Annotated in this window: 50 protein-coding genes (1 of these 50 running past the window's edge); 17 read left to right on the forward strand and 33 right to left on the reverse strand. The window is 66.0% G+C overall.

Annotated elements, in window-relative coordinates; genetic code table 11:
* Positions 1–143: 143 nt before the first annotated feature.
* From Q4543_RS08400 to rpsF, 4 genes are all read right to left on the reverse strand, one after another.
* Positions 144–470: a helix-turn-helix domain-containing protein gene (locus Q4543_RS08400; RefSeq protein ID WP_303437402.1), complete on the reverse strand. Its 327-nt coding sequence runs from the start codon at positions 468–470 to the stop codon at positions 144–146.
* Between the two features lie 301 nt (positions 471–771).
* Positions 772–1,383 carry a 50S ribosomal protein L9 gene (rplI, locus tag Q4543_RS08405; protein WP_216002984.1) on the reverse strand — a complete coding sequence of 204 codons (612 nt, stop codon included), beginning with the start codon at positions 1,381–1,383 and terminating at the stop codon, positions 772–774.
* Positions 1,384–1,396: 13 nt separating this feature from the next.
* Positions 1,397–1,624 carry a 30S ribosomal protein S18 gene (gene rpsR, locus Q4543_RS08410; RefSeq protein WP_007800837.1) on the reverse strand — a complete coding sequence of 76 codons (228 nt, stop codon included), beginning with the start codon at positions 1,622–1,624 and terminating at the stop codon, positions 1,397–1,399.
* Positions 1,625–1,647: 23 nt separating this feature from the next.
* Positions 1,648–2,031 (reverse strand): 30S ribosomal protein S6, encoded by a 384-nt coding sequence (rpsF, locus tag Q4543_RS08415; RefSeq protein WP_216002983.1) that lies wholly within the window; start codon positions 2,029–2,031, stop codon positions 1,648–1,650.
* 356 nt (positions 2,032–2,387) lie between these two features.
* Between rpsF and Q4543_RS08420 the strand changes: the two genes are divergently transcribed.
* Together Q4543_RS08420 and Q4543_RS08425 are read left to right on the forward strand one after the other, a co-directional pair.
* Entirely contained in the window at positions 2,388–2,669 is a 282-nt protein-coding gene (locus tag Q4543_RS08420) for a hypothetical protein (protein ID WP_303437405.1), read from the forward strand.
* Positions 2,670–2,817: 148 nt separating this feature from the next.
* Positions 2,818–3,390, forward strand: a complete 573-nt coding sequence (locus Q4543_RS08425) for a YceI family protein (protein WP_303437407.1) — start codon at positions 2,818–2,820, stop codon at positions 3,388–3,390.
* Positions 3,391–3,451: 61 nt separating this feature from the next.
* Here Q4543_RS08425 and Q4543_RS08430 read toward each other — a convergent pair whose 3' ends face one another.
* From Q4543_RS08430 to Q4543_RS08450, 5 genes are all read right to left on the reverse strand, one after another.
* Positions 3,452–6,778 (reverse strand): error-prone DNA polymerase, encoded by a 3,327-nt coding sequence (locus tag Q4543_RS08430; RefSeq protein WP_303437408.1) that lies wholly within the window; start codon positions 6,776–6,778, stop codon positions 3,452–3,454.
* A gap of 211 nt (positions 6,779–6,989) precedes the next feature.
* On the reverse strand, positions 6,990–8,471 hold the full coding sequence (locus Q4543_RS08435; protein WP_303437409.1) for a DNA polymerase Y family protein: 1,482 nt from the start codon (positions 8,469–8,471) through the stop codon (positions 6,990–6,992).
* Positions 8,419–9,003: an ImuA family protein gene (locus tag Q4543_RS08440; protein WP_303437410.1), complete on the reverse strand. Its 585-nt coding sequence runs from the start codon at positions 9,001–9,003 to the stop codon at positions 8,419–8,421. The genes Q4543_RS08435 and Q4543_RS08440 overlap by 53 nt, the downstream gene beginning before the upstream one ends.
* 41 nt (positions 9,004–9,044) lie before the next feature.
* Positions 9,045–9,755 (reverse strand): YoaK family protein, encoded by a 711-nt coding sequence (locus tag Q4543_RS08445; protein ID WP_303437411.1) that lies wholly within the window; start codon positions 9,753–9,755, stop codon positions 9,045–9,047.
* A gap of 3 nt (positions 9,756–9,758) precedes the next feature.
* Entirely contained in the window at positions 9,759–10,526 is a 768-nt protein-coding gene (locus Q4543_RS08450; RefSeq protein WP_216002976.1) for an SDR family NAD(P)-dependent oxidoreductase, read from the reverse strand.
* 429 nt (positions 10,527–10,955) lie between these two features.
* Between Q4543_RS08450 and Q4543_RS08455 the strand changes: the two genes are divergently transcribed.
* The 3 genes from Q4543_RS08455 to Q4543_RS08465 all read left to right on the forward strand — a co-directional run bounded on the left by Q4543_RS08455 (position 10,956) and on the right by Q4543_RS08465 (position 14,993).
* Positions 10,956–11,549 (forward strand): 2-hydroxychromene-2-carboxylate isomerase, encoded by a 594-nt coding sequence (locus Q4543_RS08455; protein ID WP_303437412.1) that lies wholly within the window; start codon positions 10,956–10,958, stop codon positions 11,547–11,549.
* A gap of 252 nt (positions 11,550–11,801) precedes the next feature.
* Entirely contained in the window at positions 11,802–14,219 is a 2,418-nt protein-coding gene (gene gghA, locus Q4543_RS08460) for a glucosylglycerol hydrolase (protein WP_303437413.1), read from the forward strand.
* A gap of 39 nt (positions 14,220–14,258) precedes the next feature.
* Positions 14,259–14,993, forward strand: a complete 735-nt coding sequence (locus Q4543_RS08465) for an Asp/Glu racemase (RefSeq protein ID WP_303437414.1) — start codon at positions 14,259–14,261, stop codon at positions 14,991–14,993.
* On the opposite strand, the gene Q4543_RS08470 is transcribed toward Q4543_RS08465, so the two are convergent.
* The 10 genes from Q4543_RS08470 to Q4543_RS08515 all read right to left on the reverse strand — a co-directional run bounded on the left by Q4543_RS08470 (position 14,977) and on the right by Q4543_RS08515 (position 28,732).
* Positions 14,977–15,939 (reverse strand): glycosyl transferase family protein, encoded by a 963-nt coding sequence (locus Q4543_RS08470; RefSeq protein WP_303437415.1) that lies wholly within the window; start codon positions 15,937–15,939, stop codon positions 14,977–14,979. The two genes, Q4543_RS08465 and Q4543_RS08470, sit on opposite strands and share 17 nt — an antisense overlap.
* Positions 15,936–18,566 (reverse strand): nitrate reductase, encoded by a 2,631-nt coding sequence (locus Q4543_RS08475; protein ID WP_303437417.1) that lies wholly within the window; start codon positions 18,564–18,566, stop codon positions 15,936–15,938. The genes Q4543_RS08470 and Q4543_RS08475 overlap by 4 nt, the downstream gene beginning before the upstream one ends.
* Positions 18,566–18,898, reverse strand: a complete 333-nt coding sequence (nirD, locus tag Q4543_RS08480; RefSeq protein WP_216002971.1) for a nitrite reductase small subunit NirD — start codon at positions 18,896–18,898, stop codon at positions 18,566–18,568. Before nirD ends, Q4543_RS08475 begins: the two co-directional genes overlap by 1 nt.
* Entirely contained in the window at positions 18,895–21,327 is a 2,433-nt protein-coding gene (gene nirB, locus Q4543_RS08485) for a nitrite reductase large subunit NirB (RefSeq protein WP_303437418.1), read from the reverse strand. The genes nirD and nirB overlap by 4 nt, the downstream gene beginning before the upstream one ends.
* A gap of 11 nt (positions 21,328–21,338) precedes the next feature.
* Complete coding sequence (locus tag Q4543_RS08490; protein WP_303437419.1) at positions 21,339–22,280, reverse strand: GAF domain-containing protein; 942 nt, start codon at positions 22,278–22,280, stop codon at positions 21,339–21,341.
* 61 nt (positions 22,281–22,341) lie between these two features.
* Complete coding sequence (locus tag Q4543_RS08495) at positions 22,342–24,045, reverse strand: ABC transporter ATP-binding protein (RefSeq protein WP_303437420.1); 1,704 nt, start codon at positions 24,043–24,045, stop codon at positions 22,342–22,344.
* Positions 24,046–24,074: 29 nt separating this feature from the next.
* Positions 24,075–25,157 (reverse strand): ABC transporter permease, encoded by a 1,083-nt coding sequence (locus Q4543_RS08500; RefSeq protein ID WP_303437421.1) that lies wholly within the window; start codon positions 25,155–25,157, stop codon positions 24,075–24,077.
* A 184-nt stretch (positions 25,158–25,341) separates the two neighbouring features.
* Positions 25,342–26,703 (reverse strand): CmpA/NrtA family ABC transporter substrate-binding protein, encoded by a 1,362-nt coding sequence (locus tag Q4543_RS08505; protein WP_303437422.1) that lies wholly within the window; start codon positions 26,701–26,703, stop codon positions 25,342–25,344.
* A gap of 275 nt (positions 26,704–26,978) precedes the next feature.
* The gene (locus Q4543_RS08510) at positions 26,979–28,154 is read right to left on the reverse strand and encodes an ABC transporter substrate-binding protein (protein WP_303437423.1); all 1,176 of its coding nucleotides are present in this window, start codon (positions 28,152–28,154) and stop codon (positions 26,979–26,981) included.
* On the reverse strand, positions 28,151–28,732 hold the full coding sequence (locus Q4543_RS08515; RefSeq protein ID WP_216002964.1) for an ANTAR domain-containing response regulator: 582 nt from the start codon (positions 28,730–28,732) through the stop codon (positions 28,151–28,153). Before Q4543_RS08515 ends, Q4543_RS08510 begins: the two co-directional genes overlap by 4 nt.
* Before the next feature lie 380 nt (positions 28,733–29,112).
* Between Q4543_RS08515 and Q4543_RS08520 the strand changes: the two genes are divergently transcribed.
* Positions 29,113–30,123, forward strand: a complete 1,011-nt coding sequence (locus tag Q4543_RS08520; RefSeq protein ID WP_303437424.1) for an LLM class flavin-dependent oxidoreductase — start codon at positions 29,113–29,115, stop codon at positions 30,121–30,123.
* 5 nt (positions 30,124–30,128) lie between these two features.
* On the opposite strand, the gene Q4543_RS08525 is transcribed toward Q4543_RS08520, so the two are convergent.
* Positions 30,129–30,971, reverse strand: a complete 843-nt coding sequence (locus Q4543_RS08525; protein ID WP_303437426.1) for a MoxR family ATPase — start codon at positions 30,969–30,971, stop codon at positions 30,129–30,131.
* An 80-nt stretch (positions 30,972–31,051) separates the two neighbouring features.
* Complete coding sequence (locus Q4543_RS08530) at positions 31,052–31,939, reverse strand: GNAT family N-acetyltransferase (RefSeq protein WP_303437427.1); 888 nt, start codon at positions 31,937–31,939, stop codon at positions 31,052–31,054.
* 47 nt (positions 31,940–31,986) lie between these two features.
* On the opposite strand from Q4543_RS08530, the gene Q4543_RS08535 reads away from it, so the two are divergent.
* Positions 31,987–32,151 (forward strand): hypothetical protein, encoded by a 165-nt coding sequence (locus Q4543_RS08535; protein WP_216005717.1) that lies wholly within the window; start codon positions 31,987–31,989, stop codon positions 32,149–32,151.
* Between the two features lie 83 nt (positions 32,152–32,234).
* On the opposite strand, the gene tyrS is transcribed toward Q4543_RS08535, so the two are convergent.
* Entirely contained in the window at positions 32,235–33,488 is a 1,254-nt protein-coding gene (tyrS, locus tag Q4543_RS08540; protein WP_216005718.1) for a tyrosine--tRNA ligase, read from the reverse strand.
* A gap of 98 nt (positions 33,489–33,586) precedes the next feature.
* Between tyrS and Q4543_RS08545 the strand changes: the two genes are divergently transcribed.
* Positions 33,587–34,642 carry an anhydro-N-acetylmuramic acid kinase gene (locus tag Q4543_RS08545; RefSeq protein WP_303437505.1) on the forward strand — a complete coding sequence of 352 codons (1,056 nt, stop codon included), beginning with the start codon at positions 33,587–33,589 and terminating at the stop codon, positions 34,640–34,642.
* Positions 34,643–34,849: 207 nt separating this feature from the next.
* Entirely contained in the window at positions 34,850–36,664 is a 1,815-nt protein-coding gene (locus Q4543_RS08550; RefSeq protein ID WP_303437430.1) for an ABC-F family ATP-binding cassette domain-containing protein, read from the forward strand.
* Between the two features lie 14 nt (positions 36,665–36,678).
* Here the strand turns inward: Q4543_RS08550 and Q4543_RS08555 are convergent, their stop codons facing one another.
* A complete protein-coding gene (locus Q4543_RS08555) occupies positions 36,679–37,728 on the reverse strand; it encodes an AbrB family transcriptional regulator (RefSeq protein WP_303437432.1) in 1,050 nt (349 codons plus the stop codon).
* Between the two features lie 116 nt (positions 37,729–37,844).
* Here Q4543_RS08555 and Q4543_RS08560 point away from each other — a divergent pair, with 116 nt between their 5' ends.
* Positions 37,845–38,951, forward strand: a complete 1,107-nt coding sequence (locus Q4543_RS08560) for an acetoin utilization protein AcuC (RefSeq protein WP_303437434.1) — start codon at positions 37,845–37,847, stop codon at positions 38,949–38,951.
* A gap of 20 nt (positions 38,952–38,971) precedes the next feature.
* On the opposite strand, the gene glmS is transcribed toward Q4543_RS08560, so the two are convergent.
* Positions 38,972–40,789 (reverse strand): glutamine--fructose-6-phosphate transaminase (isomerizing), encoded by a 1,818-nt coding sequence (gene glmS, locus Q4543_RS08565; RefSeq protein WP_303437436.1) that lies wholly within the window; start codon positions 40,787–40,789, stop codon positions 38,972–38,974.
* Between the two features lie 7 nt (positions 40,790–40,796).
* Positions 40,797–42,146, reverse strand: a complete 1,350-nt coding sequence (gene glmU / locus Q4543_RS08570) for a bifunctional UDP-N-acetylglucosamine diphosphorylase/glucosamine-1-phosphate N-acetyltransferase GlmU (protein ID WP_303437438.1) — start codon at positions 42,144–42,146, stop codon at positions 40,797–40,799.
* Between the two features lie 116 nt (positions 42,147–42,262).
* On the opposite strand from glmU, the gene Q4543_RS08575 reads away from it, so the two are divergent.
* From Q4543_RS08575 to Q4543_RS08590, 4 genes are all read left to right on the forward strand, one after another.
* Complete coding sequence (locus Q4543_RS08575) at positions 42,263–42,925, forward strand: HAD-IA family hydrolase (RefSeq protein ID WP_303437439.1); 663 nt, start codon at positions 42,263–42,265, stop codon at positions 42,923–42,925.
* Between the two features lie 78 nt (positions 42,926–43,003).
* On the forward strand, positions 43,004–44,209 hold the full coding sequence (locus tag Q4543_RS08580) for a DegT/DnrJ/EryC1/StrS aminotransferase family protein (RefSeq protein ID WP_303437440.1): 1,206 nt from the start codon (positions 43,004–43,006) through the stop codon (positions 44,207–44,209).
* A 73-nt stretch (positions 44,210–44,282) separates the two neighbouring features.
* Positions 44,283–45,257: an XdhC family protein gene (locus tag Q4543_RS08585; RefSeq protein WP_303437441.1), complete on the forward strand. Its 975-nt coding sequence runs from the start codon at positions 44,283–44,285 to the stop codon at positions 45,255–45,257.
* On the forward strand, positions 45,254–46,252 hold the full coding sequence (locus tag Q4543_RS08590) for a molybdopterin-binding protein (protein WP_303437443.1): 999 nt from the start codon (positions 45,254–45,256) through the stop codon (positions 46,250–46,252). The genes Q4543_RS08585 and Q4543_RS08590 overlap by 4 nt, the downstream gene beginning before the upstream one ends.
* Before the next feature lie 182 nt (positions 46,253–46,434).
* Here Q4543_RS08590 and infC read toward each other — a convergent pair whose 3' ends face one another.
* The 7 genes from infC to cobA all read right to left on the reverse strand — a co-directional run bounded on the left by infC (position 46,435) and on the right by cobA (position 52,237).
* Positions 46,435–46,980, reverse strand: coding sequence for a translation initiation factor IF-3 (infC, locus tag Q4543_RS08595; protein ID WP_216005817.1), 546 nt, complete (start codon positions 46,978–46,980; stop codon positions 46,435–46,437).
* 353 nt (positions 46,981–47,333) lie between these two features.
* Positions 47,334–48,188: a ferredoxin--NADP reductase gene (locus Q4543_RS08600; RefSeq protein ID WP_216005728.1), complete on the reverse strand. Its 855-nt coding sequence runs from the start codon at positions 48,186–48,188 to the stop codon at positions 47,334–47,336.
* A gap of 97 nt (positions 48,189–48,285) precedes the next feature.
* Positions 48,286–48,669, reverse strand: coding sequence for a DUF934 domain-containing protein (locus Q4543_RS08605; RefSeq protein ID WP_303437444.1), 384 nt, complete (start codon positions 48,667–48,669; stop codon positions 48,286–48,288).
* Positions 48,666–49,457, reverse strand: a complete 792-nt coding sequence (locus tag Q4543_RS08610) for a phosphoadenylyl-sulfate reductase (RefSeq protein ID WP_303437445.1) — start codon at positions 49,455–49,457, stop codon at positions 48,666–48,668. The genes Q4543_RS08605 and Q4543_RS08610 overlap by 4 nt, the downstream gene beginning before the upstream one ends.
* A 6-nt stretch (positions 49,458–49,463) precedes the next feature.
* The gene (locus tag Q4543_RS08615; RefSeq protein WP_303437448.1) at positions 49,464–51,137 is read right to left on the reverse strand and encodes a nitrite/sulfite reductase; all 1,674 of its coding nucleotides are present in this window, start codon (positions 51,135–51,137) and stop codon (positions 49,464–49,466) included.
* A 30-nt stretch (positions 51,138–51,167) separates the two neighbouring features.
* Positions 51,168–51,467, reverse strand: a complete 300-nt coding sequence (locus Q4543_RS08620; protein WP_216005732.1) for a DUF2849 domain-containing protein — start codon at positions 51,465–51,467, stop codon at positions 51,168–51,170.
* Entirely contained in the window at positions 51,467–52,237 is a 771-nt protein-coding gene (gene cobA, locus Q4543_RS08625) for a uroporphyrinogen-III C-methyltransferase (RefSeq protein ID WP_303437450.1), read from the reverse strand. Before cobA ends, Q4543_RS08620 begins: the two co-directional genes overlap by 1 nt.
* A gap of 152 nt (positions 52,238–52,389) precedes the next feature.
* On the opposite strand from cobA, the gene Q4543_RS08630 reads away from it, so the two are divergent.
* Positions 52,390–52,845 (forward strand): Lrp/AsnC family transcriptional regulator, encoded by a 456-nt coding sequence (locus Q4543_RS08630; RefSeq protein WP_216005734.1) that lies wholly within the window; start codon positions 52,390–52,392, stop codon positions 52,843–52,845.
* On the opposite strand, the gene Q4543_RS08635 is transcribed toward Q4543_RS08630, so the two are convergent.
* Entirely contained in the window at positions 52,842–54,014 is a 1,173-nt protein-coding gene (locus Q4543_RS08635; RefSeq protein WP_303437506.1) for a cytochrome P450, read from the reverse strand. The two genes, Q4543_RS08630 and Q4543_RS08635, sit on opposite strands and share 4 nt — an antisense overlap.
* Before the next feature lie 60 nt (positions 54,015–54,074).
* Between Q4543_RS08635 and Q4543_RS08640 the strand changes: the two genes are divergently transcribed.
* Together Q4543_RS08640 and Q4543_RS08645 are read left to right on the forward strand one after the other, a co-directional pair.
* A complete protein-coding gene (locus Q4543_RS08640) occupies positions 54,075–55,820 on the forward strand; it encodes an ATP-binding protein (protein WP_303437452.1) in 1,746 nt (581 codons plus the stop codon).
* A protein-coding gene (locus tag Q4543_RS08645; protein ID WP_303437454.1) for a sigma-54 dependent transcriptional regulator crosses the window boundary here: on the forward strand, positions 55,817–56,492 show its 5' portion. Its footprint extends 548 nt past the window's final position; 676 of the gene's 1,224 nt are visible here — the first part of the coding sequence; its start codon is at positions 55,817–55,819; the stop codon falls past the right edge of the window. Before Q4543_RS08640 ends, Q4543_RS08645 begins: the two co-directional genes overlap by 4 nt.

Below are 56,492 nucleotides of genomic sequence, written 5' to 3' on the forward strand. Positions count from 1 at the left end.
CCACGCCCGCGCTGCCGGCGGGGGGCGGGGCGGTTCCCAACTCTTCACCCGGGGCGGGGGGGCCCCCCCCCCCCCGCCCCTCACACCGAAACCGCGCGCGGGCAACCGGGCGCGCTTTTTCCGTTTCGGCCAAGTGGGGCTGTTCAGAGCGGCCGTGCCATTGCCGCGATGAGCTTGATCACCGCCTCGCGCTCTTCCTCGCCGAGTTCGCGCAGAAGGCCTGCCACGATGCGTGTGTCGCGCATCAGCGCGTCTTCGCTGGATGGCGTGACAGGGGAGGGGTCGAAGAAGGCATCGATGGGAAGCGTCAGCGCGGCCGCGATCTGGAACAACTGGGCCGCCGGGATCCGTCCCGCCCCGGTTTCGTAACGGTGGATCTGCTGGGTGTTCGCGCCAATCTTCTGCGCCAGTTCGCCCTGTGTCAGCCCCGCTGCCTGCCTGTGTCTGCGCAGGCGCGCGGCGATGCCCATTTCCAATGTCACTGATCGCCCTCGCTCGTCTGCCCTCACGGTGGACGGAGTGCCTTGCCCTTCGGGAATATGCAAGAAAAGCAACTAAGTAAGGTAAATTTTTAAGATTCTTAGCCAAAAAATCGGGACAATCACCTCGCATCGCAAGATCTGTCCACAGGCATAGCACAGGAGGGGCCGACGCGTCGCGCTTTTTGAGAAAACGTTTTAATAAACAGTTTGCCAGACAAAAAGAAACCGCGCCGAAAAACTCGGCGCGGTTGATAATCCTGCGACGCGACGGCCGCGGCGGATCTTTAGATCAGTTGTCAGCCCGGCCTTCGGGGGTGTCGACGATGCCGGCATCCTCATCGGATGCTGCGCCGCCGATGTCGTCGAACAGTTCGGAGATCTCGAAATCGGCCTGAGCCTCTTCCTCGGCCGCCAGCTCCTGAATCGACTTGCCCGACGCCTGAAGCTCGGCCTCTTCGGGCGAGCGGGCGACGTTGATCTCGACGGTGCACATCACTTCGGGGTGCAGGTGCACCTCGACGGGGTGCAGGCCGAGTTCCTTGATCGGCAGGCGGATGATCACCTGCTTGCGGTCGATGGTGAAACCCTCTTCGGTGGCAATGTCCGACACGTCACGGGTGGTGACCGAGCCGTACAGGTTGCCGCCGTCGGATGCCGAGCGGATCACGATGAACTGCTGACCATCGAGACGCGAGGCCAGAGCTTCGGCCTCTTTCTTGGTCTCGAGATTGCGGGCTTCGAACTGGGCTTTCTGGGCTTCGAAAGAGGCGATGTTCTCTTTCGACGCGGTCAGCGCCTTGCCCTGAAGCAGCAGGTAGTTGCGGGCGAAGCCGGGCTTGACGTCAACGACGTCACCCATCTGGCCAAGCTTGGCCACACGCTCAAGAAGAATGACTTGCATGTGCTTGGCCTCCTTATTTCACGACGTAGGGCAGCAGGGCGAGAAAGCGGGCGCGCTTGATGGCGCGGGCCAGTTCACGCTGCTTTTTCGCCGAAACGGCGGTGATGCGGCTCGGCACGATCTTGCCACGCTCGGAGATGTAGCGCTGAAGCAGTTTCGTGTCCTTGTAGTCGATTTTAGGCGCATTGTCCCCCGAGAAGGGGCAGACCTTGCGGCGGCGGAAAAACGGTTTTGCAGCCATGGTTAAACTCCTTGTTTCGGGGATCAGTTACGACGTTCGCGGCGGTCGCCACGATCACCGCGGTCGCCACGGCCTTCACGCTCGTCGCGCTTCTGCATCTGGATCGACGCGCCTTCGGCATGCTCGTCGACCTTGATGGTCAGCACGCGCATCACGTCATCATGCAGGCGCATCAGGCGTTCCATTTCCTGCACGGCCGTCGCCGGGGCGTCGGTGCGCAGGTAGGCGTAGTGGCCCTTGCGGTTCTTGTTGATCTTGTAGGCCATCGTCTTGACGCCCCAGTACTCGGAGGTGACGACGCTGCCGCCATTGTCCGAAAGCACGGTGCTGAAATGTTCGACGAGGCCTTCGGCCTGCGCGTTGGAAAGATCCTGACGCGCGATAAAGACATGCTCGTAAAGCGGCATGTGTGCTCCATTTCTGTCTGGGCGCATTTCATAGGGCCGGTCTGAGGCTTCCGCTCCGGCTCACGAGAGTCTGCGCGATTGAGAAAGTGCTGCGGAATGCCGGGGCGTTCTACACGTCTGGGGCCGAATTGCAAGCGCTGCGCGCCTTGGTGCTGGCAAGGTCTGTCGGGAGGGGCCGGGAGGGTACGCCGCCGGTGCATGGCCGGGATCGCGCGGGGGATGCGCCGGGCATTGGCAGATTGGCCTGAGGGCCTTGCATCCACAGCGCGGCCGCATCGGCAGATTGCCGCTCAGCGCAAGCTGGTATCGTGATTTCCCCGGCAGGTGCCGCGAAATTGCCCGTTTTCGGGGCAAGATTGACAGCCGTTAACCAGTTTCCAGTGTATGTTGTCGAAGGAAATACCATGACCTCTCCCACGTCGCACCTTGTGCGTCGCGGCCGTGATGCCGTGTCCCTGTTTTTTCGTTTGTGCGGAGCCATTCTGGGCTCCGCGATGGTGTTCGCGGCCTTTGCGCTGTGGATCGTGGTCGCCGAGCCCGGTCTTGCCGATCTGATGCTTGTCCGTTTCATGCTGTCGCTTGGCCTGCTGATTGGCGGGCTTTGTTGTCTTGTCGGCAGTCTTTCAAGGCGGCGCTGATGGGCGCTGTGCAGTTGGGTCCTTATTTTCTGTGCGTATTTCCACAGACTCTGTGGTCGAGGCGGGACTTGTGATCGCGCCTGTCGGGACCGATCTTTGCGCTTATCGACGGCGCCGCTTCAGGCCCCCAGCAGAACGGAGACAGACAATGAAGACCATGCTTTTCGCAGGCCTGCTTGCCGCAGCCCCCATTGCCGCAACCGCCGCTCCCGAGGCCTATAGCCTTGACAGTAGCCACAGCCAGATCGTGTTCCAGTACAACCACCTTGGCTATTCGACCGGCTTTGGCATGTATTCGGGCTTTTCCGGCGATATCTCGTTTGACGCCGAAGACCCGGCGGCATCGACGGTCGAGGTATCCTTCCCGGTCAATTCGATGATCACCGGCTGGGAGCCGCGCACCGAACATTTCATGAGCGGCGATTTCTTCGATGCCAATGATGACGAGATGGTGACGTTCACCTCCACCGCGATCAACGTCACCGGCGAGGATACCGCCGAGATCACCGGCGATCTGACGCTGAACGGCGTGACTAATTCGGTGGTACTTGACGCCACGCTGACTCAGGCTGGCGAGCACCCGATGGAAGGCAAGCCGTGGCTTGGCTTCTTCGCGACCACGACGCTGCTGCGCTCTGATTACAATGTCGGTGCCTTTGCGCCCTACGTGTCGGACGAGGTCGAGGTTCAGATCTCGATCGAGGCGATGAAGGCCGAATAAGCCCTGTCCCTGACAGTGCGACAACGCCCCCGGATGCCGCCGCGTCCGGGGGTTTTTCGTGTCAGTGAAAGTCGCGGCTGGGAAACAGCCGCTTGGCCTGTTCGCGCGGGTGGCGGGCCGAGGGCTGCGGGCGGCGCGGGCGCGGAGCCTCGTCCGAGGCAGGGGACGTCACGCCGATGGCCTCGTCCATCGGGTGGCCCAGCTCGCCTAGCTTGTGCGACATGTCCTCGATGCGCTGCGCGATCAGATGCACCACGATGCCCTCGCGTTGCAGATAGCCATGGATGCGCAGCAGCCGCCCGCCCATGACGGCGCGGCGGAACGCCTCGTAGACCTTGGGCCAGACCACCACGTTGGCGGTGCCGGTCTCGTCCTCGAGGGTCAGAAAGATGACCCCGGATGCGGTGCCGGGCCGCTGCCGGGTGATCACCAGCCCCGCGACGCAGGTCGCCGCCAAAGGCGCCTCGCGCAGGCGGTCGGTGGGCAGGATATTGCCCAGCTCGGGGCGCAGCAGCTCCATCGGATGGGCGCGCAGGCTCAGGCGCATGGCGATGTAATCCTCGACCACCTCTTCGCCAAGGTTCATCGGCGGCAGCACGGTGTCAGGCTCGGCGATGCCCTCGCCACCCAGCGGCCCCGAGAACAGCGGCAGCGGCGCGGGCGCGCGGATCGCCCGCACCTGCCACAGCGCATCGCGCCGGTTCAGCCCCATACCGGCATAGGCATCGGCCTCGGCCAGCCGTTCCAGCGCGGCGGGGGCCAGCCCGGCGCGCAGCCACAGGCTTTCGGGATCGGGATAGCCATTGCCGCGCGCGGCCACGATCCAGCCCGCGTCTTCCTCGCGAAAGCCCTTGATCTGGCGAAAGCCCAGCCGCAGCGCGAGGCGGCCATCGGCGCGCCGTTCCAGATGGTTGTCCCACCCCGAATGGTTGACGCAGATCCGCCGCACCTCGATGCCGTGATCACGCAGATCGCGCACGATCTGCGCGGGCGCGTAGAACCCCATGGGTTGCGAGTTCAGCAGCGCGCAGCCGAAGATCGCCGGGTGGTGGCATTTGAGCCATGACGACACATAGGTCAGCATGGCAAAGGCCGCCGCGTGGCTTTCGGGAAAGCCGTAATCGGCAAAGCCTTCGATCTGGCTGAAACAGGCTTGCGCTGCGTCCAGCGGATAGCCGTTGCGCAGCATGCCGCGCACGAAACGCTCGCGATGCTCGCCGATGGTTCCCATGCGGCGAAACGCGGCCAGAGATCGGCGCAGCTTGTCGGCCTCTTCCGCCGTATAGCCCGCGCCAACCACGGCGATCTGCATCGCCTGTTCCTGAAACAGCGGCACGCCAAGGGTTTTGCGCGTGACCTCGGCCAGCGCCGGGCCAAAGGGTTTCGCCTGTTCCAGCCCCTGACGGCGGCGGATGTAGGGCTGCACCATGCCGCCCTGAATCGGGCCGGGGCGCACGATGGCGACCTCGATCACCAGATCGTAGAAGGTGCGCGGCTTCATCCGGGGCAGGAAATTCATCTGCGCCCGGCTTTCGACCTGAAACACCCCAACCGCATCGGCGCGCTGCAACATCTCGTAGGTGGGCGCGTCTTCCTGTGGCACGCTGTGCAGGGTGTAGCTTTGCCCGTGATGCTGCTCGATCAGGGCAAAGGCCTTGCGGATGCAGGTCAGCATCCCGAGGCTGAGGATATCGACCTTGAGTATCCCCAGCGCGTCGATGTCATCCTTGTCCCATTCGATGCAGGTGCGCCCCTCCATCGCGGCGTTCTCGATGGGGCAGAGCGCATCGAGCCGCCCCTTGGTGATGATGAAGCCGCCGACATGCTGGCTTAGATGGCGCGGAAAGCCGATGATCTCGCCGATCAGCCGGATGGTCATGTTGAGCCGGTGATCATCCGGATCGAGGCCCAGTTCGCGAATGCGCACCGGATCGGCGCCGGCGTTGGACTGCCCCCAGATCTGCCCCGACAGCGCGGCGGTGACGTCCTGGCTCAGCCCCATGACCTTGCCGACCTCGCGAATGGCGGCGCGGCTGCGGAAATGGATGACGGTGGCGCAGAGCCCGGCGCGCTCGCGCCCGTAGCGGTCATATATCCACTGGATCACTTCCTCGCGGCGTTCGTGTTCGAAATCGATGTCGATGTCGGGCGGCTCGCCCCGGTGGCGCGAGATGAAGCGTTCGAACACCATGCCGATCAGATCGGGTGACACATCGGTGATGCCCAGCAGGTAGCAGATCACCGAATTGGCCGCCGAGCCGCGCCCCTGACACAGGATGCCGCGCGAGCGGGCAAAGGCGACGAGGTCATGGGTGGTCAGGAAATAGGCGGCAAAGCCGAGATCCTTGACCACGTCGAGTTCCTTGGCGAGCAGGATCTGCACCTTGTCGGGGACGCCTTGCGGGTAGCGGCGGCGCAGACCTTCGCGCGACAGTCTTTCGAGGCGCTGCTGCGGAGCTTCGATGCCGTCGTGTTCGTCGGGGTAGTCGTAGCTGAGTTCCGACAGGTCAAAGGCGCAGCGGGCGGCGATCTCCAGCGTGCGGCGGATGGCGGCGGGGTGGCGGCGGTACAGCCGCGCCATGTCGGCGGGCGGCTTGATGCGGCGTTCGGCGTTGGGCAGGGCGCGGGTGCCGATCTGGTCGATGGTGCAATGTGTGCGCAGGCAGGTGAGCACATCGGCCAGCGGGCGGCGCGCGGCATGGTGCATCAGCGCATCGCCGATGGCGACCATCGGTGTGCCAAGGTGGCGGGCGGCCTGCGCGCAGGCGTCGAACCACGCCTGATCCGAGCCATCGTAGCGCGGGGCGCTGCCAAGGAAGACATTGCCGGGATGGCACCGCTGCATCCGGCGGATCGGCGCGGCAGAGGTGTTCAGGTCGGGCGTGGGAAGGGCGATGAGGATCATGCCGGTGGCGGCGGTTTCGAGATCGGCGAGGGTGATCAGGCAGCGCCCCTTTTCGGCGCGCCGCTTGCCGAGGGTAAGCAGCTGCGAGAGCCGCTCGTAGGCGGCGCGGTGCATCGGCAGGGCGAGCCATTCGACATCGGTGTCGCTGAGCACAAGACGTGCGCCAGTGATCAGCCGGGGCAGATGTTCGGCGACGCGCAGGCGCTGCGGCGAGCCGATGGCTTGCCGCGAGCAGGGGTCGGTCTGTTGTGACGAACGGACGGTGGTTTCCAGCTCTTCGCGCAGGGTCCTGAGCGCCGACCACGCGCGCACCACGCCCGCAAGGCTGTTGCAATCGGTGATGGCGATGGCGGCGAGGCCCAGCTCGGCGGCGCGCGCGATCAGCTCCTCGGGGTGAGAGGCCCCGGTGAGAAATGTGAAATTCGAGGTGACGCACAGTTCGGCATAGGCGGGGGCGTCTTTGGGCGGGCTGTCGCGGGGCATGGCGTGGCAATTGGCTGGCTTTGGGCCCGGAGGCGAGGGCAGAGGGGGGGCCAGCCCCCCGCCTGCGGCTCCCCCCGGAGTTTGTCTGGCAAGATGAAGGGCGGGCGCGGCGCCTGATGGTCAATGGTTTTGGATCAGGCTGGGGGTTGCCTGCGCCGCCGGACGGGTGTGTGCGAGGCGCTTGCCGTGGGGGCGCAGAGAGCGTGGCGGGTCATGGGAATTCGCCCTGAACGAACCAGGCGGGCAGCTGAGGGGTGTGGAACAGCCACAGGCGGCGGCCCTGTCGGGTCTGTACCTGCCAGTAATCGCGCGCGCCGCGATGACAGGTGGCGGCGGGGCCGGGGTTTTCGGGCAGCCACCATTCGGGAGCGATGCGTTCGGGGCCGTTGGTTGCCAGCGTTTCGAGCGGCATGGCGCGCCATTTGAAGCGGTTTGGCGGGGCGGGGCCGTCGGCGGCGACAGGTTCGGGCGGGAACAGCCGCAGCGGGCGCGGGCGCGGCGGTGCCCAGCCGCTGTCTGGTGGGCTGAATGCGGCCGGGGCGACGTTGAAGGCGCGTTCGGGGAGATGGCTGTCGGCGGGCAGGTAGCGCTGGATGTTGTCGAGCCCGATGCGGCTGCCGATGCGGGTCACGAGATCGTCGATGCCGAAACTGCCCGCGCCATCGCCCTGACCGGCGATGCGCTGCGGCCCGCCGATCTGGCGGGCGGGCAGGGCATCGACCTGTGTTGCCTCGAGCCGCAGCTGGTCGATGCCGAAGCCTGCGTCTGCCGCCTCGATGCCGCGGGCGAAGAGCGGCAGGATGCGCGCCGGATCGCGCATCGGTGCGGCGAGGCGCAATTCGACCTGCTGGTCACCGCCATCGGTGCGGCGCAGCGTCAGTTCCAGCCGACGCGCCCCGGTCTCGTGTTTCGCCAGCGTCTCGCACAGGCGGGTGAGCAGGCGGGCGGTGCCTTCCATGACGTCTTCGCTGCGGCCGATGGGTTCGGGCAGGCTGAGGCGGGTGGCGTAATGCGGCGGCTCCTTGCGCGGGGTGACCGGTTCGGGCAGGTGCCCCAGCGCCTGATCGAGCCGAATGAGCGCTTCGCGCCCGAAGCGGCGAGCCAGCGGGGCGCGCGGGGCGGCGGCAAGGTCGGCGATGTGGCGCAGGCCCAGCCGTTGCAGCGCGATGATCGTGCCCGCGTCGAGGCGCAGCGCGGCGATGGGCAGGGGGCCAAGCGCGGCGCGGGTTTCTCCGGGCGGGGCAATGCCGGGCGCGTGGCGCGCCAGTGCCCAGGCCGCGCCGCGGGTGTCCGCCAGCCCGCAGCGCAGCGCCAGCCCGGCGCGGGCGGCGCGCGTTTCCATATCCTGCATCATCGCCGCCTCGCCGCCGTGCAGATGGCTTGCGCCGCTTACGTCGAGCACCAGCCCATCCGGGCCATCCACCCCGATCCACGGGCAGTAGCGCAGCGCCCAGCGGCGCAGGGTTTCGAGAAACCGCGCCTCGCGGGCGGGATCGGCGGGCGCGCTCAGCAGCCCGGGGCAGAACGCCCGCGCATCCGCAAGCGCCATGGCGCGGTGCAGCCCCTCGGCCTCGGCGGCGGCGTTGAGGCAATGCAATCGCTCGGCATTGGCCTGTCTGAGCGTCAGCGCAAACGGGCCGTCAACCGGGCGCGCCCGAAGAACCCGATCCGACGCGAGCCGGGGAAACCACATGGAGACGATTCGCCGTGTCATCCCAGAGCACTTCCCAATTTTTCGGTGTTCCTGATTTGTTCTTTATAATTTCCCAACGCATCCTTGTCGAGTCCATCGACAGGGGCGCGGCGCAGGGCGACACCCGCCAGCGCGTTTCGGCGGCGTTCGAGCCCATGCCCTCGGGGATCAGGCACAGCCCGGTGGTGTTTCCCGCCTTGGCCGCCAGTTGCAGCCGCCGTCCCTGACGCAGGTCGAGCGGCCGGGTGATCTCGGTGATCACCAGCGGCACGGAGCCGTCGCGCAGCGCTTCTTCGGTGACGGCAAGAGCGTCTTCGTGGCTGGGGGCCTGCGCCAGCAGCAGCCGCGCCGGATCGAAGAACCGGCACAGCCCCTGCGGATTGAGGATCTCGACCGACCAGGCCGGGCGCACCCAGAGCACGGGGCCGCTGCCCTGCGCGGCGCAGATCGCGGCGAAGGTGGTGGCACCGGCACCGCAGACCTCGTGGACGCGGGACGGGCGCAGGGGAAAGCCGGAGAGACTCGGGTACATAGGGGGAACATACACGCGAAGCGGCGGCAGAGAAAAGCCGCTTAGCGGCGCCGGGCCGTGACCAGCTGCGGCACTGCCAGAAGTACCAGCAGCGCGCCGATGGCGGTGAACACCAGCGAACCGATGCGTTCATAGCCCCAGACGCCCAGCACGCCGCCGGCGAAAAACGCCACCAGCGTGGCAAGATGCAGCGCCAGTCGCCGCAGGATCACCTGTCGGTGGTCTCCGGCCATGCCGGTACGCCCGCCGGTGAGGGCGGCCAGTTCCAGCCCGATGTCTGTCGCAATTCCCGACACGTGGCTGGTGCGCACCCGCCCGTCGGAAATGCGGGTCGAGGCGGCGTTCTGCAAGCCCATCAGCAGGCTCATCCCCAGCAGCATCAGGTGCAGCACAGCCACGCTTGTCCACAGCGCGCCCAGCAGCGACAGGGCGATCAGCCCCAGCCCTTCGGCAAGGATGCTGAGCGCATAGACCCCGCGCAGCCCGCGCTGAAAGCCTGCTTCGATCAGCACCCCCGCAGCAAAGGCCCCAAGGATGAACCCCGCCACCAGCGCCAGTGCCCAGAGCGCGGTGCCGACGCGCCCCAGCGCCAGCTCTTCGGACAGGGTCGAGACATTGCCGGTCATGTTGGCCGAAAAATACCCCAGCGCCCGAAAACCCGCCGCGTTGACCCCGCCTGCGGCCAGCGCCAGCCAGACCGCAAGATACAGATCGAAACGCACGCCGCGGGATTGGCCATCATGAATCAGCATCGGTTACTTCGGCGCCATCCTCAGCGCGCCGTCAAGGCGGATGACCTCGCCGTTCAGCATCGGGTTTTCGATGATGTGCCGGGCCAGCGCGGCATATTCCACCGGATCGCCAAGCCGGGGCGGGAAGGGCACCGAGGCCCCCAGAGATTGCTGAACATCATGCGGCAGGCCCGCCATCATCGGCGTGCGGAAGATCCCCGGCGCGATGGTCATGACGCGGATGCCATGGCGCGCCAGCTCGCGCGCGGCCGGAAGCGTCAGCGCCGCCACGCCGCCCTTGGACGCGGCATAGGCGGCCTGACCGATCTGCCCGTCATAAGCGGCGATCGAGGCGGTGTTGATGATCACGCCGCGCTCGCCGTCCTCGCCGGCGGGCTGTCTGGCGATTGCCTCTGCCGCCAGCCGAAGCATGTTGAACGTGCCCACAAGGTTGATCGACACCGCCCGGGCAAAGCTGTCGAGCTGGTGCGGCCCGTCGCGCCCGAGGATCTTTGCCCCCGGCGCCACCCCGGCGCAGCTGATCAGCCCGTCGATGCGCCCGAAGGCTTCGAGCGCCGCCGCAATTGCCGCCGCGCCATCCTCGGCCGAGGTCACGTCGGTGCGCACAAAGCATGATGCCGCGCCCAGCCGTGTTGCCATCGCCGCGCCCGCTTCGGCGTTGACGTCCAGCAAAACTGCCCGCCCGCCATTGTGCACCAGCATCCCGGCGACCGCCGCGCCAAGGCCCGAGCCTGCGCCGGTTACCAGAAACACCCGGTCGGTGATCTTCATGCCTGTCTCCTCCGCATTGCCGCGCTGCGGCATTCCTTGGCAAAGACTAGCAGCCGGATCGGCGGGCGCAATCGCCCTGTGCCGGGGGTTGGCCGAGCCCCGCAGACGCGGTCGCCATAGGTGGCAGGGGCTGGCGGGATTCATCTTCCGCCTGTGAATGCGGCAGTAACGACGGTGAAAATCACCAGAAAGGGCAAATTCACAGCAATGTGTTAGGAAATCTCTGCGCGGCGCTGAAGCGTGTTTGACACCAGCCCCCGGTGAGGTTTCCCTTGTTTCACGGGGTTCCGACATGGCGCTACCCGGGAACAGACGACACTGCCGGATCTTGCCACCGCGCTTGCGGAGGGATGCGCGCAGGCGCCGGGTGACATCGTGACAGATCCTGCATCGGCCCGCACCGGGCCTTGCCTGCCCATGAGGACTGTCATGAGTACGATCATTGATTATTATTTCTCGCCGGCCTCGGGATATGCCTATCTCGGACATGAAACATTGATGCAACTGGCCCGTGACAACGGTGCGACGGTGCGCTTTCGCCCCGCCGACATCGACCGCGTCTGCCGCGAGGCGGCACTGCCGCAGGTGCCGCACACCCCCGAAGATACCGTCGAAGACCGGCGTCGCTGGGCTAGGCTGCGCGGGCTCGACATGGCGCCGATGCCGCTGCACCACCCTGTCGATCCGCGCCTTGCCGCGCGGGTGATTATCGCCGCCGGAGAGCTCGGGCTCGACCAGTCGGCGGTGGCGCTGGCCTGCATGCGCGGCACTTGGGCCGAAGGGCGCAATATCGCCGATCCGGGTGATCTGGCCGAAGCGCTGCATCAGATCGACCTGCCCGGATGCCGTCTGATGGCGATGGCCGAACGCAACGAGATCCGCGACATGGCCGATGACATTGCGCATGAGGTGGTGAACCATGAGGCGACAGTTTCGCCGACCTACCTGCTTGGGGATCAGCGCTTTGTCGGGCAGGATCGCCTGCCTGCCATGGCCGAGACCCTGCGCCGCGCCGCTGCCTGATCGCTGCTGAGCTGCCGGGCATCGCCCGCCCACAAGGTCCGGTTTCGCCCGAAACCGGGCCTTTCGCGTTGCATGACCGGATGCGTGCCCTAGGTTACGGCGCAGGACAGGCGCGGCCTTCGGGCCCTGCGCCAGTCTTGTGTGACCCTGCCAGCCCGGCAGGGACGCCTCGCGCGCCCTCCGGGTCCTGCCCGGCTTGAGGGTATCAGCGGTGCATCAGCGCCGCGAGACCACATGCGGAGACAGGACAGCATGACTGAGCAGACAGCCGACCACCTTCAGATCTACAGCGATGGCGATCAGGCCCATGCCCGCGCGGCATGGTGCCGCGAGGTGCTCAACACCGCCCCCGACCGCTTTGATGCGGGGCGCCAGATCGCCCGCAGGCTTGGCGCGCTGGTCGAAGACGGGCGGGTCGAGTTCGGCTTCTGGACCCCGGAGTTGCAGGATTGGCGCATTGCCGACGGCGATGTCTACCTCGAGATCCTGCGCCCGCGCGAGGCGCTCGACCTGACGGCCTCGACCCGCGATGTCACCTTTGACCGGGTGCTGTTGCCGGTAGAGCGCTGCGAGGCCTTTACCTTTGCCGCCGCCAAGGGGCTGCGGGCCGGGGATCGCGACAGCGTCGGCGATTTCTATGCGCTGGTCTGGCGCGATCAGGACGGCGCGCTGAACCGCATCCTTGATCCGCTGGCAAGCTCGCTGCCCTATGGCGCCTTTGCGCCCGCCGAGATCTATGATCTGCCCGCCATGCAGGCCCGTCGCCACGACAAGGGCTATTTCGAACAGGTCCGGGGCGAGACCCCGCACAAATTCGCGCCGCCGACCTCGATCCTTCAGGTGCATGTGCCCACCGCCACGCCGGGCGGCACGCTGGCGGCGCTGACCCGGCAGTTCGAACGGCTCGGCGCGCGCGTCGCCGCCGGCCTGCCGCTGGAGCCGGATGACGAGCTGTTCGCTGGCTATGACGCGGTGCAGTTGCTGCCCGTCGAGCCGACCACCGTCTACGAGGCCGGTCCCGCCTTCTGGACAGACAGCGATGCCGATGACAGCGCGGTCACCGCCCATCTGATGCGCCCCGATACCACCAACTGGGGCTATGACATCGTGATCAGCGGCATGGCGACGGTCAATCCAGTGCTGCTGGAAACCGCGCGCCCCGACGAGCTGGTCGATCTTGCCGCCGTGCTGCACAACTTTCCGCGCTACCCCAAGATGCTGGTGATCGATCTGGTGTTTGGCCACGCCGACAATCAGGGGTTGAATGCGCTGAACAGCCATTTCTTCGCCGGGCCGAACATGTACGGCCAGAACCTTGATTACCATAACCCTTTCGTGCGGGCGATCCTGCTGGAAATGCAACGCCGCAAGGTCGATTTCGGCGCTGATGGCGTGCGCGTCGACGGCGCGCAGGATTTCAAATGGTGGGATGCCAGCACCCAGCAGATGCGCCATGACGACGCCTATCTTCAGGAAATGTCCGAGCTGGTGCAATCCATCGCGGGCACCGAGTATCATCCGTGGTTCGTGTTCGAAGACGGCCGCCCGTGGCCGCAGGAAGACTGGGAGCTCAGTTCGGATTACCGCGCGGTGATCGAGAACCAGAGGGATTTCGACCCCGACGTGTTCCAGTGGGGGCCGCTGACCTTTGCCCATAACACGCCGTTCATCTACACGTTCTGGCTATCGAAATACTGGCGCATCAAGGAAATCCTGACCCGCGGCAGCAACTGGATCTCGGGCACCGCCAACCATGACACCTTGCGCCGGGGCACGCAGGTCAGCCCGAAGCTGAACATCAACACCCGCCTTGGCGAGACCAAGATGGAAATCCTCGACAAGGCCTATGACAACCCGGCGGTGTCGATCCTGACCTATGCCGCGCTGCCGGGCGTGCCGATGGATTTCCTGAATGCGACGGCGCGGGCGAGCTGGGGTTTCGTGCGCAATCAGGATGACAAATATGGCGTCAAGGTGGTGGCCGAAGAGGCGATCTCGTTGAAATGGCAGGTCGATGAATATGCCTATTCGATCCCCGGCGCGTTCCGCTTCCTCAAGGAGTTGGGGTTTGAAACCCGCGAGGATCTGGCCCGGTTCATGGAATTTCTGCCCGCGCTGGTCGAGGTGACCGATTACGACCTGCACACCATCGCCACCTTGCTCAATGCGGTGGAACCGACGCTGGCGGGGCCGCACCCGGTCACCGTCGGCGTGCTGAAACAGATCGCGCGGGCGTGGATGGATGACATGCACGAATATTGCAACGTCTCGCACTCCACTTCCAAACTGGACCCGGTGCAGACCAACGCCATGCGCCGCCTGCGCATGTTCCGCCTGCACAACCCGTGGCTGCGGCACAACCTGCGCCCCGACGATCATTTCCGCTACGTCGAGCCGATCGACGGGCGCACCGTGTTCGTCAGCCTGCGCAATGCGCCGCAGGGCGGTGAGGTGTTCACCATCTGCCATATGGAAGGAGGCGAGACCGAGGAAATCGACCCGCTCGACCTGCTGCCCGACTCGGTGTCGCGCAACGATTGGTACCTGGCGATCCGCAGCCCCGGCATCGGGTCTGATTACATGGGCGGGCCGATCACGCTGCGCGATTCGATGGGGCTGGTGTTCACACGGGGGCTTGATGTGACCCACCTGTCGGACGAGCCGCACTGAACCTTTGACGCCGCCGCGCATCCGTGCCCTGCTGGGGGCATGGATGCGCTGCCCTATGACCTGATCCCTCCGCCCACGGCGCTTGGCCTCGTGGTGCTGCAATCGGACGAAAGCGTCGAAGACGACATGCGGCGTCTTTTGCCGCCCGAGGCGTCTCTGCTGGTCAGCCGGGTGCCGTCTGGGGCCGAGGTCACGCCCGAAACCCTCGCCGCGATGGAACGTCACCTGTCTGGCGCAGCGGCGCTGTTTCCGCAGGGCAAGCGGTTCGCGGCGATGGGTTATGGCTGTACATCAGGGGCGGCGCAGATCGGCCCGGCGCGGGTGGCGGCCCGCCTGCGCGCTGGCGCGGATGTGACCCGCGTCACCGATCCGGTGACGGCGCTGATCGCGGCCTGCGCGGCGCTGGGCGTGACGCGGCTGGGGCTGGTGTCGCCCTATCTGGCCGAGGTGTCGGGGCGGCTGCGCGCGGTGCTCGGCGCGCAAGGCATCGCCACGCCGGTGTTTGTCAGCTTTGATGTCCCCGAGGAATCGCGGGTGGTGCGGATCTCGCCGCACAGCCTGATGGTCGCGGCGCAGGACGTGGCGCGGCGCACCCCGGTGCAGGCGCTGTTCCTGTCCTGCACCAACCTGCGCACGCTGGAGGTGATCGACCCGCTCGAGGAGGCTCTGGGCATTCCGGTGCTGTCGAGCAACCTCGTGCTCGGCTGGCACATGGCGCAGCTGGCCGGGGTGGCGGCGCGCGGGCCGGGGCGGCTGTTCAGACCCGAAGGCTGAGCCCTTGGCGCGATGCCCAAAGCCTGCGCGCTGTATCGTCTGCCGTGCTTATTCCCAACGTCGCCAGCGCCAGCGCGGCGGTGCCGATCACCGTCGCCTCGGCAAAGTCATCGCGCAATGTCCCGTCCCACAGCGCCGCAAGCCGCGCCGGATCGGTTTCGCCATCGTTCAGACGGCGGGTGTCATCGGGGCGCAGGGCGGGCAGGCTTTCTTCCCAAGGGGTCGCATTGCGCAGGCCGAACCCCTCGATCGCCTTGGACGGATGGCGTTCGAATTCACCGCCCCCGCCCTTGATCACCGTCAGACCTTGCAGGCCAAGGATCTGCCCGGCGTCCTGTTGCAGCAGCCGGTAGGGCGGGTGGAACACGCCTTGCACGCTATGGCTGGCGCGCCCGGGGTTGAGCATCCGGCACACGGTGTTGACGCAAGAGCGCAGGTGCAGCACGTCGCGCAGCCGCAGCAGGCGGAACAGCGCCGGCGACAGGCGTTCAAGCGGCAGGTAGACGATGCCGCGCGCCGCGAGCAGCGCGCGCGCCTCGGACGGGTCATCGGCCACAGCAATGCCCAGCGGTGCCAGCCCGGCGCGCACCGCGCCATCGGCGCAGTTCCAGCCATGCAGCAGCACCGGATGCCCGGCATCCGCCACCAGCCGCGCCGACAGCAGGAACCACGGCAACCCGCGGGTGCGCCCCGCGGCATAGCTGGGCCAATCCAGCGCCGGGCGCGGCATGTCTGGCATGGCATCCTGCGCGGCGGCGGCAAAGCCGGCGATCTCGTCGGCGGTCTCGCCCTTCATGCGCAGCAGCATCAGCAGCGCGCCGATGGCATGCGGGTCGGCCTCGCCCGACAGCATCAGGCGCATGGCGTCGGTGGCTTCGTCGCGGGTCAGCGACCGCGACCGCCCGGGGCCGCGCCCCAGCGTGCGAACATGTGCGCCCAGTGTCATTCAGCCGCTTCCCTTGCGATGGCCGAGGCAAGGATCGCGCCCAGTTCGGGGCGGCACGAGCCGCAATTGCTGCCCGCATCGAGCGCCGCGCCGATGGCGTCGACGCTTAGCAGGTGTTGCTCTTCGATGGCCTGCAGGATGGTGTTCAGCCCGACGTTGAAACAGGCGCAGACCATCGGGCCGGGATCGGGCGCATCGGCGGGGGGCTGGCCGGTCAGCGCATGGGGCGCTTCGGTGCCCGGCAGGTTGGCGAGAAAATCGCGTTTCAGCGCCACCGGCTCGGGGCCGGCAAACAGCGCGGCGACAAGCTGGCCGTCGTGGTGAAAGGCGATGCGGGCGCGCCCCTTGCGTGCATCGAGCATGACCTGCGCCTCGGCACCCGGCAGCCCGAACAGTTTGCGGGCATAGCCTTCCCAATCCTCGGGCGCACTCAGCCCGGCCAGTTCGGCGCGCTGCCCGGCACGGGTGCGCGCGCGCGCCCAATAGGCGCAATCGGGGGTGAAATCGCTGCTCGACACGGCGAAACCGTACCATGCGGGGGTGAATTTGGCCACCGAAACAACGCTGGCCTTGCTTTCGGGCTGCCCTGACACCGGGTCGGTGTTGGGCGCAACCAGCGCATCGACGCGGGCGGCGGGGGCGGTTTCGCCGGTCCAGTGCATGGGGGCAAAGACATCGCCCCGGTGAACCGCATCGGTCAGCCTTGCGCGCAAGATGGCGCGGCCCTGCGGGCTGTCGAGTTGCACCAGATCGGCGGGGGCAATGCCAAGACGCGCGGCGTCATCGGGATGGATTTCAAGGAAGGGCTCGGCCAGATGCGCCGCAAGGCGCGGTGCGCGGGCGGTGCGGGTCATGGTGTGCCACTGATCGCGAATGCGCCCGGTGTTGAAGCGGAACGGGCGGTCCTGCGTGGGAACCGAGGCAGGCGCGCGGTGGCGCACCGGGATCATCCGGGCCTTGCCGCCCGCGTGGTAGAACTGCCCGTCGGCAAAGAAGCGCCCGCCAGTCCGGTTCGCGCTGGCGGGCCAGCGAAACGGGGCCATCGCGGCATAATCGCTGTCGGTCATGTCGGCCTTGGCGGAAATGTCGAAATCGCGGCCCAGCTTGCCCGCGATGCCCGACAGCGCCGCGTATTCGCGAAAGATCTCGGCGGGCGAGGCGTAATCGAAGCCGCTGGCATAGCCCATGCGGCGACCGACCTGCGCAAGGATCTGCCAGTCGGGGCGGGTGTCGCCGGGGGCGGGCAGGGCGGCGCGCTGGCGGCTGATGGTGCGATCCGAATTGGTGACGGTGCCGTCTTTTTCGCCCCATGCGGTGGCGGGCAGCAGAACATGCGCCAGCCGCGCCGTATCGGTCTGCGCGGTGATGTCGGACACCACGACGAAATCGCAGCCCGCGATAGCATCGCGCACTGCATCGGCATCGGGCATGGTGACGGCGGGGTTGGTGTGGATGATCCACAGCGCCTTGATGCGCCCATCGCCGACCGCCTCAAACATCTCGACCGCCTTCTTGCCGGGGGCATCGGCGATGGCGGGGCTGTCCCAGAAATCATGCACGGCGGCGCGGTGATCGGCGTTTTCCAGATCGAGATGACAGGCAAGCATGTTGGCCAGCCCACCGACCTCGCGCCCGCCCATGGCGTTGGGCTGGCCGGTGACCGAAAACGGCCCCGTTCCCGGCGTGCCGATGCGCCCGGTGGCAAGGTGGCAATTGAGGATCGCATTCACCTTGTCGGTGCCAGATGTGCTTTGGTTGACGCCCTGGCTGTAGACGGTGACGACCTTTTGCGTGCCGATCCACAGCTTGTAAAAGGCATCCAGCTCGGCGCGCGGCAGCCCGGTCACCGCGTCGTCATCCAGCGCGGCGGCGGCAATGGCATCGCTCAGGCCGGTGACATGGGCGGCGAATTCGTTATTCACCGCGCCCGCAGCCTCGATCGCCCCCAGCAGCCCGTTGAACAGCGCCACATCGCTGCCCGCCTTCAGCGCCAGATGCATGTCGGCGCCATCGCAGGACGCGGTGCGGCGCGGGTCGATCACAACCAGCTTCGCTCCGGTCTTCTTGCGGGCGGCAAGGATGCGCTGGTACAGCACCGGATGGCACCACGCGAGGTTGGAGCCCACCAGCACCACCAGATCCGCCTCTTCGAGGTCTTCATAGGTGCCTGGCACGGTATCGCTGCCAAAGGCCCGCTTGTGCCCCGCCACCGAAGACGCCATGCACAGCCGCGAATTGGTGTCGATGTTGGCGCCGCCGATGTAGCCCTTCATCAGCTTGTTGGCGACGTAGTAATCCTCGCTCAGCAATTGGCCCGAGACGTAGAACGCCACGCTGTCCGGCCCGTGTTGCGCCACCGTTTCGCGAAAGCGGTCCGCCACCAGATCGAGCGCCTCGTCCCAGCTGGCATCCTGCCCGTGAATGCGGGGGGAGAGCAGGCGGCCCTCCATCCCCAGTGTTTCGCCAAGGGCAGAGCCCTTGGAACAGAGCTTTCCGTAATTGGCCGGGTGGTCCGGGTCGCCCCGCACCTCCAGCCCGCCCGCTCCGTCGGCCCGCAGCCGCAGGCCACAACCGACACCGCAATAGGGGCAGGTCGAGCGGATCTCGGGAAAGCTCTGATCGGCCATCAGGCGGCACTCCGCTGGGCAATGGCATCGCCATTCAGCAGGATACGATCGCCGTCGATGCGCACCGGGTAGGTGTCGATGGTATAGGCATCCACCCCATGCGACTTGCCGGTGCTCAGCTCGAAGATGGTGTTGTGCAGCGGGCAGGTGACAGAGGTGCCGTGCACGATGCCCTCGCTCAGCGGGCCGCCCTTGTGAGGGCAGGCGTTGGTGACGGCAAACACTTCATCCTCGGCGGTGCGGAACACCGCAAGACAGCCGACCTTGGTCTTGACCTGCCGCGCGCCGCGCAGGGGCACGTCGTCGATATGTCCGATGTCGATCCAGTTCATTCTGCTGCCTCCTGGGTGAGATCCGCCATGGGTTGAAATTTCACCGCCTCGGACGGCACGGCGCGTTCCGCCCAAGGGTCGTGCTGGTAGACGCTTTGCGAGATGTCGAACCGTTCGACCAGCGCCTTGCGGGTGGCCGGATCGGCGAGGGTTTCCTTCACCCAGTCAAGGCCAACCTTGGCGACCCACTTGTAGGCCCGATCAAGGTATTTGGCGTTTTCGCGGTACAGCTGCACAAAGGCCGAGGTCCATTCGATCACCTCGTCCTCAGTCGTCAGGTCCACCAGCCGTTCGGTTTCCTTGACATCCATGCCAGCCGCCCCGGCGACGCTAAGCTGATAGCCGCTGTCGACGCAGATCACGCCGATGTCCTTGCAGGTGGCCTCGGCGCAGTTGCGCGGGCAGCCCGACACGCCCAGCTTGACCTTGTGCGGCGTCCACGATGCCCAGAGCTTTTTCTCAAGCTTGACGCCAAGGCCGGTGCTGTCCTGGGTGCCAAAGCGGCACCAGTCCTTGCCAACGCAGGTCTTCACCGTGCGCAGACCCTTGGTATAGGCGTGCCCCGACACCATGCCGGCCTGATTGAGATCGTGCCAGATCGCGGGCAGGTCTTCTTTCTGGATGCCCAGAAGGTCGATGCGCATGCCGCCCGTCACCTTGACCGTGGCGCCGTATTTCTCGGCGGCCTGCGCGATGGCGATCAGTTCCTGCGGCGTGGTCATGCCGCCCCACATCCGCGGCATCACCGAATAGGTGCCGTCCTTCTGGATATTGGCGTGGTTGCGCTCGTTGACGAAACGGCTTTGCGGGTCGTCCTTGTAATCGAGCGGCCAGTCGGCGAGCAGGTAGAAATTCACCGCCGGGCGGCAGGAATGACATCCGTTGCGGGTTTTCCAGCCCAACTCCTGCCAGACCGCTTCCTGGCTTTTCAGCTCTTTGGTCTTGATCAGGCGGCGCACGTCTTCGTGGGTCAGATCGCAGCACCCGCAGATCGGCTGCGCGGTCGGCAGCACGAAATCATCGCCCAGCGTCACCGACAGCACCTGTTCCACCAGCCCGGTGCAGGTGCCGCAGGAGGCCGAGGCCTTGGTGGTGGCGCGGATCGCGCCAAGGTCGCTTGCGCCAGCCTCGATGGCGCTGACGATGTCGCCCTTGCATACGCCGTTGCAGCCGCAAATCTCTGCCTCAGGCGGCAATGCTGCAACGGCTGACAGAGGGTCCGCCTGGGCCCCCCCCTGATAGGACGGGCCGAAAATCAGGGTCTCGCGCATGTCGGCAATGTCGGTGCCGTCCTTGATCAGGCCGAAGAACCAGTTGCCATCGGCGGTGTCGCCATACATCACCGCACCGATCAGGCGATCGTCTTCGATCACGAGGCGCTTGTAGACGCCGCGCGCCGGGTCGCGGAACACGATGTCTTCGCGGCCCTCGCCATCGGCGAAATCCCCGGCCGAGAACAGATCGCAGCCGGTCACCTTTAGCTTGGTGCTCAGCTCGCGCATGACAAAGCTGTCGTCCTGCCCAAGCAGCGTTTTCGCCAGCACCTTGGCCTGATCGTATAGCGGCGCGACAAGGCCGAAGAGGTTGCCATCGTATTCAACGCATTCGCCAACGGCGTAGACGTCGGGTGTTTGTGTGCGCATCTGAGCGTCGACCTTGATGGCGCGCCCGCAGGCGATGCCGCTGTCCTGCGCCAGTTTGACGGCGGGGCGGATGCCCACGGCCATGCAGACGATATCGCAGGGCAGTTCGGTGCCATCGCCAAGGTTGACCTGTTCGGCACACCCGTTGCCGATGATCTCCTTGGTCTGCGCTTCGAGGATGACGTTGATGCCGCGCCGTTCCAGATCCTTTTTCAGCAGGTAGCCCGCCGCCGGATCGAGCTGCCGCTCCATCAGGTGCGAGGCGATGTGCAGCACGGTAACCTCCATGCCGCGCAGGCGCAGCGCCGCTGCGGCTTCAAGCCCCAGCAGGCCACCGCCGATCACCACCGCCTTGGCACCGGGGCGGGCGGCGGCCTCGGTCATGGCGCTGGTATCCTCCAGATCGCGGAACGCCACCACGCCGGGCAGATCGTGGCCGGGCAGCGGGATGATAAAGGCCGAAGACCCGGTGCCGAACACCAGCTTGTCATAGGGCACGTCGCCGTTTTCCCCGACAACCACCTTGCGCGCGGTATCGACCGAGATGACCTTTTCGCCAAAGCGCGTGGTCACCTTGTTGGCGGCGTACCAGTTATCGTCATGGGTGACGATCTCGGCGTAGCTCTTTTCGCCGGACAGCACCGGCGAGAGCATGATGCGGTTGTAGTTGCCGCGCGGTTCAGCGTTGAAAAGGGTGATGTCATAGGCGGTCGCGTCCGCCTCGATCAGCTGTTCGAGCAGGCGGCCAGAGGCCATGCCCGCTCCGATGACGACGAGTTTCTGCATGGGTCAGCTCCTCAGACGTACCAGGACACGATATGCGCGATGGCACCGTGCTGGTAGATGGGCAGGGCGACCATCGAGCCGTAGCCCTCGGTCAGGGTGGGGGCACCAGAGACGATCACCGGCAGGCCAGAGGCCAGTACCTTGCCGATATTGCCCTGATTGGCGGTGACACGGCGCGGGGAGGTGTCGTTGTCGTCGGTCCACAACGGGCCGTCGCGCTCGCAGATGCCGTCGGTCAGGATCGCGGCGATTTCGTGCCCGACCTTCTCGGGGCGCGCGTCCCAGATTTCAAAGCGCCGCGCGATGGGGGTGCCGCGCGCCGACAGCAGCGTCAGCACGAACTGGCGGTCATGCGGCACCGGGATCGGCAGGCCCAGCCCGGTGGTCAGCCCGGCCTTGCCAGCGCTGTCGGCGCGGATGAAGCGATAGCCAGAGCCCAGCTCGCGGAACAGCATCGGGGTGGAGGCCGACCACACGCCGCCCGGAAGGCCCTGACCGCGTGGGAAATGCGTGTGCTGGCTGACCCATTCGAAATGCTTGGCGGCGCCGTAATAGCCATCGTCCAGCATCATCAGCCCGTCGAGTTCCGACCAGACCTCGATTGCGCCGATGCGGGCGTCATCATCGCCGCACAGCACCACCAGCACCGCCTTGAGGGCATCGCCGTCAAACACCGGGATGGCGACGGCGCTGGTCAGGCCAGCCTCGGCGGCGGCCTCGGTGCGCTTGAAATACGAGCCGTCGAAGCCCTTGAGGACGATGGGGCGCTGTTCGGCCCATGCCTTGCCCGGCAGGCCTTCGCCCTTGGCGAAGCTGATGGCGCGGGTGGCGTCCTCAAAGGCGGAAAGCCCGCCGTAATTGCCGGTGGCAAGCACCAGCCGGTCCCCTTCGGGAACCCAGAATTCCGTGACCTGAAGAAAGGTCTTTACGGGTGCGTCAAGTACGGTGTCCATCGGGATGACCCCCAGTCAGAGAGGTTGCCGCGCGCCGCCGTAGCGGGGCACGCAGGCCGGTTCAGGCGGCTTGTTGTTTCGTCGCGGGCGGGGCTTTGGCGTTGGTCTTGCCATGCTTGCCGTGCTCGTATTCCTCGAGGAAATTCAGCACCTGCTCGCGGTAGAGGTAGTAATCGGGATGCTCGAGCAGCGCCTTGCGGCTGCGCGGGCGCGGCAGGTTCACATCGACGATCTTGCCGATGGTGGCCTGCGGGCCGTTGGTCATCATCACCACGCGGTCGGCCAGCAGGATCGCCTCGTCGACGTCATGGGTGACGCAGACGGCGGTGACCTTGGTGCGCGACCAGACCTCCATCAGCACCTCTTGCAGCTCCCAGCGGGTGAGGCTGTCGAGCATGCCGAAGGGTTCGTCCAGCAGCAACAGCTTGGGCGACAGGGCAAAGGCGCGGGCGATGCCGACGCGCTGTTTCATGCCGTTCGACATGTCGGCGGCACAGCGGTCCATCGCATCCGCCAGCCCGACGCGTTCAAGGTAGTATTCCACCACCTCCTGCCGTTCGGCCTGCGATGCGCGGGGGTAGACCTTGTCGACCCCGATGGCGCAGTTTTCACGTGCGGTCAGCCATGGGAACAGGTTGGGCGACTGGAACACCACGGCGCGTTCGGGATCGGCGCCGAGCACGGCGCGCCCATCGAGCTTGATCGCGCCTTTCGAGATGCTGTTGAGCCCGGCGGCCATGGTCAGCACGGTGGATTTGCCGCAACCCGAATGGCCGATGAGCGAGATGAATTCGCCCTTGTTCATCTTTAGGTTGAAGTCCTCGACCACGGTGAGGGGGCCCTTGGGCGTGGGGTAGATCTTGTGCAGCTGGCTGAAGTCGAGAAATCGGTCTTCGCGCAGGCTGCCGGTCGCGTCCTGCACGGCGGCGGGCAGATTCGAGGCCGCGCCGTGGATCGGCGTGATGTCGGGCAGGGTGTGGCTGCTTGCCGTCTTGGCCTCGATGCCGACGTCCATCAGATAGGTGGTGACGGCGGCGCGCAGGCACTTGAATTCCTCGTTGTGGTTCATCTCGCCCCGATCGCGAGGGCGGGGCAGCGTGACGGTGAATTCCTCGCCCAGCGTGCCATCGGGGTTGAGCGCGATGATGCGGTCGGCAAGGATGATCGCCTCGTCGACATCGTTTGTGATCAGCACGCAGGTCTTCTTGTCCTGGTTCCAGATCGCCTCGATCTCGTCGGCAAGGTTGGCGCGGGTCAGCGCATCAAGCGCCGAGAGCGGCTCGTCAAGCAGCAGCATTTCCGGGTTCATCGCCAGCGCGCGGGCGACGTTGACCCGCTGGCGCATACCCCCCGACAATTCCGCCGGGCGGCGGGTAGCGGCGTGGCTCAGGCCGACCATCTTGACGTATTTGGCGACGGTCGCTTCCTTCTCGGCTTTTGGCATCTGCGGGAAGACGCTGTCGAGCGCGAGCTGCACGTTGCCGTTCACCGTGAGCCAAGGCATCAGCGAATAGTTCTGGAAGATCACGCCGCGCTCGGGGCCGGGACCGTCGATCTCGGCCCCCCGATAGGTGACCTTGCCACGGCTGGGCTTTTCCAGCCCCGCCATCAGGTTGACCAGCGTGGTCTTGCCCGAGCCGGAGAAGCCCAGCAGGACGAGGAATTCGCCCTGCTGGACATCCAGATCGATGCCGTTGAGAACCTTGCTTTCGTGCAGGCCAGTGCCGAAGCACTTGAAGACGTTTTCGAACTTGAGGAGGCTCATGGGATGTCCTTTCGCGCTGCCAGTGGCGGTCAGCGGTTGTTCGAGAAGGTGAAGAGCGATTGCAGCGCGAACATCACCCGATCCAGCAGGAAGCCGATGATGCCGATGGTGAAGACGGCGACCATGATCTTGGCGAGCGAGCTGCTGGAGCCGTTCTGGAATTCATCCCAGACGAATTTGCCAAGGCCGGGGTTCTGCGCCAGCATCTCGGCGGCGATCAGCACCATCCAGCCAACCCCGAGGCTCAGCCGCAGGCCGGTGAAGATCAGCGGCAGGGCGCTGGGCAGCACCAGCTTGGTGATCTTGGTCCAGGTGTTCATTTTCAGCACCTTCGACACGTTGACCAGATCCTTGTCGATGCTGGCCACGCCAAGCGCAGTGTTGATCAGCGTCGGCCAGAGCGAGCAGAGCGTCACGGTGATTGCCGAGATCAGGAAGGATTTGGAGAACAGCCCGTCATTGCTCGCCACCGCAGCCGAGATGATCATCGTCACGATCGGCAGCCATGCCAGCGGCGAGACCGGTTTGAAGATCTGCACCAGCGGGTTGATCGCCGAGTTGGCATAGGGCGACAGGCCGGCGAGGATACCGAGCGGAATGGCGATGGCAGACCCGATCAGGAAGCCGAAGAACACGGTTTTGATCGAGGTCCAGATCTGCTGATAATAGCTCGGGGCCCCGGTATAGGCGATATCCTTGACCTGATCGGCTTTGCCCGCAGCGATGAGCTTTTCATTGCGGGCGGCGACCATGTCTTCGAATTTGCCCTGTTTGGCGGCCTTGGCGGCGGCATCCTGATTGAGCAGGACCGCCTCGTGCCAGACTTCGGCCGGGCCGGGAACGGCGCCGAGCGAGGTCTGCACCTTGGGGGCCAGCGTGCCCCACATCAGCAGGAAGGCGGCGATGGCGACCAGCGGCACCCCGAGCAGCAGCCAGATGTCCTTGAGCTGGGCCTTGGGGTTGTCGCCTGCGGCGGCCTTTAGAATGGGGGTCACCCAGGACAGACCAAGCACGCGGAACCATGCGTCCGCCTTGTTGATGCGGGTGAAGAGACGCGCGCGGCGGGCGTCGCGGGCCGCATCCGTGGCGTATTCGGGGTCGACGGTCGTCATCAGGGAAGTCCTCGGCTTTGACGGGGTACGGGAGGCTGGGTGGACGCTCGTTCCTTGCGGAACCTCGCCCCACCCGCCGTCCCGCAGATGGTCCTTGGCGGGAGGGGGTGAGTATTCGCCTTTAGGCTGAATGCTCACCCTGTCTTTCAGGCTGCGCCCGTTGCCCGGCGCAGGGGACGGGACATCAGCCCTTCACCTCGGTGCCGACCACGGTCTGGTCACCTTTGAGGCCAATCGGCAGGCTTTCGAGGTAAGCGTTGGGGGTTTTGCCGTCATAAGGGATGCCGTCGATGATATCGGAGGCAGGGGTCGCATCCTTGTAGCCGTCGCTGTCCCAAGGGAAATCAGCTTCGTTGGCGAGACCTTCATCAACCAGAGCGCGAGCGGCGTCGAGGTAGATGGCAGGCTTGTAGACCGACTTGGCGATCTCGTCGTACCATTCATCCGACTTGGCTTCGGGGATCTGGCCCCAGCGGCGCATCTGCGTGAGGTACCAGACCGCGTCGGAGTAGAACGGGTAGGTGGCGTTGTAGCGGAAGAACACGTTGAAATCGGGAACGGCGCGCTTGTCGCCCTTTTCGTATTCGAAGGTGCCGGTCATCGAATTGGCGATCACCTCGGCATCGGCGCCGACATATTCGGGCTTCGACAGCATTTCGACCGCTTCCATGCGGTTGGCGTTGTCGTTTTCATCCAGCCACATGGCGGCGCGGATCAGCGCCTTGACGACGGCCTTGGTGGTGTTGGGGTTTTCCTCGGCGAAGCTGGCAGCAATGCCGAACACCTTTTCGGGGTTGTTCTTCCACAGCTCGTAATCGGTGATCACCGGAACGCCGATGCCCTTGAACACCGCGGCCTGGTTCCACGGCTCGCCGACGCAATAGCCGTAGATCGTGCCGGCCTCGAGCGTGGCGGGCATCTGCGGCGGCGGGGTCACCGACAACAGCACATCGGCGCCGATCTGGCCGCTGACGTTCTCGGGCGAGTAATACCCCGGCTCAAGCCCGCCAGCGGCGAGCCAGTAGCGCAGCTCGTAATTGTGGGTCGACACCGGGAACACCATGCCCATGTTGAAGGGCTTGCCCTCGGCGCGGTATTTTTCCACCACCGGGGCCAGCGCCGAGGCGCTGATCGGGTGCTGCGGCAGGCCGTCGGCATTGGTGGGGATGTTGGGCTTCATCTGGTCCCAGATCTCGTTCGACACGGTGATGCCGTTGCCGTTCAGGTCCATCGAAAAGGGCGTGATTATATGCGCCTGCGTGCCATAGCCGATGGTCGCGGCCAGCGGCTGGCCAGCCAGCATATGCGCCCCGTCAAGCTGCCCGCCGATGACGCCGTCCAGCAGCACCTTCCAGTTGGCTTGGGCTTCGAGGGTCACAAACAGGCCTTCGTCGAGGAAGTAGCCCTGTTCATAGGCCACCGCGAGCGGCGCCATGTCGGTCAGCTTGATAAAGCCGAAGGTGAGCTCGTCTTTTTCAAGGTCCTGCGCGAGGAGGGGGCCGGCAAGCGCCGTTGAGGCACTGAGCGCGAGGAGAAGTTTCTGCATTCGATCGGTCCCTTTGGATGAAGGCCCGGATGCGTCCGGGCGAAACGTGAAAAAGCCGCTGACTCGTCTTGATCGGTGGAGGATCACGACAGTCGAGCGGCTTTGCTCAGGATTTCCCGGTCTTTGGGAGAATTTTGCGAGACAGGCGCCATTGCAGGTCTCTTGCCATCCATATGCGGCAGGGGCGGGCCGCGTCTCAAGAATTAATTCCGAGATTCTGCATCTTTTACCGGGAATTCGGCGTTTCGATGCTGCAGATGCACAATAACTGTGCGTCAGTCTTTGGAAGGCTCGAAAATTCGGCCATCGAAGAACGCGTCAGGTTCCAGGAACAGCCGGCCCGAGACCGAGGCGACGGCGGTCTGCTCGCGCAGCGTGCCTTCGATCTTCGACGAAGCACCGGGCAGTTCGGCGCGGGTGTTCGCAAGTGCATCGCGGTACAGATCCGAGCGGAACACGGTTCGGGCGGCCTTTGCCGCCGCCGCCCGGTCAAGCCCGGTGCGGGCGGCAAGCTGCATGCCGATCCATTCCGCCTGACTGCGCCATGGAAAACCTGCCGCGCCGCGATGGAATTCGACAAAGCGGTCGACCTGACGCTCTTCGCCGCGCTGCGAGATCACCATGCGCCCGGTCAGTGCCCGGTCGAGCAGTTCGCTCGGCAGGTCGAGGTATTCCTTGCGGCTGAGCAGCTCGGCGGCCAGCGTGCGCGCATCCGGCTCGGCCAGCCAGCGCCCGGCGCGCCAGACCGCACGGATCAGCCGGCCGACAAGGTCGGGCTGTGCCGCGGCCCAGTCAGAGCGCACCGCCAGCACCTTTTCCGGTGAAAACGACCAGATCGCATTGCCCGGCAGCAGCAACTGCCCGACGCCGTTTTCCACCGCGATCGACCCCCATGGCTCGCCGACGCAAAAGGCGTCGATCTCGCCCGCTTCCAGCGCCTGCGCCATCAGCGAGGGCGGCACGGTGCGGATATCGACGTTCTGCGGCGCCGGCATTCCCAGCGCGCTCAGCCAGTAATACAGCAGCTCGGCGTGCATCGAGAACGGAAAGGGCACCCCAAGGCGCAGCGGATGCTCGGCATGGGCAATCAGCGCCGCGCCCGCAGCGCGGGCATCGCGATAGCCGAAATCATGCCCGCCCTCGCGCATCCGCGCCGCCAGCGCGTTGCTGACACCGATGGTGTCGCCGTTGACCGACAGCACCGAAACCGCCGACAGCGGCGTACCTGTCCCGCCAAGGCCAAGCGCCGCTGCCACCGGCACCGGCGAGAGCATATGCGCCGCCTGCACCCGGCCAAAGCTGAGCATGTCGCGCACCGCAGACCATGACGGGCCACGCCGCAGATCCAGCGCGATGCTTTCCTCGGCGGCAAAGCCCATCTCATGCGCCACGATCAGCGGCGCAGCGTCCACCAGCGGCAGGAAGCCGACTTGCAGCGTATCCGCGATCATCCCAGCAGCCCCGCTGCCGTGACAAGCGCCGAGGCAACCTCGGCCACCCGTTTGCCCTGATCCATCGCCGTCTTGCGCAGCAGGGCATATGCGGCATCTTCGTCGATGCCGCGCGCCCGCATCAGCATGCCCTTGGCGCGGTCGATCATCTTGCGCTCTTCAAGCGCGCGCTTGGTTTCGGCCAGTTCGGTGCGCATCCGCTGGAACATGCGAAAGCGCGCGATGGCCGCATCCAGAATCGGCTTCACCCGGCCCGGCTGCATGCCGTCGACCACATAGGCCGACACCCCGGCCTCGATCGCGGCATCGGTCAGTCCGGCGCCGCTTTTGTCGACGAACATCGCGACGGGGCGGTCCATCGGGCCGGAGGCCAGCGCCAGTTCTTCGAGCATGTCGCGCGACGGGTTTTCCAGATCGATCAGCACCACGTCCGGGCTGATCGCCTGAATGCGGCGGGCCAGCCCGGTGGGTTCCGAGATGACATGCACATCGAAATCGCCCGCATCGCGCAGGCTGTCGACGATCAGAAGAGCGCGGTCGCGGTCGGGTTCGACGACGACGATCGAAAGCGTTACCATGCTGCAGACATGCCATACCCGGGGCCATTGTAAAGCGAACGCCTGCGTTTGCGGCGCGCATTCCGGGGCGGTGCTGAAAATACCGGCGCCTTCGTTTCAGGGATGGCGTTTGCCTCGGCAAGGCCGCGGCGCATCTGGGCGGCGCGCTTGGCCAGTTCCGGGGCGAAGGCCGGAAGCGCCATGGGACCGATGGCGGCAGTCTCGGGCAATGGGCGCAGGATCACGTTGGTCCGGTCAGCGCTGACAGGCCTGACTTCCCGGGCTCAACGGTGCAGGCGGCCCTGCGGCCCGGGCAGGGTTGCACACGGGCTGTGCGGCGCGCCGGGCTGTTGCCGCGCGCCTTGCGCTCCTAGCTCTGCCGCAAGAGACAGGAGAACGGCATGGAACTTGGCCTATATACTTTTGGCGATGTCGGCACCAACCCGGCCACCGGCGAAAAGGTCGATGCGCGCAAGCGGTTGAAGCATCTGCTGGAAGAGATCAGGCTGGCGGATGAGGTGGGCCTTGATGTGTTCGGCCTTGGCGAGCATCACCGGGCGAATTACGCGGTCTCCTCGCCTGCCACCGTGCTGGCGGCGGCGGCATCGGTGACATCGAAGATCCGGCTCAGCTCGGCGGTGACGGTGCTCAGCTCGGATGACCCGGTGCGGGTCTACCAGCAATTCGCCACGCTGGACAATCTCAGCGACGGGCGGGCCGAGCTGATGGTGGGGCGTGGCAGCTTCATCGAGAGCTTCCCGCTATTTTACGACGCGCTGTTCGAGGAAAAGCTGGCGATGCTGCTGGAAATCGACGCGCAGACGCTGCTGCGCTGGCCGGGCAGCGATCACACGCAGGCGGTCGACCGGCAGGGGGTCTATCCGCGCCCAGTGTCGGGCAGGCTGCCGATCTGGATCGCCGCCGGGGGCAGCCGGCAAAGCATGGTGCGGGCTGGCGCTTTGGGCCGCCCGCTGGCGCTGGCGATCATCGGCGGTGAACCGCGTCGGTTCTCGGCGCTCACCAATCTGTATCGCCGCGCGGCGGCGCAGGCGGGGCACGCAGACAGCGCGCGGGTGTCGATGAACGTACACGGCTTTGTCGCCAAGGATGCGCGGCGCGCGGCGGATCTGTTCTATCCGGCGCAAAAGGTGGTGATGGACCAGCTGGGCCGCGAGCGCGGCTGGGGGCCGCAAAGCCGGGCGCAGTTCGATGCCGCGATGGGCCCGGAGGGGGCGCAATTCGTCGGCTCTCCGGCGCAGATCACCGACAAGATCCTGTCGCTGCGCGAGGATCTGGGGTTCGACCGGGTGACCATCCAGATGGCCGCCGGGGTGATCGCGCATTCCGAAATGCTCAGGGCGATCGAGCTGCTGGGCAGCCATGTCGCGCCCGAACTGCGAAAGGCGGGGTGACGCCGTTACCGCCCCTGACGGCGGGCCATAAAGGCCAGCCGTTCGAACAGGTGCACATCCTGCTCGTTCTTGAGCAGGGCGCCATGCAGGCGGGGCAGGGCGTTGGCGCCGTCTCTCTTCAGATCTTCGGGGCTCAGATCCTCGGCCAGCAGCAGCTTGAGCCAGTCGAGCACCTCGGAGGTCGAGGGTTTCTTCTTCAGTCCGGTCTGCTCGCGCAGCTCGTAGAATTGCGTCAGCGCTTCGGTCAGCAGGGCGGGCTTGATGCCAGGGTGATGCACCTCGACGATCTGGCGCAGGGTCTCGGGGTCGGGAAAACGGATGTAGTGAAAGAAACAGCGGCGCAGGAAGGCGTCGGGCAGTTCTTTCTCGTTGTTCGAAGTGATGATGACGATGGGGCGGGTGGTCGCGCGGATGGTCTCGCCGGTCTCGTAGACGTGGAATTCCATCCGGTCGAGTTCCTGCAACAGGTCGTTGGGGAATTCGATGTCGGCCTTGTCGATCTCGTCGATCAGCAGAACCAGCTTGTGGTCGACCTCGAAGGCCTGCCACAGCTTGCCCTTGCGGATGTAATTGGCCACGTCATGCACACGGGCATCGCCAAGCTGGCTGTCGCGCAGACGGCTGACCGCGTCATATTCATAAAGCCCCTGCTGGGCGCGGGTGGTGGATTTGATGTTCCACTCGATCATCGGCAGGCTCAGTGCGCTGGCGACCTGCCGTGCAAGTTCGGTCTTGCCGGTGCCGGGCTCGCCCTTGACCAGAAGCGGGCGTTCCAGCGTGATCGCCGCGTTGACGGCGACGGTCAGATCGTCGGTGGCGATATAGTTGCCGGTTCCGTCGAAACGCATGAGGGGCCTCCTGATTGCTCGCCCCAAGGGATAGGGGCTGCGAGGGGGGCATGCAAGCCGGGCCAGATCAGGCGGGCCGCTTACGCAGAGAGGCGCTGCGGCAGGTGGCGTGCGATCGACGCCAGCGCGCCAAGGTGCAGCCAGCTGCCGCCAAGCCGGTGCAACTTGGCCCCGGTGCCCAGCTTGAACCGGATCAGCCCCGGCGCATCGTCGGAATTGAGAATGCCCAGATCAAGCAAGCGGTGCCCCTTGTCCGCAAGATACTGCATCGCCTCCCAGAGCAGGGCGTTCATCGCGTTGAGGCGGCGCCCCTCGGGCAGCGAAACGCCCATCTGCCATGTGGCCATCGGGCCATGCAGCAGAATGGCGATCGAGGCGACGGCGGTGCCATTGTGCCGCGCCTCCCAGATCAGCGCCTTGCCGGGGTTTTCGCGCGCATAGGCGGCGATCAGCGCCGGGGGCAGGGCGCGGTACTGCCGCGTGCGAGCCTGCAACGCTTCGGCGCGCATGATCCAGTGACCGCCGGACAGCGGGTGGCGGGTGATCTTCAGCGGCACGCGCGCGGTGCGGTTCAGCCGGTTGCGCCATTTCTGGTGCATGGCGGCGCGCATCGCGTCGTTGTCACCAAGCGGCAGGATGGCAAGGCTCGCGGCGGTCATCACCGGCCAGAACCCGGCAGCGCGCAGGGCCTGCCCATCTTCCTGCGCCGCGTTCAAAAGCAGGGGCGTTCGGCGCTGGCCCCGCGCCAGCGGCAGCCAGTCTTCGGGGCAAGCAGCGGTCTTGCAGACCGGCCCGCGCGAGATCAGGTCGATCTGCCCGAGCAGCGGCAGGCGGCGCGACTGGACCAGCCAGCGCATGTCGGGGTCCTGCGTCGGCCCGCTAGAGCCGCAGCGCACCGACAGGCCAAGCGCCGCAAGGGTGCGGGCGTATTCGGGCGATTGAGTCAATGGCAGGGCGAGCGATTCCATGATCTGGATTAAGGATCTGGAAAGTAAATTCGTGGTTAAGTCGCGGCATGGCACAGTTGCAAACACGGCGCCAACGGGCGCATCCCACCGGTGCAAGGTCTCTCGCGACCGTTGCGCCAAGGCCGAAACCCACCGCCGCCGCGGCGCTGCTGGTAGCGACGGCCCTGTCACTGCCCTTTGGGGCGCTGGCGTTGTTCGACCTGCTGTTCTAGACGGTCGCCGCCCAAGGGACGGCGGCAACCGGGCAGCCTCCGGGGGCGAGGATCCGCGCCCCCGGAGGCTGTGAAATCAGCGCTCAGTCCGCCAGCTTGACCAGCGCATGACGCTTCTTGCCGGCGCTCAGCTTGACAGGGGCGCTCAGGGCACCTGCGTTCAGCATCAGGCCAGCGTCGGTCAGGGCGGCATCGTCGATGCGCGCGCCGTTCTCGGTGATCAGGCGTTTGGCTTCCTTGCCCGACTTGGCCAGACCCGCGCGCACGATCACCTGCACGATGGAAATGCCGTCGCCGATTTCGTCGCGCGTCAGTTCCAGCGTCGGAAGATCGTCGCCGACGCCGCCCTTCTCGAACACCTCGCGGGCGGTTGCCTCGGCCGCGGCCGCCGCCTCGGCCCCGTGGCACAGGGTGGTGACCTCGTTCGCAAGCACGATCTTGGCCTCGTTGATCTCGGCCCCGCCAAGCGCGCCAAGCCGCTCGCACTCCTCGACCGGCAGCTCGGTATAAAGCTTGAGGAACCGGCCAACGTCGGCATCCGTCGAATTGCGCCAGAACTGCCAGAACTCATAGGGCGACAGCATGTCGGCGTTCAGCCACATCGCACCGCCGGCGGATTTGCCCATCTTCTTGCCGTCCGATGTGGTCAGTAGTGGCGAGGTCAGGCCAAAGATCTCGTGATCCAGCACACGCCGGGTCAGATCGATGCCATTGATGATGTTGCCCCACTGATCCGAGCCGCCCATCTGCAACAGGCAGCCGTACCGCCGGTTCAGTTCAAGGAAATCATAGGCCTGAAGGATCATGTAGTTGAATTCGAGAAAGCTCAGCGACTGCTCTCGATCCAGCCGCGACTTCACCGATTCAAACGACAGCATCCGGTTGACCGAGAAATGCCGCCCGATGTCGCGCAGGAAGGACAGGTAGTTCAGCTCGTCCAGCCATTCGGCGTTATTGAGCATAAGCGCGCCTGTCGGCCCGTCGCCGTAATCGAGATATTTCGCAAAGACCTGCTTCATCCCGTCGATGTTGGCGTCGATCTGCTCGGCGGTCAGCAGCGGGCGCTCATCGGCGCGAAAGCTGGGGTCGCCCACCTTGGTTGTGCCGCCCCCCATCAGGGTGATCGGCTGGTGACCGGTCTTTTGCAGCCAGCGCAGCATCATGATGTTCAGCAAATGCCCGACATGCAGCGATTTTGCGGTCGCGTCATAGCCGATATAGGTGGTGACCACTCCCGCGGTGAGCGCCTCGTCGAGGCCCTGATAATCGGTGCAATCGGCCAGAAAGCCGCGCTCCATCATGACGCGCATGAAGTCCGATTTGGGATGGTAGGTCATGGGGGTTCCCTCTAATACGATTGGGCAATCCTATAAGGCTGGGGCGCGTCGGAGTGAAGGGCAAGTTGAACGAAGGGCCGGTGTGGGCGCTGGGGGCGATGTCGGGCACGTCTTTGGACGGTGTCGATGCGGCGATGCTGCAAACTGACGGGCGGCGGATCTTTGCCTTCGGTGACAGCGGCTATCGGCGCTACACGGATGGTGAACGCAAGGTGCTGCGCGCCGCGCTGGGCCGTTGGCCGGGCGAAGATGTCAGCGCCGCCGAGACAGTGATCCTCGATGCCCATGCCGAGCTGCTGGCAAGCTTCCCGCAGGCCGAGCTGGTCGGTTTTCACGGCCAGACCCTTGCGCATGAGCCGCGCGGGCGCGGCACCTGGCAGATCGGCGACGGTGCGGCGCTGGCCGAACGCCTCGGCCGCGATGTCGTCTACGATTTTCGCTCGGCCGACGTGGCGCTGGGCGGTGAGGGCGCGCCGCTGGCGCCGTTCTTCCATTTCGCCTGCGCGCAGTGGATGGGGGCGAGCGAGCCGGTGGCCTTCCTCAACCTCGGCGGCGTCGGGAATCTGACTTGGGTGGATCCGCGCCGGGCCGCGCCGGAACAAGACGGCGCCTTGCTGGCCTTCGATACCGGCCCGGCGAACGCGCCGCTGAACGATCTTGTGGCGCAGCGGCTGGGGCTGGACTGTGATCGCGACGGCGAACTTGCGGCGCGCGGCGCCGTGGTCGACGGCGCGCTCGAGCTGTTCCTTCAAGAAGACTATTTCCGCCGGATGCCACCCAAGTCACTCGACCGCGATGATTTTTCGCTGATGCTTGACCTGGTGCGCGAACTCGATGACGCGGATGCGGCTGCCACGATGACCGCCATGGCCGCCACGGCGGTGATGCTGGGGATGGAGCATTGTCCGATCCCGCCCGCCCGCCTGCTGGTCTGCGGCGGCGGTCGGCACAATCCGGTCATGATGCGGATGCTGTCGGCAGGGCTGGATTGCGCGGTGGAGCCGGTCGAAACAGCAGGCCTCGACGGCGACATGCTCGAAGCGCAGGCGTTTGCCTATCTCGCGGTTCGCATCATGCGCCGGATGCCGACATCCGCACCTAGCACCACAGGGGTTGCGGCCCCTGTCAGCGGTGGCCAGATCGCGCGCATCTGACAGCCGCCTGCTCGCGCTGAAAGGTCGGATGCCTCCGGCGGGAGTTTATTTGGCAAGATGAAGGATAAGCGCCGCGCGCCGGCTTCATCTTGCCGGTTAAACTCCGGGGGGAGCGCGCAGCGCGGGGGGCTGGCCCCCCTCTGCAGTTGCCATCCGCGCATGCGTTGCCACTTGACGCCGCTCGTGCCGCCCAATAGCGCAGGCCGCATGGCACAGGCACCTCTTCTTCAGCTCTCCGACATCGCGCTCACCTTTGGTGGCGAGCCGGTATTCTCTGGTCTTTCGCTCAACGTCCAGCCCGGCGATCGCGTCGCGCTGGTGGGCCGCAACGGGTCGGGCAAATCGACCCTGATGAAGGTGATGGCCGGCATCGTCGAGCCGGATACCGGCGGGCGTGTGGTGCCCTCGGGCACCTCGGTTGGCTACATGGAGCAGGATCCAGATCTGACCGGCTTCGAGACGCTTGGAGAGTACGCCGCCGAAGGGTTGGGGCCCGCCGAGATGTATCTTGTCGAAGCGGCGGGCGAAGGGCTTGGGTTTGATCCGGACCGCGCCGTGGCGACCGCCTCGGGCGGCGAGCGGCGGCGCGCGGCGCTGGCGCGGCTGATGGCGCGCGACCCCGATGTGATGCTGTTGGACGAGCCGACCAACCATCTCGACATTTCCGCCATCCGCTGGCTTGAGGATGAGCTCAAGCGCACCCGCAAGGCCTTTGTCCTGATCAGCCACGACCGGCGTTTCCTGGAGGAACTGACCCGCGCCACGCTGTGGATCGATCGTGGCGCCGTGCGCCGGCGTGAGCAGGGCTTCAAGGCCTTCGAAGACTGGCGCGACAAGATCTGGGCCGAAGAGGACGAGGCTCGCCACAAGCTGGATCGCAAGATCAAGGCGGAGGCGAAATGGGCTGTCGAAGGTATCAGCGCGCGGCGGACCCGCAATCAGGGCCGGGTGCGCGCGCTTCAGGCGCTGCGTCAGGACCGGGCCGGGATGATCCGCCGGCAAGGCACGGCTGCGATGGATCTGGCCTCGGCGCCGGTGTCCGGCAAGAAGGTGGTCGAAGCCACGGATGTGTCGAAGTCCTTTGGCGACAAGGACATCGTGACCGGCTTTTCGCTGACCGTGCAGCGCGGCGACCGCGTGGCTTTTGTCGGGCCGAACGGCACCGGCAAGACCACGCTGATCCGCATGCTGATGGGAGAGATCGCCCCCGATGCGGGAACCATCAAGCTTGGCACCAATCTCGTTTCGGCAGTGTTCGACCAGAGCCGGGCGCAGCTTGACCCAGAGATGAGTCTTTGGGAAAACCTTGTCGGCGACAAGGACATGCGTGTGTCAGGCAAGGCCGACCAGGTGCTGGTGCGCGGCCAGCCCAAGCATGTTGTCGGCTATCTCAAGGAATTCCTGTTCGACGAGCGGCAGGCGCGTGCGCCGGTGCGCTCGCTGTCGGGCGGGGAAAAGGCGCGCTTGCTGCTGGCCAAGCTGATGGCGCGGGAAAGCAACCTGCTGGTGCTCGACGAGCCGACCAACGATCTGGATGTCGAGACGCTGGACCTGCTTCAGGATCTGCTCAGCGACTACGACGGCACGGTGATGATCGTCAGCCACGACCGCGATTTCCTCGACCGGGTGGCCACTACCACGGTGGCGATGGAAGGCGATGGGCGCGCCGTGGTCTATGCGGGCGGCTGGACGGACTATCAGACGCAGCGCGCCGAGGCGAGCTCTGATGCCCCTGCCACTGTGGCCAAGGCGGCCAAGCCCGCGGCAGGCAAGGCACAGGCGAAACCGCAGGCCGGGCTGAGCTTTACCGAGAAGCACCGTCTTGAAGAACTGCCCGGTGTCATCGCGCGGCTCGAGGCCGAGATCGGCAAGCTTGAACAGTTGCTGATGGATGGCGATCTGTTCACCCGCGAGCCGGTGAAATTCCGCAAGGCCACCGAGGCGCTCAGCGAGCGGCAGGTCAAGCTTGCGGCGGCCGAGGAAGAATGGCTCACGCTTGAAGAAAAGGCAGAGCAGGGCTGAGCGGGCGTCCCGGCTCAGCGCTCGCGCAGGTTCAGCCGGCCATCGGCAAGCCCCATGAAGCCGACCGTCAGCAAGATGCGCACGACGTGGTGCAGGCTGACCAGCGCCGGGTTGGCCGCGAGGCTGAGCGCGATGACCGACATCTCGGTGACGCCGCCCGGCGCGTAGGCCAGCAGCAATTGCAGGAACGGCAGGCCCGTCACCTGCCCAAGCACCAGTGCAAAGCCCGCGCCAAGCATCAGCATCCAAGAGACCGAAACAAGGCTCAGCCCGAGCGAGCGGCGCAGCATCGCCAGCGTCATGCCGGTGAACCGCAGCCCCAGCGACACGCCGATCACCACCTGCGCCGTTGCGATCAGCCAGAACGGCAGGTGCAGATCGACGCCTCCGGACAGGGTCAGCCCCGCCGCAAGGATCAGCGGCCCGGTGATCTGCGCGGCGGGCAGGCGCAGTTTCTGGCCCAGCCACAGCCCGGCCAGCGCCGCAAGCACGATCAGCGGCAGCGTCATCAGCGCCACCGGTTCTGACATAATCGCCGCGCCTGCCGCGCTGCCCACAGGGTGCCCGACCCACAGCGACAGCCCAGTCGGCAGCAATGTGATCACGAGGATAATTCGCAGGAACTGCTGGGCCGTCAGCACTGGCAGATCCGCCCCGGCGCGCTCGCCCATCACAAGGCTTTCCATCAGCCCGCCCGGCATTCCGGCATAAAATGCGGTGGCGCGGCGGTAACCGCCGAGCTTGTGGAAGATCAGGTAATTGCCCGCGTGGGCAAGCAGCACGAATCCCGCCAGCGCCGACAGGGTCAGGGTGAAATCGCCGATGTCGGTCAAAAGTTCGGGCTGGACCTGAGTGCCGATCATCACGCCGATCAAACCGATGAACAGGGTCCGGAACCGTTCGGGAAAGCGGTAATCGCGCAGCACCGATGTCGCCCCCAGCGCAACCGCTGCCCCGGCACCGCCAAGGCTGCCCAGCATGAACGGCATGGGCAGGTGCAGCGCCGTCGCGGCAAGCCCGCAAAGCCCGCCAAGGGCCAGCAGCGCCGCGGTGATCACGATCATGCGAAGGGTGAGAGTCGTTCCGTACATCGTCGCGGAGCGAACCAGAAACGCACAACAAGCGCAATGGGTTGTAAAGAGATCTTGGCGATCGGGGCGCCCGTGCTAAACCTGTCGAAATGCAATCAGCGCTTTTCATCGGATCGAACATCTATCGCGGCTCGCGCTACGGCGCGCGCCACCCTCTGTCGATCGAACGGGTGCCCGCCGCGACGGATCTTGCGCGTCAGCTTGGCTGGCTGCCGCCCGCGCTGTACCGCACCAGTCCGAGGGCAAGGCCACAGGCGCTGAGCGCCTTCCATGACGCCGATTACATCGCCGCGCTGATGCAGGCCGAAGCCGAAGGCACGGTCTCGGACAGGGCGCGCGAACGCTATGGGCTGGGCACGCTGTCGAACCCGGTGTTCCCCGAGATGTTCCGCAGGCCGGCCACGGCGGTCGGCGGTGGGCTGCTGGCGGCGGAATTGCTGATGTCTGGCGCGGTGCGCGCGGTGCACAATCCCGGCGGCGGCACGCATCACGCGCTCAGGGGGCGCGCCAGCGGTTTTTGCTTTCTCAACGAGCCGGTGCTGACGATCCTGCATCTTATGCGGCTGGGGGCGGGGCGGGTGGTCTATGTCGACATCGACGCGCATCACGGCGATGGCGTGGAATTCGCCTTTCCCGGTTCGGACCGGGTGCGGGTGATCTCGGTGCACGAGGATCGGCGCTGGCCCTTCACCGGGGCGCTGAACGATGACGCGGGCGGGGCGGCGTTCAACCTGCCGGTGCCGCGCGATTTCAACGACAGCGAATTCGAGCGCGTGCTCGAAGATCTGATCGTCCCGGCGACCGAAGGCTTTCGCCCTGATGCTGTGTTCCTGCAATGCGGCGCGGATGCGCTGAGCGAAGACCCGCTTTCGCGGCTGGCCCTGTCGAACAACAGCCATTTCCGCGCGGTGCGCCGCCTGATGCAGATCGCGCCAAGGCTCGTGGTCTCGGGCGGCGGCGGCTACAACCCGTGGTCGGTGGCGCGCTGCTGGGCCGGGGTCTGGGCGACGCTTTCGGGGCAGGAGATCCCGGACCGCCTGCCAGCCCCCGCGGCGCGCATGCTGGCGGCGCTGGAATGGCACCGAAAGGGTCGGCCTGACGCGGCGCTTTTGTCGACCCTGCGCGATGCGCCAAGGCCGGGATCGGTGCGGTCCGAAATCCGCGAGGGCATCGCGAAGCTTCGGCAACGGCTCTGAGCGAGGCCTCGCGCTGCGCGCTATTCCACGGTCACCGATTTGGCGAGGTTGCGCGGCTGGTCGACATCCGTGCCCTTGGCGACGGCGGCGTGATAGGCCAGCAGCTGCGCGGGCAGGGCATAGAGCAGCGGCGCAAGCCGTTCATCCACCGCCGGCAGGGTGATCACCTGCCACACGCCCTCGCCAGCCTCCTCGGCCCCGGCGGCGTCGGTGATCAGGCAGACCTTGCCCCCCCGCGCCATCACCTCGTGCATGTTCGAGACCGTCTTGTCGAACAGCCCGTCATACGGAGCCATCACGATCACCGGCACGGTTTTGTCGATCAGGGCGATCGGCCCGTGCTTCAATTCGCCCGAGGCATAGGCTTCGGCATGGATATAGCTGATTTCCTTGAGCTTCAGCGCGCCTTCCAGCGCCAGCGGGTACATGGTGCCACGCCCGAGGAACAGCACGTCGCGCGCCTCGGCGATCTTTTGCGCGGCGGCTTCGATGGTGGCATCCCGGTCGAGCGTGGCGTTGAACAGCCCCGGCAGGGCGCGCAGCTGCGTGAGCAGCGCGGCGCGGCCCTCGGCGGTCATTTCGCCGCGCGCGCAGGCCGCTTCGATGGCCAGCAGCAGCAGGGTGTTGAGCTGGCAGGTAAAGGCCTTGGTCGAGGCAACGCCGATTTCGATTCCGGCATGGATCGGCAGCGCCAGATCACTTTCGCGGGCGATGGACGAGGTTTCCACGTTGACCACCGATACGATGCGGTCGGCCTTGCCCTTGCAATAGCGCAGCGCGGCCAGCGTATCGGCGGTTTCGCCGGACTGGCTGACGAACAGCGCCACGGTGCCCGGCAGCACGGGCGGTTCGCGGTAGCGGAATTCCGACGCGATATCGACCTCGACCGGCAGGCGGGCCAGCTTTTCGAACCAGTATTTCGCGGTCAGGCAGGCGTAATAGGCGGTGCCGCAGGCAACCATCACCAAGCGGTCGATGCGGGTGAAATCCAGCCCGCCGCCGGGCAGGCGGATTTCCGTGCCATCCAGATAGGCCCCCAGCGCATCGGCCAGAACCGTCGGCTGTTCGGCGATTTCCTTGGCCATGAAATGCTTGTAGCCGCCCTTGTCGACGCGGGCGGCATCCATGCGGATGCGGCGCATCTCGCGCATGGTCTGATGGCCGTCTGCGTCAAAGATCTGCGCGCCCGCGCGGGTGATCACCGCCCAGTCGCCTTCTTCGAGATAGGTGATGCGGTCGGTCATCGGCGCCAGCGCAATGGCATCCGAGCCAAGGTACATCTCGCCGTCGCCATGCCCGATGGCCAGCGGCGAGCCTTTGCGGGCAGCGATCATCAGATCGTCTTCGCCGTCGAACAGAAACGCCAGCGCAAAGGCACCCTCAAGCTGCGCCAACGTGGCGCGGGCGGCCTCGACGGGGGTCTTGCCGCTGTCCAGATGCAGACGCGTCAGCATCGCCACGGTTTCGGTGTCGGTGTCGGTTTCGGGCTGGAGCCCCGCGGCGGCAAGCTGTGCGCGCAACTCGCGGAAATTCTCGATGATGCCGTTGTGCACCACGGCAACCGGGCCCGACCGGTGCGGATGGGCGTTCTTTTCATTGGGCTCGCCGTGGGTGGCCCAGCGGGTGTGGCCGATGCCCGCCTTGCCGGGCAGCGGCTCGTGCACCAGCCGGTCGGATAGGTTCACCAGCTTGCCCACCGCGCGGCGGCGGTCGAGTTGCCCGCCGTTGATCGTGGCGATCCCGGCGCTGTCATAACCGCGATATTCGAGCCGCTTGAGCGCCTCGACCAGGATGGGGGCCGCCTCGTGCGTGCCCAGAACTCCGACAATGCCGCACATCTGCCCGTTACCCCTTGTTTTGTTCTTTTTTCTTGGCGCGCAGGATGTCGCGCAGCCGCGTGGCAAAGCCCGCCTTGGTCTCTTGCCGCGCCCGCCCGATCCCCAGCGCCCCGGCGGGCACATCACTGGTGATCACCGAGCCCGAGCCGGTCATCGCACCATCGCCGATGGTCACCGGCGCCACCAGCATCGTGTCAGAGCCGATAAAGGCATCCTTGCCGATGATGGTGCGGTGCTTGAAGACACCATCGTAATTGCAGGTCACCGTGCCCGCGCCGATGTTGGAGCGATCACCGATGTCGGCATCGCCGATATAGGTCAGGTGGTTGGCCTTCACGCCCTCGCCAAGATAGGCGTTCTTGATCTCGACGAAATTGCCGACATGGCTGTCTTCGGCCAGCTCGGCGCCCGGGCGCAGCCGGGCAAAGGGGCCGACGATGGCGCCGCGGCTGACGTGGCAACCCTCGAGATGGCTGAACGCCCGGATGCGCGCGTCGCTTTCGATGGTGACACCGGGGCCAAACACCACGTTGGGCTCGATCTCGGCATCGCGGCCGATCACCGTATCCCATGCCAGCCAGACCGTGTCGGGGGCTTGCAGGCTCACGCCGTCGTCAATCAGCCGGGCGCGGGTGGTCTGCTGAAACGACACTTCGGCGCGGGCCAGTTCGCTGCGCGAATTCACGCCCATGGTTTCGGCCTCGGCGCAATGCACGACGCCTGCGGACAGCCCGCGCGCGCGGGCAAGGGCGATGATGTCGGTCAGGTAATATTCCCCGGCGGCGTTGTCGTTGCCGACCTGCGCCACCAGATCCATCAGCACCGTCGCATCCGCTGCCATCAGCCCCGAATTGCACAGGGTGATGGCGCGCTCGTCCTCGCTGGCGTCCTTGTATTCGACGATGCGCAGCAGCGCGTCTCCCTCGGTGACAAGGCGGCCATAGCGCGCGGGGTCGGCGGCCTCAAAGCCCAGCACCACGATGTCGTGATGGGCGCGGGCGCGGGCCATCTCCTCCAGCGTTTCCTGCCGGATGAAGGGGGTGTCGCCATAAAGCACGATGGCATCGCCGCTGAAACTGGCAAGTGCCGGGGCGGCCTGCGCCACCGCATGGGCGGTGCCGTTCTGTTCGCTCTGAAGGACGATCTGCGCCTCTGGGTCGTATGCCTGCGCCGAGGCGGCGACCATGTCGGCCTCGTGCCCGGCCACGACGATGGTGCGTCCCGGCTCCAGCACCTGACCGGCGCGCATGGCGTGCCAGAGCATGGGCGCATGGGCGATGCGGTGCAGCACCTTGGGCAGGTCCGACTCCATACGGGTGCCCTTTCCCGCGGCGAGGATGATGAGGGCGATGCTCATGGTTCGGGTTTCCCGTTTGTGTTCTGCCTTTGGATTCGTTTTACCGGCTACATAGTCGGGGGCAAGCAGGCAAGGCTTCACGTCTGGTTTCGACGTATGACAGAAAAGGGCAGGGCATGGGGACGGTGATCTTTGATCTGGATGGCACGCTGGCGGATACCAGCGGCGATCTGATCGCGGCGGCAAACCGCTGTTTCGAAGAGATGGGGCAGGCGGTGCGGCTGGATTCGGCGGGGGATGCGCACACCGCCTTTCGCGGCGCGCGGGCGATGCTGGGGCTGGGGCTGCGCCGGGCGGAGGCCTTTGACGCGGCGCTTGTCGAGGCATGGTACCCGCATCTGCTGAGCTTTTACGGCGAGGCGATCGACCTGCACACGCAGCTGTATCCGGGCGCCATCGAGGCGGTCGAGGCGTTGCGCAGCGACGGGATTCGCGTTGGCATCTGCACCAACAAGCCCGCTGCGCTGGCCGAAACGCTGCTGGCGCGGCTTGGGGTGCGCGATCTGTTCGGCTCGATGATCGGGGCGGATACGCTGGCGGTGCGCAAACCCGATCCCGCCCCCTATGTCGAAGCGGTGGCGCGGGCGGGCGGCGATGTCGCGCGCTCCCTGCTGGTCGGTGACACCGAAACCGACCGCAAGACCGCCGCTGCCGCCGGTGTGCCCTGCATTCTCGTGACCTTTGGCCCGGATGGCGACGGGGTGCGGGCGCTTGACCCCGAAGGGCTGATCGGCCATTTCGATGCGCTGCGCGCCGAGGTCGCGCGCGTTCTCGGCTGACCGGCGCAGTCTGTCGCAGGGAAGATCCCGTGCGCGGTGCGATTGACGGCAGCGCGGGCAGGGCGCATGACTTGCCGCATGACGACAGGTTTTCCCGAACGCTTCACCGGCAGCTTCACCCAGCAAGACCCGATCCCCGAGGCAGGCATTGCCGCGGCGCTCGAGGTGCTGCGCCATGGCCGCCTGCATCGCTACAATACCTTGCCCGGCGAAATCTCGCAGACCGCGCTGCTGGAACAGGAGTTCGCCGCCCTGACCGGCGCGCGCTATGCGCTGGCGGTGGCCTCGGGCGGCTATGCCCTGGGCTGTGCCTTGCGCGCCGTTGGCGTCAAGCCCGGCGACAAGGTGCTTACCAACGCCTTCACCCTTGCACCGGTGCCCGGCGCCATCGCCTCGCTTGGCGCGGTGCCGGTGTTTGTCGAGGTCACGGACAGCCTGACCATCGACCTTGACGATCTTGCCGCCAAGCTGGGCGAGGCACGGGTTCTGATGCTCTCGCACATGCGGGGCCATCTGTGCGACATGGACCGGCTGATGCAGATCTGCGATGCCGCCGGGGTCACGGTGATCGAGGATTGTGCCCACACCATGGGCGCGGCGTGGAACGGCGTGCCTTCGGGGCGTCACGGGGCCATCGGCTGCTATTCCACCCAGACCTACAAGCACGCCAATTCCGGCGAGGGTGGGTTTCTTGTCACCGACGATGCCGAAACCGCTGCGCGCGCGGTGATGCTGTCGGGCTCTTACATGCTGTACGAGCGCCACCTTGCCGCGCCGCCGCCCGAGGTCTTCGAGCGCATCAAGTATGACACGCCCAATGTGTCGGGCCGCATGGACAATCTGCGCGCCGCCATCCTGCGCCCGCAATTGCAGGTGCTGCCCGATCAGGTGCGCCGCTGGAACGAACGTTACAAGGTGATTGAGGAGGGGCTGCGCGCAGCGCCCGGCCTGACCATCGTCGAGCGCCCGGCGCAGGAAAGCATTGTCGGCTCGTCGATCCAGATGCTGCTGCCGGGCTGGGACGCCCCGCAGGTGCAGGAGGTGTTGCGCCGCTGCGCCGAACGCGGCGTCGAGCTGAAATGGTTCGGCGCGCCGGACCCCATCGCCTTTACCTCGCGCTATGACAGTTGGCGCTATGCGCCGAGCGAGCCGTTGCCGCAAACCGACCGCATTCTTGCCGGGCTGATCGACATGCGCCTGCCGCTGAGCTTCAGCCTCGAGGATTGCGCGCTTATCGCCCGGATCATCCGGGCCGAGGTGTCGGCGGTGTTCCAGCAAGCCTGACACACAGGACCAAGATCGCCCTCGCAGGCCCGCCGCCGCCATGCGATCATCGCAGAACAGGGGAGGAGACGCCATGACCACCACCGATGTCGACAGCATTCCGGAAACCGCGCTGGCCTGGCACCGCGACGGCCGTCGCGCCGCGCTTGCCACCGTGATCGAAACCTGGGGCTCCGCGCCGCGCCGCGTCGGCGCACAGCTGGCGATCTCCGGGCGCGGCGAGATCGAAGGCTCGGTCTCGGGCGGTTGCGTCGAAGGCGCGGTGATCGTCGAGGCGCTCGAAGCGCTGGAAGACGGCGCCGCGCGCGAGCTGGAATTCGGTGTCTCGGATGACGATGCCTTTGCCGTGGGGCTTGCTTGCGGCGGCACCATCCGGGTGCTGGTCGAACCCATCGGCAGCGCGCTGCCCGAAGCGATTCTCGCCGATCTCTGCGCCGCCCGCGCCGCGCGCCAGCCTGCCGCCTATGTGGTCGATCTGGCAACCGCCGCGCGTCGGCTCGACACCAGCGGTCACGAAACCCGCTTCCGCATGGATCGCTCGGGTTTCGAAGAAGCCAGCCGCATCTTCGTTGCCATCCACAACCCGCCGCTCAAGCTGATCGTCGTCGGCGCGGTGCATATCGCTCAGGCGCTGGTGCCGATGGCGCGGCTTGCCGGCTACGCGCCCGCCATCGTCGATCCGCGCGAAACCTTTGGCGCATCGTCCCGATTTCCCGGCGAGACCGTGCTGAACGACTGGCCCGATGAAGCCGTCGAAAAGCTCGGCCTCGATAGCCGCACCGCGCTGGTGCTGCTCACCCATGATCCGAAACTCGACGATCCGGCGCTGACCCTCGCCCTGACGTCGGATTGCTTTTACATCGGGGCGCTCGGGTCCACCCGCACCCATGCCAGACGCGTTGCAAGGCTGCACGAGGCAGGCTTCTTCGAGGCACAGATCGCCCGGATTCACGGCCCGGTCGGGCTTGATATCGGCGCAGCGGGCCCGTCGGAAATCGCGGTGTCGATCCTCGCCGAAATGACGCGGGTGCTGAGGAAGGGCGCATGAAATTCGGCCCCGTGCCGCTGGCACAGGCATTGGGCGGCGTGCTGGCCCATTCGCTGGCGCTCGGCAAGGGTCGGCTGCGCAAGGGCCGGGTGCTCAGCGCAAAAGACCTCGCCGGGCTCGAGGCTGAGGGCTATACTGATCTGGTGATCGCCCGGCTTGACCCGGAAGATATCGCCGAAGATGCCGCCGCAGACCGGCTCGCCCACGCGCTGGTGCCCGATCCGGCAAGGGCGGGCCTGCGCATCGGCGCGGCCTCGACCGGGCGCGTCAATCTTCACGCCACCGCGCCGGGCGTGATCGAGATCGACACCGCCCGGATCGACTCGGTCAATGCCGTGCATCCGATGATCACCGTCGCCACGCTGCACCCGTGGCAGCGCTGCACGGATGGCACCATGGTCGCCACCATCAAGATCATCGCCTACGCCGTGCCCGAGGACGCGCTTGAACGCGCCTGCGCCGCCGCCAGCGCCGCGTTGCGCCTGCGCCCCGTGCAGCGCCGCAGCGTTCATCTCATCGAGACCAGCATCGGCGAGCCCGCCTCCGGCAAGGGCCGCCGCGCTATCAGGCAGCGGCTCGAACGCCTCGGGGCAGACCTGTCACGCAGCCAGACGGTGCCGCATGACACCGCCCCGCTGGCCGAAGCGATCGCAACCAGCGACGCCGAGATCATCCTGATCCTGACCGGCTCCGCCACCTCCGACCTGTACGACACCGCCCCCGAAGCGCTGCGCCGCGCCGGTGGCACGGTCAGCCATTTCGGCATGCCGGTCGATCCCGGCAACCTTCTGTTCTTCGGAGATCTGAACGGCACGCCGGTGATCGGCCTGCCGGGCTGCGCCCGCTCGCCGGCGCTCAACGGCGCGGACTGGGTGCTCGAACGCATCCTGTGCGGCGTACCCGTCAGCGCGCAGGACATCATGGGCATGGGCGTCGGCGGGCTGCTCAAGGAACCACCGAGCCGCCCGCGCCCCCGCGAGCCGCGCTCAAGCTGACCGCGCCCCCGCGCGCCCCTCTTCATCTTGCCCTTAAACTCCGGGGGTGTGGGGGCTGGCCCCCACATCGCGACCCAAAGGCAGAAAACACGCTTCGGGCAATGAAAAACCCGCCGGCGAGCGGCGGGTTCGAATCGTCTTTCAGAGGATCGCCCGGCCAGTTCACCGGCAGGGCAGGCCATTCACTTGGCAATCGGACCGATCATCATGATCATCTGACGGCCTTCCATCTTCGGCATGTTCTCGATCTTGCCGAGCTCTTTCACGTCGGATGCGACTCGCTCGAGCAATTCGCGACCAAGGTTCTGGTGCGCCATCTCGCGGCCGCGAAACCGCAGGGTGATCTTGACCTTGTCGCCGCCTTCAAGGAATTTTAGAACGCTGCGCATCTTCACATCGTAGTCGTGGGTATCGGTTCCCGGACGGAACTTGATCTCCTTGACCTCGATGATCTTCTGCTTCTTGCGCGCTTCGGATTCCCGCTTTTGCTGTTCGTACTTGAACTTGCCGAAATCCATGATCTTGCAGACCGGCGGCACGGCATTCGGCGAGATCTCGACGAGATCGAGCCCAGCCTGCTCGGCCAGTTCGACAGCGCGACGCGGCGTCTGAACGCCCAGGTTCTCGCCTTCGGCGCCGATCAGGCGGATTTCGGGGGCCCGGATGCGGTCGTTGATGCGGGGGCCGGTGTCGCGCGTGGGCGGCGCGTTGTGAGGTCTGCGGGCTATGGTATCGGTCCTTTTACCGTGAATGCTCTGAAGGCGCAAAATAGGCCTCTAACGCCAATGTTTCAAGCGCCATTTCCAGTTGTTGCACCATCACGCGGGCCGTCTGATGCACGTCTTGCGCAAATTTGCGTTGCGTCTGGCGTGAAAACGACGTGCCCGTCATGTCTGAACGCAAGTTCGGGCCATGATCCGCCTTTCAAGGCCTGTATTAAAACGTTTTTTGCAGAGTAATGCCAGAGAGTCGTCGCGATCATTGCCGCTGCGGCGCTGTTGTCGACCGGAGGCAGCCTGATGCTGTTTACGATCTACGAAAAGGGGCGAGTGGCATCGTGCCGCCCGCCCCAAACCTGTTATCAGTCGAGAAACGCCTTCTCGACCACGTAATGCTTGGGATCGCTGTTCGCGCCTTCTTCAAGGCCGTATTCCTCGAACATCGCCTTGAGTTCGAGATTGAACGCAAGGTTGCCGCAGATCATCGCGCGGTCGGTCTCGGGGCTCAGCGGTGTCACGCCGAGATCCTCGAACGCCTCGCCCGAACGCATCAGGTCGGTGATGCGGCCCATTTTCGGGCTCTCTTCGCGGGTGGTGGTCGGGTAATACTTGATCTTCTTCCAGAAGCCGTCGCCGATCACCTCGTTCAGCAGCTCGTCGGTCTTCAGGCTTTCGATCAGCTCCGCGCCGTATTTCAGCTCTCCGGCCTCGCGGCAGGTGTGGGTGATGACGATCTCGTCGTAATCCTCGTAGGTCTGCGGCTCGCGCAGCAGCGAAGCAAAGGGCGCAAAGCCGGTGCCGGTGGCAAAGAACCAGATCCGCTTGCCGGGCAGCAATGCGTCATGCACCAGCGTGCCGACGGGCTTGGGGCGCAGGATGATCTCGTCGCCGACCTTGATATGCTGAAGGCGCGAGGTCAGCGGGCCGTCCTGCACCTTGATCGAATAGAATTCCAGCTCTTCGTCCCAGCTGGGCGAGGCGATGGAATAGGCGCGCAGCAAGGGCTTGACCTTGCCGGTGGTCGGATGCGGATCGCCCATCAGGCCGATCATCACGAATTCGCCCGAGCGGAACCGCAGCGAGGCGGGGCGCGAGACGCGGAAGGAAAACAGCCGGTCGGTCCAGTGCGTCACCGAGGTCACGGTCTGGGCGTCGGGCAGCACGGGCTTCTTGGCTTCGGTGGCGTTGATATCGGTCACGGGGGTCATCTCGGTCATGTCTGATTCAGCGAAGCCGCCCCTGTGCAAATTCGTTTGCACACGAACAAACCTCGAGTCCCTTTCTAGAGCGTGATTTGTATAAAAGAAAGACGACTTAGCCGCGCAGGCGGCTCTGATAGTCGTGTTGCTGCCAATTTGCGCGAAACTGCCAGTCGGCTTCGGGCTGACGGGCGGCAAGATCGTCGGAAATCTCGACCTCGTCGAATCCCGACCGGCGCGCCATGGCATATTGATCGGAAATCACGTGGCCTTTGGCGCGCAGGCGCCCGGTATAGCCGCGCAGCCGCAGCAGCCGGGCAAGCGTGAACCCGCGCCCATCGGCAAACGACGGAAAGTTGATGCGGATCATCTGCGTGCCCTCGGGGGCGGACAAAGTCGCCGGGTCGGTGTCAGAGGGCAGGTCGAGGACGCCGTCGCCCTCGAACCCAAAAGTCCAGTCGTCGGGGCCAAAGCCCGTGTCGGTCACGATGACGCTCATGTGCTTGGTCCTTTGCGTACCATGCGGCCATTGACGAAATGGATGCCGCATTCTTCTTTTTGCTCGCCCCGCCAGCGGCCCGCGCGCGGGTCTTCGCCGGGGGCGACTTTCGACGTGCAGGGCTGGCAGCCGATGGACGGGTAGCCCTGCGCCACCAGCGGGTGCCGGGGCAGACGGTTTTCATCCATGTAGGCGCGCACGTCATCGGGCGCCCAATGGGCCAGAGGGTTGACCTTGATCCGGCCGGTGGCGTCTTCGAGTTCGAAGAATTCCAGCGCGGCGCGGGTCGAGGACTGGAACCGCTTGCGCCCGGTGATCCAGCCATCAAAGCCTTGCAGCGCATTTTCCAGCGGCACCGTCTTGCGCAGGGCGCAGCAGGCGTCGGTGCTGGTGTCGCGCAGCGAGTCGGTCGGGTCTTGCGCGGCCAGCGTCGCCGGATCGGTGCGGATGGTGCGCACGTTCGACAGGTGCAGCCGCTCGGCGACCTCCTGCTGATAGGCCAGCGTTTCGGCAAACAGCAGCCGCGTGTCGATGAACAGCACCGGGGTGCTGCGGTCGATCATCGCCACGAGATGCAGCAGCGCCACCGATTCCGCGCCAAAGGATGACACCAGCGCGATATCCCCGGCTTCGGGATCGTTGAGCGCGCCGGTCAGCACCGACACCGCGCCATGATGTCGATAGCGCGTGTTCAGCGCATCGACCCGCGCGCGCAGATCGGCCAGTTCGGCCGGGCTGCGCGCCGGGACACCTTCGGCGGGCGTGTTGGGGGGGAGATGAAAGTTCATCGTGGCTTACGCGGCGCGGGATTTCTTGCCCGCCTCCTCTCCGTAGAGGGCCGCTTTGAACGGGTCCATCCCGATGCGGCGATAGGTCTGAAGGAAGGTCTCTTCGGGGCCGCTGCGCTGCGCCATGTAGGTTTCCACGATGCGCTCGATCGCGGGCACCACGCCTTCGGCGGGAAAGCCCGGCCCGGTGCGATCGCCAAGCGCGGCGGTTTCGGTGGCATCGCCGCCAAGGGTGATCTGGTAGTTTTCCACCCCGGCGCGATCTAGCCCCAGAATGCCGATATGGCCGACATGGTGATGGCCGCAGGCGTTGATGCAGCCCGAGATCTTGATCTTCAGCTCGCCGATGTCGTTTTCGATCTTCAGTTCGTCGAACCGCGTGGCGATTTCCTGCGCGATCGGGATCGAGCGCGCCGTGGCCAGCGCGCAGTAATCCATGCCGGGGCAGGCGATAATGTCGCTGATGCGCCCGATGTTGGCGGTGGCCAGCCCATGCGCCTTGAGCACCTTGTGGATGGCCGGCAGGTCCGATTTGTGCACATGCGGCAGCACCACGTTCTGCTCATGGGTGATGCGCAGCTCGTCATGGCCATAGTCGTGGGCCAGCTGCGCCATCACGCGCATCTGTTCGGCCGAGGCATCGCCCGGCGTTGCGCCATGCGCCTTCAGCGAGATCTGCGCAATGGCGTAGCCCGTCGCGCGGTGCGCCGATAGGTTGGTATCAGCCCATGCGCGGAAGGTCGGATCGGTTTCATAGGCGGCATCGAACGCCTCGGTGGGGGCGTTGCGGAAGGCGGGCGGCTGGAATTGCGCCGCGATGTCATCGAACAGCTCGAGCGCGGCGGTGCCAAAGGCCTGCCGGGTCTCCTCGAACCGCGTTTCCACCAGCGAGCGGATCTCGTCGATGCCATGCTCATGCACGGTGATCTTGATGCGCGCCTTGTACTTGTTGTCGCGCCGGCCCAGCAGGTTCCACACCGACACCACCGCCTCGACATAGGGCAGCAGGTCTTCCAGCGTCACGAAGGGCGACAACTCTTTGCCGATCATCGGGGTGCGGCCAAGCCCGCCGCCCACCAGAACCCGGTAGCCGATACGGCCATCCCGCCTGACCACCTGAATGCCGATGTCATGCGCCTTGATCACGGCGCGGTCGTTTTCGGCCCCGGTGACGGCGATCTTGAACTTGCGCGGCAGGAACTGGAATTCCGGGTGATCGGTCGACCATTGGCGCAGCAGTTCAGCCACGGGGCGCGGGTCGGCGATTTCATCGGCGGCGGCCCCGGCGAAATGATCGGCGGTCACGTTGCGGATGGTGTTGCCGCTGGTCTGGATGGCATGCATCCCCACCTGTTCCAGCGCATCGAGCATGTCGGGCACATCGCGCAGCTCGGGCCAGTTGTACTGGATGTTCTGGCGGGTGGTGAAATGGCCGTAGCCCTTGTCCCACTTCTCGGCCAGCAGGGCGAGCTGATCCATCTGCGCGCTGTTCAGCGTGCCATAGGGGATCGCCACGCGCAGCATGTAGGCGTGCAGCTGCAGGTAAAGCCCGTTCATCAGGCGCAGCGGCTTGAATTCATCCTCGGTCAGCGCGCCGCTGATGCGGCGTTCGACCTGGGCGCGGAACTGGCGGTTGCGCTCTGCCACGAAGGCGGCGTCGAAATCGGTGTAGCTGTACATGTGCTGGGTCCTCGTACCTGGCCGCTGGGCTCAGGCGTGTTCCTGTTTGCCGTGGACGTGGTTCGACGGGCCCTTGGCCCGGAACTCTTCGCGGAAATGCACCGGGCGGGGGCCGTCTTTGGTTGGCTCCATGTCGGCAAGATAGACGCCCACCGCCTCGGCGGCGCGCGATTGCGCATCCAGCAGACGGACCTGCGCAACGGCTTCGTCGGTGAAGATCTCGGCGTCCTTCAGGGCGCGGACCCATCGGTCGTCGGCGGCAAGGTAGATCACGTCGCCTTCGAGCAGGGCGTTGGCGGTGATGACTTTGGGCGTATAGGGCTTGGGCATCAGAGAGCTTCCTGTGTCAGGGCACGAACGGCCAGCGCATCGCGCGGGGCGAGGCCCAGCAGCAGCACGGCGGGGCCGTTCAGATCGGCCGCGTCCAGTTCGGACGGCAGCGTGGCAAGGGTTGCGGCGAGGCGGCGCTCGTCGGGGCGAGAGGCATTGGCGACCACGGTTACCGGCGTGTCGGGGGATGCGCCATGCATCATCAGGCGGCCCTGAAGAAAGCGTGACGCCTTCTTGCCCATGTAGATTCCCGCGACGGCGCCGGGGCGGGCAAGGGCGCGCCAGTCCTGTTCGGCAAAGCCCTTGACGTCATGGCCGGTCAGCAGGCGCAGATCGCTGTTGCGCCCGCGCCGGGTCAACGACAGGCCCATGCCAGCGGCGGCGGCGGTGGCAGCGGTCAGGCCGGGGCAGACGGTAAAGGTGATGCCGGCGGCGTCCATCGCATCGGTTTCTTCATCCAGCCGCCCGAACACCCCCGGATCGCCCGCCTTGAGCCGCACCACGCGGGCCCCGGCCTGCGCATGGGAGACGATCAGCGCATTGATGTCATCCTGCTTCATCGACGGGCCAAAACCGATCTTGCCCACCGGCACCAGCTGCGCCTGCGGCGCCAGCGCCACGATCTCGGCGGGCACCAGCGCGTCATGCAGGACGACCTCGGCGGCCTGAAGCAGGCGCAGGGCGCGAATGGTCAGCAATTCGGGGTCGCCCGGGCCTGCGCCGACAAAGGCGACGTGGCCTTGGGGGAGTCTGTCCTGTGGGCTGGTCATGGGGCTGGCTCCGGCGTCTTGGTGAAAGCTCTGCTTGATATAGAACATTTTCCCGGATTCATCACGTGGGGTTCGGTTGATAAGGACATATTGGCGGTGTATGCGTCCCATCAGGAAAACTGTTCCATTAAGGCGCTGTGAAAGGAAAACTCGTGCAGCTGGATGCCACCGATCGGAAAATCCTTCGCGAGCTTCAGAAGGATGCGGGCCGCTCGCTTGATGAAATCGCCCGTGTGGTGGGGGCTTCAAAGACCCCGGTGTGGAATCGCGTGCGCAAAATGCGCGAGGCCGGGATCATCGGGCCGCAGGTGGTGGTGGCCGATGCCGAAAAGCTTGGCTTCGAGGCGTGTTTCTTTGTGCTGATCCGCACCTCCGAGCATGAAACCGACTGGCAGAACCGCTTCTTGCACGCCGTGCGCTCGCGCCCCGAAGTGATGGAAGCGCATCGGCTGGCGGGCGACATCGACTATATCCTCAAGGTGCGGGTGCCCAATGCGCGGGCTTATGACGTGTTCTATCAGGCGCTGATCGCCGAGGTGAAAGTGCAGGGCGTCACCGCGCTGTTGTCGATGGAAGAGATCAAGAACACCACCGCGCTGCCGATCTAGCGGCGCACCATCAGCCGCTCCAGCCCGTGGAAGTGATACAGATCAGCGTAGCGCGGCGGTTCTGCCAGTTCCAGCCCGGGCAGGCGGTCAAACAGGATCGGCAGCGCGGTGACCAGTTCAAGCCGCGCCAGCGGCGCCCCGACGCAGAAATGCGCCCCGCCGCCAAAGGCAAGATGGGGGCGGGCCTCGCGGGTGGGATCGAACCTGTGCGGCTCGGCGTAGACCTGCGGGTCGCGCCCCGCCGCCCCAAGCATCAGCGCCACCTTGTCGCCGCGCCGGAAGACATGGCCGTAGAGGTCGGCGTCTTCATAGGCGTAGCGGGTGAACAGATGCAGCGGCGGATCAAAGCGCATGATCTCTTCGGTGATCGGCGCGGCGGTGTCGGTGGTGATCATCGTGCCGGTTTCCAGCAAGGCCTTGATGCCGTTGCCCAGCGTGTGCACCGTCGCCTCGTGCCCGGCGTTGAGCAGCAGCACGCAGGTGGCGATCAGCTCGTCGGTGCTCAGCCGCTCGCCAGCCTCTTCGGCGGCGATGAGCTGTGACAAAAGATCTTCGCGCGGCGAATTGCGGCGCTGGGCGATGTAATCTTCGAGAAAGGCGGCAAACTCGGCGGCGGCGCTTGCGGCTGCGTCCTCGATGGCGCGGCTGCGGCGGGCCTGATACAGCGCCACCATGTCGTTCGACCAGCGCAGCAGCTGCGGCGCCATGTCATCGGGCACACCGAGCAGGCGGGCAATGACAATCACCGGGATCGGCTGGCAGAAGGCGGTCAGCAGATCGACATCCCCCTGCGGCATGTCGTCGATCAGCCGATGCGCCAGCGCCGCGATCTCGGGGCCAAGGGCGGCGATGCGTCGGCTGGTGAAGGCGCGCAGCACCAGCCCGCGCAGGCGGGTGTGGCGGGGCGCCTCGAGTTCCAGCATCGAATGATCCTCGATCCGGTAGAAGGGGCGCAGATGCTCGGGCACCGGCCTTGCCAGTTCGGCGGGGATTTCGCGCCCGAAGCGGCGGTCGCGCAGCAGCGCGTGCACGGCGCGGTGCGAGGTGGCGCAGATCAGGTCGTAATCGGGCCAATAGGCCAGATCCCCCGCCGCGCGCAGGCGGTCGTAGAACTGGTAGGGGTCTTGAACGAAACCGGGATCATTGGGCGATTGGGCAAAGCTGTGCATGGGCGCGACACTGCCCAACACGCGCTTCCCCCGCAAGCACCGGATTGCTATGTCAGCACCATGACCCGCCTGCTGACCCATCGCGCGCTGTTGCTGACGCTTGCCCTGCTGGCGACGGCGCTGCTGTCGGCGGCGGTCTGGCGGTCGGCCTATGTGCAGGCGCTGGGGCCGGTATCCGAACGCGGCACCTCGGATCTGGAGCTGGCGTCCGACCGTCTGGTCACCCAGTTGCAACGGTTCCGCGAATTCGCGGTGCTGAGCGCCGATCACCCGGCGCTGAATGCGCTGCACTGGGGCGGATCACGCCGCGAGGCCAACGCCATGCTGCTGCGCGCCGCTGACCGGTCCGGGGCGGCGCTGGCGGTCTATGTCGACGCGCGCGGCAAGGTTCTGGCGCAATCGGGCGATGGTCTGCCCGACTGGGTGCTGAGCGGCGCGGCCTATCAGCGCGCGCTTGACGGGGCGCTGGGGCTTGCCCATGGCGACGGGCCGCCGGGTATCGACCGCGCCTTCTGGTTCGCGGCGCCCAGTTTCGGCGTCGACCGGCAGGTGCAAGGGGTGCTGATCGTCGCTGTGGATCTGGCGCGGCTGGAACAGGCGTGGCGCGGCTCGCTTCCCGCGGTGTTCTTTACCGATGCCGAGGGCGAGATCTTTGCCACCAACCGCTCTGAACTGCTGCATTGGCGCAAGACTGGCACGCAGATGCGCGCGCCCGATGGGACAATGCGCGCGGTCAGCGTGGCCAGTTCCGGCGGGCACACAATCTGGGTGCAACGGTTTTCCCCTTACATTCCCACCCGCGCGCTACGGTTGGAAATCGCCCTGCCGGTGATCGGCATGACCGGCACGCTGCTGGTCGATGTGCTGCCCGCGATGCGGCTGGCGGCGTTGCAGGCGGCGGTGGTGGCGGCGGTGGTGCTGTTCTTCGGGGCGCTGCTGTGGCTTGCGCTGGAACGGCGACGCACGCTGGCGCTGGCCAATGCCGTGCTCGAAGATCGGGTCTCGGCCCGCACCATGGCGCTTGAGCAGAGCAACAGCGCCCTGCGCCGCGAGATCGCCGAGCGCCAAGAGGCCGAGGCGGCGCTGCGCCGCGCTCAGGCGGAACTGGTGCAGGCCAGCAAGCTGTCGGCGCTGGGCAAGATGAGCGCGGGCATCAGCCACGAGCTGAACCAGCCGCTGATGGCGATCCGCAGCTTTGCCGAAAACGGCGCGGCCTTTCTGGAGCGCGGCAAACCAGAGCGGGCGGCCGAGAACCTTGGGCGGATTTCGGACATGGCCGGGCGCATGGGGCGGATCATCAAGAACCTGCGCGCCTTTGCCCGGGCCGAACCCGAACCGGTGCGCCGTGTCGGGCTGGCGGCGGCGGTGGAAAGCGCGCTCGAGGTGCTGTCCCGGCGCATCGAGGAAGGCGGCGTCACCATCGACTGGCAGCGCCCGGACCGCCCCGCCGTGGTCATGGCCGGGGATGTGCGGCTCGGGCAGGTGGTGGTGAACCTGCTCAGCAACGCGATTGAGGCGATGGCGGGCAGCGACACCCGCCGCATCACCATCCGCGCCCGGCATGACGATGCGGCGAGCATTGTGCGCCTGACGGTGCGCGACACCGGCCCCGGCATCGCCGATCCGTCGCGCATCTTTGATCCGTTCTATTCCACCAAGGAAACCGGCAGCGACGAGGGCATGGGGCTTGGCCTGTCGATCTCGCATGGCATCATCGAGGGGTTCGGTGGCAGGCTGCGCGGCGAGAACGTCGCGGGCGGCGCGCTGTTCACCATCGAGCTGCGACAAGCACAGGAGCTGACATGATCCGCAAGGTTCTGCTGGTTGACGACGACGCGGCGGTGCGCGAGGCGCTGGGCCAGACGCTGGAGCTGGCCGAATTCGATGCCATCACCGCTGGCAGTTTCGTCGAGGCCAAAGACCGCATCGGGCCGGGCTTTGAGGGGGTCATCGTCTCGGATATCCGGATGCCGGGGCGCGATGGCTTTCATCTGCTGGACTACGCCCATGAGAAAGACGCCGAACTGCCGGTGATCCTGCTCACCGGCGAGGGCGATATTCCAATGGCGGTGCGCGCAATGTCGGCGGGGGCGTTCGATTTCCTCGAAAAGCCCTGTGCGCCATCCGATCTGATCAGCAGCGTCGAACGGGCGCTGCACACGCGGCGGCTGGTGCTGGAAAACCGCCGGCTCAAGGCGCAGCTGGAAACCGGCGATGCCGCCGCGCGGATGATCTTTGGCATCTCGCCGCAGTCGGAAACCCTGCGCGCGCAGGTGCGCGCCGCCGCCCGCGCCGGAACCGATGTGCTGATCCGTGGTGCGCGGGGGGCGGGCATCCCCAAGGTCGCCGAGGTGGTGCATCTGTGTTCCGCCCGCGCCAAGGGGCCATTCGAAAAACGCTCGGCGGCGGGGCTGGGCCGCGATGCGCTGGCCGCCGCGTGGCAGGATTGCGCTGGTGGCACGCTGTTTCTTGACGAGA

The organism is Salipiger sp. 1_MG-2023 (assembly GCF_030547555.1).
Taxonomy (GTDB): domain Bacteria; phylum Pseudomonadota; class Alphaproteobacteria; order Rhodobacterales; family Rhodobacteraceae; genus Salipiger.

Excerpts from the sequence above, each read along its gene's own strand:
- Q4543_RS08550 (WP_303437430.1), top strand. The coding sequence starts at position 34,850 with ATGGCACAGGCACCTCTTCTTCAGCTCTCCGACATCGCGCTCACCTTT.
- Q4543_RS08615 (WP_303437448.1), bottom strand. The coding sequence starts at position 51,137 with ATGTACAGCTACACCGATTTCGACGCCGCCTTCGTGGCAGAGCGCAAC.
- rpsF (WP_216002983.1), bottom strand. The coding sequence starts at position 2,031 with ATGCCGCTTTACGAGCATGTCTTTATCGCGCGTCAGGATCTTTCCAAC.
- Q4543_RS08590 (WP_303437443.1), top strand. The coding sequence starts at position 45,254 with ATGAAATTCGGCCCCGTGCCGCTGGCACAGGCATTGGGCGGCGTGCTG.
- Q4543_RS08580 (WP_303437440.1), top strand. The coding sequence starts at position 43,004 with ATGACGACAGGTTTTCCCGAACGCTTCACCGGCAGCTTCACCCAGCAA.
- Q4543_RS08515 (WP_216002964.1), bottom strand. The coding sequence starts at position 28,732 with ATGGTAACGCTTTCGATCGTCGTCGTCGAACCCGACCGCGACCGCGCT.
- rpsR (WP_007800837.1), bottom strand. The coding sequence starts at position 1,624 with ATGGCTGCAAAACCGTTTTTCCGCCGCCGCAAGGTCTGCCCCTTCTCG.
- tyrS (WP_216005718.1), bottom strand. The coding sequence starts at position 33,488 with ATGACCTACCATCCCAAATCGGACTTCATGCGCGTCATGATGGAGCGC.
- Q4543_RS08400 (WP_303437402.1), bottom strand. The coding sequence starts at position 470 with ATGGGCATCGCCGCGCGCCTGCGCAGACACAGGCAGGCAGCGGGGCTG.
- Q4543_RS08425 (WP_303437407.1), top strand. The coding sequence starts at position 2,818 with ATGAAGACCATGCTTTTCGCAGGCCTGCTTGCCGCAGCCCCCATTGCC.
- Q4543_RS08450 (WP_216002976.1), bottom strand. The coding sequence starts at position 10,526 with ATGAAGATCACCGACCGGGTGTTTCTGGTAACCGGCGCAGGCTCGGGC.
- Q4543_RS08510 (WP_303437423.1), bottom strand. The coding sequence starts at position 28,154 with ATGATCGCGGATACGCTGCAAGTCGGCTTCCTGCCGCTGGTGGACGCT.
- cobA (WP_303437450.1), bottom strand. The coding sequence starts at position 52,237 with ATGACCAGCCCACAGGACAGACTCCCCCAAGGCCACGTCGCCTTTGTC.
- Q4543_RS08500 (WP_303437421.1), bottom strand. The coding sequence starts at position 25,157 with ATGACGACCGTCGACCCCGAATACGCCACGGATGCGGCCCGCGACGCC.
- glmU (WP_303437438.1), bottom strand. The coding sequence starts at position 42,146 with ATGAGCATCGCCCTCATCATCCTCGCCGCGGGAAAGGGCACCCGTATG.
- Q4543_RS08495 (WP_303437420.1), bottom strand. The coding sequence starts at position 24,045 with ATGAGCCTCCTCAAGTTCGAAAACGTCTTCAAGTGCTTCGGCACTGGC.
- Q4543_RS08530 (WP_303437427.1), bottom strand. The coding sequence starts at position 31,939 with ATGGAATCGCTCGCCCTGCCATTGACTCAATCGCCCGAATACGCCCGC.
- Q4543_RS08430 (WP_303437408.1), bottom strand. The coding sequence starts at position 6,778 with ATGCCCCGCGACAGCCCGCCCAAAGACGCCCCCGCCTATGCCGAACTG.
- Q4543_RS08545 (WP_303437505.1), top strand. The coding sequence starts at position 33,587 with ATGTCGGGCACGTCTTTGGACGGTGTCGATGCGGCGATGCTGCAAACT.
- Q4543_RS08505 (WP_303437422.1), bottom strand. The coding sequence starts at position 26,703 with ATGCAGAAACTTCTCCTCGCGCTCAGTGCCTCAACGGCGCTTGCCGGC.
- Q4543_RS08575 (WP_303437439.1), top strand. The coding sequence starts at position 42,263 with ATGGGGACGGTGATCTTTGATCTGGATGGCACGCTGGCGGATACCAGC.
- Q4543_RS08465 (WP_303437414.1), top strand. The coding sequence starts at position 14,259 with ATGGATGCGCTGCCCTATGACCTGATCCCTCCGCCCACGGCGCTTGGC.
- gghA (WP_303437413.1), top strand. The coding sequence starts at position 11,802 with ATGACTGAGCAGACAGCCGACCACCTTCAGATCTACAGCGATGGCGAT.
- Q4543_RS08560 (WP_303437434.1), top strand. The coding sequence starts at position 37,845 with ATGCAATCAGCGCTTTTCATCGGATCGAACATCTATCGCGGCTCGCGC.
- Q4543_RS08585 (WP_303437441.1), top strand. The coding sequence starts at position 44,283 with ATGACCACCACCGATGTCGACAGCATTCCGGAAACCGCGCTGGCCTGG.
- Q4543_RS08440 (WP_303437410.1), bottom strand. The coding sequence starts at position 9,003 with ATGTACCCGAGTCTCTCCGGCTTTCCCCTGCGCCCGTCCCGCGTCCAC.
- nirB (WP_303437418.1), bottom strand. The coding sequence starts at position 21,327 with ATGCAGAAACTCGTCGTCATCGGAGCGGGCATGGCCTCTGGCCGCCTG.
- Q4543_RS08470 (WP_303437415.1), bottom strand. The coding sequence starts at position 15,939 with ATGACACTGGGCGCACATGTTCGCACGCTGGGGCGCGGCCCCGGGCGG.
- Q4543_RS08475 (WP_303437417.1), bottom strand. The coding sequence starts at position 18,566 with ATGGCCGATCAGAGCTTTCCCGAGATCCGCTCGACCTGCCCCTATTGC.
- Q4543_RS08555 (WP_303437432.1), bottom strand. The coding sequence starts at position 37,728 with ATGATCGTGATCACCGCGGCGCTGCTGGCCCTTGGCGGGCTTTGCGGG.
- Q4543_RS08535 (WP_216005717.1), top strand. The coding sequence starts at position 31,987 with ATGGCACAGTTGCAAACACGGCGCCAACGGGCGCATCCCACCGGTGCA.
- glmS (WP_303437436.1), bottom strand. The coding sequence starts at position 40,789 with ATGTGCGGCATTGTCGGAGTTCTGGGCACGCACGAGGCGGCCCCCATC.
- Q4543_RS08620 (WP_216005732.1), bottom strand. The coding sequence starts at position 51,467 with ATGCCCAAGCCCTATACGCCCAAAGTCATCACCGCCAACGCCCTGCTC.
- Q4543_RS08525 (WP_303437426.1), bottom strand. The coding sequence starts at position 30,971 with ATGCGTTTCGACGGAACCGGCAACTATATCGCCACCGACGATCTGACC.
- nirD (WP_216002971.1), bottom strand. The coding sequence starts at position 18,898 with ATGAACTGGATCGACATCGGACATATCGACGACGTGCCCCTGCGCGGC.
- Q4543_RS08600 (WP_216005728.1), bottom strand. The coding sequence starts at position 48,188 with ATGACCGAGATGACCCCCGTGACCGATATCAACGCCACCGAAGCCAAG.
- Q4543_RS08610 (WP_303437445.1), bottom strand. The coding sequence starts at position 49,457 with ATGAACTTTCATCTCCCCCCCAACACGCCCGCCGAAGGTGTCCCGGCG.
- rplI (WP_216002984.1), bottom strand. The coding sequence starts at position 1,383 with ATGCAAGTCATTCTTCTTGAGCGTGTGGCCAAGCTTGGCCAGATGGGT.
- Q4543_RS08490 (WP_303437419.1), bottom strand. The coding sequence starts at position 22,280 with ATGGACACCGTACTTGACGCACCCGTAAAGACCTTTCTTCAGGTCACG.
- Q4543_RS08605 (WP_303437444.1), bottom strand. The coding sequence starts at position 48,669 with ATGAGCGTCATCGTGACCGACACGGGCTTTGGCCCCGACGACTGGACT.
- Q4543_RS08520 (WP_303437424.1), top strand. The coding sequence starts at position 29,113 with ATGGAACTTGGCCTATATACTTTTGGCGATGTCGGCACCAACCCGGCC.
- Q4543_RS08455 (WP_303437412.1), top strand. The coding sequence starts at position 10,956 with ATGAGTACGATCATTGATTATTATTTCTCGCCGGCCTCGGGATATGCC.
- Q4543_RS08640 (WP_303437452.1), top strand. The coding sequence starts at position 54,075 with ATGACCCGCCTGCTGACCCATCGCGCGCTGTTGCTGACGCTTGCCCTG.
- Q4543_RS08445 (WP_303437411.1), bottom strand. The coding sequence starts at position 9,755 with ATGCTGATTCATGATGGCCAATCCCGCGGCGTGCGTTTCGATCTGTAT.
- Q4543_RS08435 (WP_303437409.1), bottom strand. The coding sequence starts at position 8,471 with ATGTGGTTTCCCCGGCTCGCGTCGGATCGGGTTCTTCGGGCGCGCCCG.
- Q4543_RS08635 (WP_303437506.1), bottom strand. The coding sequence starts at position 54,014 with ATGCACAGCTTTGCCCAATCGCCCAATGATCCCGGTTTCGTTCAAGAC.